This is a genomic window from Arthrospiribacter ruber (genome assembly GCF_019343195.1).
GTDB classification, from domain to species: Bacteria; Bacteroidota; Bacteroidia; order Cytophagales; family Cyclobacteriaceae; genus Arthrospiribacter; species Arthrospiribacter ruber.
Window position 1 is genome coordinate 288,356 of the sequence record NZ_RPHB01000007.1, and the last position, 57,671, is coordinate 346,026.

Annotated in this window: 51 protein-coding genes (2 of these 51 running past the window's edge); 22 read left to right on the forward strand and 29 right to left on the reverse strand. The window is 41.3% G+C overall.

Annotated elements, in window-relative coordinates; translation table 11 throughout:
* From EGN73_RS15915 to EGN73_RS15955, 9 genes are all read left to right on the forward strand, one after another.
* Window positions 1-206, forward strand: the final stretch of a protein-coding gene (locus EGN73_RS15915; RefSeq protein WP_219292051.1) for a sterol desaturase family protein. Its footprint begins 241 nt before the window's first position; the window shows 206 of its 447 coding nt (coding positions 242-447); the start codon falls outside the window, past its left edge; its stop codon occupies window positions 204-206.
* The gene (locus EGN73_RS15920; RefSeq protein ID WP_219292054.1) at window positions 203-1,099 is read left to right on the forward strand and encodes a MerR family transcriptional regulator; all 897 of its coding nucleotides are present in this window, start codon (window positions 203-205) and stop codon (window positions 1,097-1,099) included. The genes EGN73_RS15915 and EGN73_RS15920 overlap by 4 nt, the downstream gene beginning before the upstream one ends.
* Before the next feature lie 214 nt (window positions 1,100-1,313).
* Entirely contained in the window at window positions 1,314-1,826 is a 513-nt protein-coding gene (locus EGN73_RS15925; RefSeq protein ID WP_219292058.1) for an RNA polymerase sigma factor, read from the forward strand.
* A gap of 7 nt (window positions 1,827-1,833) precedes the next feature.
* Window positions 1,834-3,315, forward strand: a complete 1,482-nt coding sequence (locus EGN73_RS15930; RefSeq protein WP_219292061.1) for a phytoene desaturase family protein — start codon at window positions 1,834-1,836, stop codon at window positions 3,313-3,315.
* 21 nt (window positions 3,316-3,336) lie between these two features.
* Entirely contained in the window at window positions 3,337-4,179 is an 843-nt protein-coding gene (locus EGN73_RS15935; protein ID WP_219292063.1) for a phytoene/squalene synthase family protein, read from the forward strand.
* 82 nt (window positions 4,180-4,261) lie between these two features.
* The gene (locus EGN73_RS15940) at window positions 4,262-5,107 is read left to right on the forward strand and encodes a 4-hydroxy-3-methylbut-2-enyl diphosphate reductase (protein WP_219292065.1); all 846 of its coding nucleotides are present in this window, start codon (window positions 4,262-4,264) and stop codon (window positions 5,105-5,107) included.
* A 27-nt stretch (window positions 5,108-5,134) separates the two neighbouring features.
* Complete coding sequence (locus EGN73_RS15945; protein ID WP_343207119.1) at window positions 5,135-5,842, forward strand: fatty acid desaturase; 708 nt, start codon at window positions 5,135-5,137, stop codon at window positions 5,840-5,842.
* Between the two features lie 77 nt (window positions 5,843-5,919).
* The gene (locus EGN73_RS15950) at window positions 5,920-8,325 is read left to right on the forward strand and encodes a TonB-dependent receptor (RefSeq protein WP_219292068.1); all 2,406 of its coding nucleotides are present in this window, start codon (window positions 5,920-5,922) and stop codon (window positions 8,323-8,325) included.
* Window positions 8,326-8,361: 36 nt separating this feature from the next.
* On the forward strand, window positions 8,362-9,501 hold the full coding sequence (locus EGN73_RS15955; RefSeq protein ID WP_219292071.1) for a BamA/TamA family outer membrane protein: 1,140 nt from the start codon (window positions 8,362-8,364) through the stop codon (window positions 9,499-9,501).
* An 18-nt stretch (window positions 9,502-9,519) separates the two neighbouring features.
* On the opposite strand, the gene EGN73_RS15960 is transcribed toward EGN73_RS15955, so the two are convergent.
* Window positions 9,520-9,987 (reverse strand): MaoC family dehydratase, encoded by a 468-nt coding sequence (locus EGN73_RS15960; protein WP_219292074.1) that lies wholly within the window; start codon window positions 9,985-9,987, stop codon window positions 9,520-9,522.
* Between the two features lie 119 nt (window positions 9,988-10,106).
* Between EGN73_RS15960 and EGN73_RS15965 the strand changes: the two genes are divergently transcribed.
* Complete coding sequence (locus EGN73_RS15965) at window positions 10,107-10,928, forward strand: class I SAM-dependent methyltransferase (RefSeq protein ID WP_219292077.1); 822 nt, start codon at window positions 10,107-10,109, stop codon at window positions 10,926-10,928.
* Between the two features lie 3 nt (window positions 10,929-10,931).
* Window positions 10,932-11,627, forward strand: coding sequence for a monofunctional biosynthetic peptidoglycan transglycosylase (gene mtgA / locus EGN73_RS15970; protein WP_219292080.1), 696 nt, complete (start codon window positions 10,932-10,934; stop codon window positions 11,625-11,627).
* Here mtgA and EGN73_RS15975 read toward each other — a convergent pair.
* From EGN73_RS15975 to recJ, 3 genes are read right to left on the reverse strand one after another with little or no spacing between them, the layout of a single operon-like run.
* Window positions 11,624-13,147 carry a GH3 auxin-responsive promoter family protein gene (locus EGN73_RS15975; RefSeq protein ID WP_219292083.1) on the reverse strand — a complete coding sequence of 508 codons (1,524 nt, stop codon included), beginning with the start codon at window positions 13,145-13,147 and terminating at the stop codon, window positions 11,624-11,626. The two genes, mtgA and EGN73_RS15975, sit on opposite strands and share 4 nt — an antisense overlap.
* Window positions 13,147-13,884: an LPS export ABC transporter ATP-binding protein gene (gene lptB, locus EGN73_RS15980; protein WP_219292093.1), complete on the reverse strand. Its 738-nt coding sequence runs from the start codon at window positions 13,882-13,884 to the stop codon at window positions 13,147-13,149. The genes EGN73_RS15975 and lptB overlap by 1 nt, the downstream gene beginning before the upstream one ends.
* 2 nt (window positions 13,885-13,886) lie before the next feature.
* The gene (gene recJ, locus EGN73_RS15985) at window positions 13,887-15,611 is read right to left on the reverse strand and encodes a single-stranded-DNA-specific exonuclease RecJ (RefSeq protein WP_219292096.1); all 1,725 of its coding nucleotides are present in this window, start codon (window positions 15,609-15,611) and stop codon (window positions 13,887-13,889) included.
* Window positions 15,612-15,867: 256 nt separating this feature from the next.
* Between recJ and EGN73_RS15990 the strand changes: the two genes are divergently transcribed.
* On the forward strand, window positions 15,868-16,371 hold the full coding sequence (locus EGN73_RS15990) for a cupin domain-containing protein (RefSeq protein ID WP_219292101.1): 504 nt from the start codon (window positions 15,868-15,870) through the stop codon (window positions 16,369-16,371).
* 22 nt (window positions 16,372-16,393) lie between these two features.
* Here EGN73_RS15990 and mazG read toward each other — a convergent pair whose 3' ends face one another.
* Window positions 16,394-17,200: a nucleoside triphosphate pyrophosphohydrolase gene (mazG, locus tag EGN73_RS15995; RefSeq protein WP_219292104.1), complete on the reverse strand. Its 807-nt coding sequence runs from the start codon at window positions 17,198-17,200 to the stop codon at window positions 16,394-16,396.
* A gap of 70 nt (window positions 17,201-17,270) precedes the next feature.
* On the opposite strand from mazG, the gene EGN73_RS16000 reads away from it, so the two are divergent.
* Genes EGN73_RS16000 through EGN73_RS16010 form a run of 3 tightly spaced genes read left to right on the forward strand, consistent with a single transcriptional unit; the run spans window position 17,271 to window position 20,138 of the window.
* Entirely contained in the window at window positions 17,271-17,501 is a 231-nt protein-coding gene (locus EGN73_RS16000) for a hypothetical protein (protein ID WP_009034911.1), read from the forward strand.
* A gap of 60 nt (window positions 17,502-17,561) precedes the next feature.
* Window positions 17,562-18,950 (forward strand): phosphoglucosamine mutase, encoded by a 1,389-nt coding sequence (gene glmM, locus EGN73_RS16005; RefSeq protein ID WP_219292107.1) that lies wholly within the window; start codon window positions 17,562-17,564, stop codon window positions 18,948-18,950.
* A gap of 45 nt (window positions 18,951-18,995) precedes the next feature.
* Entirely contained in the window at window positions 18,996-20,138 is a 1,143-nt protein-coding gene (locus EGN73_RS16010; RefSeq protein WP_219292110.1) for a cysteine desulfurase family protein, read from the forward strand.
* Between the two features lie 72 nt (window positions 20,139-20,210).
* On the opposite strand, the gene EGN73_RS16015 is transcribed toward EGN73_RS16010, so the two are convergent.
* The 3 genes from EGN73_RS16015 to EGN73_RS16025 all read right to left on the reverse strand — a co-directional run bounded on the left by EGN73_RS16015 (window position 20,211) and on the right by EGN73_RS16025 (window position 24,694).
* Window positions 20,211-21,692 (reverse strand): S10 family peptidase, encoded by a 1,482-nt coding sequence (locus tag EGN73_RS16015; protein WP_219292113.1) that lies wholly within the window; start codon window positions 21,690-21,692, stop codon window positions 20,211-20,213.
* Window positions 21,693-21,764: 72 nt separating this feature from the next.
* Window positions 21,765-23,222: an aldo/keto reductase gene (locus EGN73_RS16020; RefSeq protein ID WP_246611615.1), complete on the reverse strand. Its 1,458-nt coding sequence runs from the start codon at window positions 23,220-23,222 to the stop codon at window positions 21,765-21,767.
* A 2-nt stretch (window positions 23,223-23,224) separates the two neighbouring features.
* On the reverse strand, window positions 23,225-24,694 hold the full coding sequence (locus EGN73_RS16025) for an APC family permease (protein ID WP_219292119.1): 1,470 nt from the start codon (window positions 24,692-24,694) through the stop codon (window positions 23,225-23,227).
* Between the two features lie 309 nt (window positions 24,695-25,003).
* On the opposite strand from EGN73_RS16025, the gene EGN73_RS16030 reads away from it, so the two are divergent.
* Window positions 25,004-27,934: a DEAD/DEAH box helicase gene (locus tag EGN73_RS16030; protein WP_219292343.1), complete on the forward strand. Its 2,931-nt coding sequence runs from the start codon at window positions 25,004-25,006 to the stop codon at window positions 27,932-27,934.
* On the opposite strand, the gene EGN73_RS16035 is transcribed toward EGN73_RS16030, so the two are convergent.
* The 4 genes from EGN73_RS16035 to EGN73_RS16050 are packed head-to-tail and all read right to left on the reverse strand — an operon-like array spanning window position 27,931 to window position 34,214.
* On the reverse strand, window positions 27,931-29,574 hold the full coding sequence (locus EGN73_RS16035; protein ID WP_219292122.1) for a hypothetical protein: 1,644 nt from the start codon (window positions 29,572-29,574) through the stop codon (window positions 27,931-27,933). The two genes, EGN73_RS16030 and EGN73_RS16035, sit on opposite strands and share 4 nt — an antisense overlap.
* Window positions 29,568-30,722, reverse strand: a complete 1,155-nt coding sequence (locus EGN73_RS16040) for a DUF4249 domain-containing protein (RefSeq protein ID WP_219292125.1) — start codon at window positions 30,720-30,722, stop codon at window positions 29,568-29,570. Before EGN73_RS16040 ends, EGN73_RS16035 begins: the two co-directional genes overlap by 7 nt.
* 22 nt (window positions 30,723-30,744) lie before the next feature.
* Window positions 30,745-33,513: a TonB-dependent receptor gene (locus EGN73_RS16045; RefSeq protein ID WP_219292128.1), complete on the reverse strand. Its 2,769-nt coding sequence runs from the start codon at window positions 33,511-33,513 to the stop codon at window positions 30,745-30,747.
* Complete coding sequence (locus EGN73_RS16050; protein WP_219292131.1) at window positions 33,510-34,214, reverse strand: hypothetical protein; 705 nt, start codon at window positions 34,212-34,214, stop codon at window positions 33,510-33,512. Before EGN73_RS16050 ends, EGN73_RS16045 begins: the two co-directional genes overlap by 4 nt.
* A gap of 83 nt (window positions 34,215-34,297) precedes the next feature.
* Here EGN73_RS16050 and purU point away from each other — a divergent pair, with 83 nt between their 5' ends.
* Window positions 34,298-35,152 carry a formyltetrahydrofolate deformylase gene (gene purU, locus EGN73_RS16055; protein ID WP_219292136.1) on the forward strand — a complete coding sequence of 285 codons (855 nt, stop codon included), beginning with the start codon at window positions 34,298-34,300 and terminating at the stop codon, window positions 35,150-35,152.
* 7 nt (window positions 35,153-35,159) lie between these two features.
* Here purU and EGN73_RS16060 read toward each other — a convergent pair whose 3' ends face one another.
* Window positions 35,160-35,513 (reverse strand): hypothetical protein, encoded by a 354-nt coding sequence (locus tag EGN73_RS16060; protein WP_219292139.1) that lies wholly within the window; start codon window positions 35,511-35,513, stop codon window positions 35,160-35,162.
* 109 nt (window positions 35,514-35,622) lie between these two features.
* Between EGN73_RS16060 and EGN73_RS16065 the strand changes: the two genes are divergently transcribed.
* Window positions 35,623-37,803: a TonB-dependent receptor gene (locus EGN73_RS16065; protein ID WP_219292141.1), complete on the forward strand. Its 2,181-nt coding sequence runs from the start codon at window positions 35,623-35,625 to the stop codon at window positions 37,801-37,803.
* A gap of 132 nt (window positions 37,804-37,935) precedes the next feature.
* On the opposite strand, the gene EGN73_RS16070 is transcribed toward EGN73_RS16065, so the two are convergent.
* Window positions 37,936-39,048: an ATP-binding protein gene (locus tag EGN73_RS16070; protein WP_246611616.1), complete on the reverse strand. Its 1,113-nt coding sequence runs from the start codon at window positions 39,046-39,048 to the stop codon at window positions 37,936-37,938.
* Window positions 39,049-39,383: 335 nt separating this feature from the next.
* Here EGN73_RS16070 and EGN73_RS16075 point away from each other — a divergent pair, with 335 nt between their 5' ends.
* A complete protein-coding gene (locus EGN73_RS16075) occupies window positions 39,384-39,977 on the forward strand; it encodes a hypothetical protein (protein WP_219292146.1) in 594 nt (197 codons plus the stop codon).
* A gap of 114 nt (window positions 39,978-40,091) precedes the next feature.
* On the opposite strand, the gene arsB is transcribed toward EGN73_RS16075, so the two are convergent.
* The 7 genes from arsB to EGN73_RS16110 form a co-directional block, all read right to left on the reverse strand.
* On the reverse strand, window positions 40,092-41,120 hold the full coding sequence (arsB, locus tag EGN73_RS16080; protein WP_219292151.1) for an ACR3 family arsenite efflux transporter: 1,029 nt from the start codon (window positions 41,118-41,120) through the stop codon (window positions 40,092-40,094).
* Between the two features lie 141 nt (window positions 41,121-41,261).
* Window positions 41,262-41,873, reverse strand: coding sequence for a low molecular weight phosphatase family protein (locus EGN73_RS16085; RefSeq protein WP_219292154.1), 612 nt, complete (start codon window positions 41,871-41,873; stop codon window positions 41,262-41,264).
* Between the two features lie 153 nt (window positions 41,874-42,026).
* Window positions 42,027-42,569 carry a DUF6428 family protein gene (locus EGN73_RS16090; RefSeq protein WP_219292156.1) on the reverse strand — a complete coding sequence of 181 codons (543 nt, stop codon included), beginning with the start codon at window positions 42,567-42,569 and terminating at the stop codon, window positions 42,027-42,029.
* A 207-nt stretch (window positions 42,570-42,776) separates the two neighbouring features.
* Window positions 42,777-43,106 carry an ArsR/SmtB family transcription factor gene (locus EGN73_RS16095; protein WP_076497924.1) on the reverse strand — a complete coding sequence of 110 codons (330 nt, stop codon included), beginning with the start codon at window positions 43,104-43,106 and terminating at the stop codon, window positions 42,777-42,779.
* Window positions 43,107-43,515: 409 nt separating this feature from the next.
* Window positions 43,516-44,121, reverse strand: a complete 606-nt coding sequence (locus EGN73_RS16100; RefSeq protein ID WP_219292159.1) for a hypothetical protein — start codon at window positions 44,119-44,121, stop codon at window positions 43,516-43,518.
* Window positions 44,122-44,127: 6 nt separating this feature from the next.
* Window positions 44,128-46,524 (reverse strand): TonB-dependent receptor, encoded by a 2,397-nt coding sequence (locus tag EGN73_RS16105; protein ID WP_219292162.1) that lies wholly within the window; start codon window positions 46,522-46,524, stop codon window positions 44,128-44,130.
* Window positions 46,525-46,623: 99 nt separating this feature from the next.
* Window positions 46,624-46,980, reverse strand: coding sequence for a hypothetical protein (locus tag EGN73_RS16110; RefSeq protein ID WP_219292165.1), 357 nt, complete (start codon window positions 46,978-46,980; stop codon window positions 46,624-46,626).
* Between the two features lie 143 nt (window positions 46,981-47,123).
* On the opposite strand from EGN73_RS16110, the gene EGN73_RS16115 reads away from it, so the two are divergent.
* A complete protein-coding gene (locus EGN73_RS16115) occupies window positions 47,124-47,357 on the forward strand; it encodes a carbonic anhydrase (RefSeq protein WP_219292168.1) in 234 nt (77 codons plus the stop codon).
* Here EGN73_RS16115 and EGN73_RS16120 read toward each other — a convergent pair.
* The 8 genes from EGN73_RS16120 to wecB all read right to left on the reverse strand — a co-directional run bounded on the left by EGN73_RS16120 (window position 47,324) and on the right by wecB (window position 55,854).
* Entirely contained in the window at window positions 47,324-48,373 is a 1,050-nt protein-coding gene (locus tag EGN73_RS16120) for a hypothetical protein (RefSeq protein ID WP_246611617.1), read from the reverse strand. The genes EGN73_RS16115 and EGN73_RS16120 overlap by 34 nt on opposite strands.
* A complete protein-coding gene (gene omp85 / locus EGN73_RS16125) occupies window positions 48,318-49,826 on the reverse strand; it encodes an Omp85 family outer membrane protein (RefSeq protein ID WP_246611618.1) in 1,509 nt (502 codons plus the stop codon). The genes EGN73_RS16120 and omp85 overlap by 56 nt, the downstream gene beginning before the upstream one ends.
* 25 nt (window positions 49,827-49,851) lie before the next feature.
* Window positions 49,852-51,228, reverse strand: coding sequence for a magnesium transporter (gene mgtE / locus EGN73_RS16130; protein WP_219292171.1), 1,377 nt, complete (start codon window positions 51,226-51,228; stop codon window positions 49,852-49,854).
* A gap of 1 nt (window position 51,229) precedes the next feature.
* A complete protein-coding gene (locus EGN73_RS16135; RefSeq protein ID WP_219292173.1) occupies window positions 51,230-51,946 on the reverse strand; it encodes an MgtC/SapB family protein in 717 nt (238 codons plus the stop codon).
* A gap of 186 nt (window positions 51,947-52,132) precedes the next feature.
* A complete protein-coding gene (locus EGN73_RS16140; RefSeq protein ID WP_219292176.1) occupies window positions 52,133-53,503 on the reverse strand; it encodes a sensor histidine kinase in 1,371 nt (456 codons plus the stop codon).
* On the reverse strand, window positions 53,500-54,192 hold the full coding sequence (locus EGN73_RS16145) for a response regulator transcription factor (protein WP_219292179.1): 693 nt from the start codon (window positions 54,190-54,192) through the stop codon (window positions 53,500-53,502). Before EGN73_RS16145 ends, EGN73_RS16140 begins: the two co-directional genes overlap by 4 nt.
* A gap of 3 nt (window positions 54,193-54,195) precedes the next feature.
* On the reverse strand, window positions 54,196-54,672 hold the full coding sequence (locus EGN73_RS16150; protein WP_219292182.1) for a cupin domain-containing protein: 477 nt from the start codon (window positions 54,670-54,672) through the stop codon (window positions 54,196-54,198).
* 84 nt (window positions 54,673-54,756) lie between these two features.
* The gene (gene wecB / locus EGN73_RS16155; RefSeq protein WP_219292352.1) at window positions 54,757-55,854 is read right to left on the reverse strand and encodes a non-hydrolyzing UDP-N-acetylglucosamine 2-epimerase; all 1,098 of its coding nucleotides are present in this window, start codon (window positions 55,852-55,854) and stop codon (window positions 54,757-54,759) included.
* A gap of 174 nt (window positions 55,855-56,028) precedes the next feature.
* Here wecB and EGN73_RS16160 point away from each other — a divergent pair, with 174 nt between their 5' ends.
* Both EGN73_RS16160 and EGN73_RS16165 read left to right on the forward strand, forming a co-directional pair.
* The gene (locus EGN73_RS16160) at window positions 56,029-56,694 is read left to right on the forward strand and encodes a hypothetical protein (RefSeq protein WP_219292186.1); all 666 of its coding nucleotides are present in this window, start codon (window positions 56,029-56,031) and stop codon (window positions 56,692-56,694) included.
* Window positions 56,691-57,671, forward strand: partial view of a capsule assembly Wzi family protein gene (locus EGN73_RS16165; protein WP_219292189.1) — the 5' portion only. The gene runs 720 nt beyond the window's last position; only the first 981 of its 1,701 coding nucleotides appear in the window; the start codon lies at window positions 56,691-56,693; its stop codon lies beyond the right edge, outside the window. The genes EGN73_RS16160 and EGN73_RS16165 overlap by 4 nt, the downstream gene beginning before the upstream one ends.

The following is a 57,671-nucleotide window of genomic DNA, read 5'->3' on the forward strand; positions in this document are numbered from 1 at the left end:
TCAGCCTTTATGGATTACTTTATTTTGTGATTCACGATATGCTGGTGCATAGAAGGGTGAAGGTCTTTGAAAGACCAAAAAATAAATTTCTTTTGGGAATCTTCAAAGCCCACCAAGCCCATCATGCCACCAACAAGAAAGACGATGCAGTATCATTCGGTTTGTTTGTAGTGCCCAAAAAATTTTATAAACCAAAAGAAAAGTGAGTACCTATTCAATAAAGGATCTAGAACAGCTATCAGGTATCAAAGCCCATACTTTACGTATTTGGGAGCAAAGATACAATCTGCTTTCCCCAAAGCGTACGGATACCAATATACGCTATTATGATGACGATGATCTCAAGCTTATTTTGAATGTTGCGCTACTCAATGACAATGGATTTAAAATAAGTAAAATCGCCGGAATGTCCTCTTTGGAAATGAGAGAGGAGGTCATTAGACTTACCGAGAAAAATCTTACTTATGACGATCAGATCCATGCTTTGACGATCTGCATGATAGAAATGGATGAGGAAAGATTTGAAAAAGTACTTTCCACCAATATTTTGAAGATAGGTTTTGAGCAAACCATGCTCAATATTATTTATCCCTTTCTTTCCAAAATTGGAGTACTTTGGCAAACAGGAGCCATCAATCCTGCACAGGAACATTTCATAAGTAATCTTGTACGGCAAAAACTTATAGTTGCCATTGATGGTCAGGTCAATAAAGGTGGTGGGAAAAAATTTCTACTGTTTCTTCCTGAAGGTGAACTTCATGAAATTTCTTTGCTGTTCGCTACTTTCCTTATTAAATCAAAAGGACACAAAGTCATTTATCTGGGGCAAAGTACTCCAAAAGAAGACTTACAATTGGTTTATAGGCTGCACAGACCAGAGTACCTCATGACCGTCATCACGACTTCCCCTAATTCTCAGGAAGTCCAAGGATACATTGACTGTATCTCCCAGGAATTCAATGAGTCTGAAATAGTGATCTCTGGATATCAGATAGTGGGACAGGATCTTAGATTTCCAAAAAATGTAAAAGCACTCCATTACATAAGACAGATTAAAGAGTATTTGGAAGAACTGGAACAGGTCTTTCAGGAAAAATAATTAATCATTTTGAAATAACATTAAACAAGGTGAAGAAAATTTTCTTCACTTTTTTTTTGCTAAAAACCCAACTGAACACCTCATTAAAGCGTTTTTTAGGTATAACACTTTTACAATTATTAATTTTGTTTAAGAATTTGAAAAATAAATTAGACAAAAATTTTGGAGAATGTTTAATCTTTACTACATTTGATTAAACAAAAAACAAAAAACCATGACAACTCTAGAATTTAGTTACTCACTTCACAAGCTATCCAGCTCTTTGAAGCCTTTTGCGCTTAAATTGACAAGGGACATGGATGATGCCAATGACCTATTGCAAGACACTATGGTCAAAGCTTTCACCAACAAAGACAAATTTACAGAAGGTACCAATCTGAAAGCCTGGCTTTATACCATTATGAAAAACACCTTTATCACCAATTACCAGAGAATGGTGAGAAGAGGTACTTTTGTAGATACTACAGACAATCTTCATTATATTAATTCAGGTGATATCCTAATCGAAAATGGAGCATATGGAGATTTTGCTATGGATGATATTTATGAAGCCATTGAAAATTTGGATGATGTTTACAAGGTACCTTTTATGATGCACTATAGAGGCTTCAAATACCATGAAATTGCCGACAAATTAGAGATTCCGATAGGAACTGTTAAGAATAGAATTCATATTGCAAGGAAGCTTCTCAAAGAAGATTTACAAGTGTACAGACATAAAAATTAAAAATTATATGCCATCAAAAAAAGTGTTGGTGATCGGTTCCGGATTTGCCGGATTGTCAGCAGCCACACACCTGGCGCATCTAGGATATAAAGTAACCCTTCTAGAAAAAAATACGACCCCCGGCGGTAGAGCTAGAAAGTTCGAAGCCGAGGGTTTTGTTTTTGATATGGGGCCAAGCTGGTATTGGATGCCTGATGTATTTGACACTTATTTCGCCCATTTCGGAAAGAAAACCTCTGATTATTATGATCTGATCCGACTTGATCCTTCCTACACGGTAATATTCGGTGAAAATGACTTTATGGATATTCCGGCCGATTTAGGTCAATTTCGCAGTCTTTTAGAGTCAATTGAACCGGGTGTGGGACCAAAGCTGGATGAATTTCTTAAACAGGCTGCCTACAAATACCAAGTAGGCATTCAGGATTTGGTCTACAGGCCCAGCCGATCATTGATGGAGTTTGCCAGTCCCAAATTATTGGTAGACATGGTCAGAATGGACATTTTCCAATCCATGTCCAAGCATGTAAGAAAATTCTTTTCCTCGGAAAAGATCATAAGACTCATGGAGTTCCCAGTACTTTTCCTGGGAGAGACAGCCGCAAATATTCCAGCTCTTTACAGCCTTATGAATTATGCAGATATTGCTCTGGGAACCTGGTACCCTATGGGCGGTATGCACAAAATTATCGAAGGTATGGTTAGCTTGGCCAAAGAAAAGGGAGTCGAAATCAGACTCGATGCCGAAGTCAGCCATATACATGTAAAAGATGGCATAGCCCAGCATGCAACATTGCATTCCGGGGAGAAAATTTCAGCAGATATAATTGTAGCTGGAGCAGATTATCATCATGTGGACAGTCAGATGCTTGCTCCTGAATTCAGAAATTATGACGAAAAATACTGGGACAAAAGGGTCATGGCGCCGTCAAGCCTTTTGTTCTATTTGGGAGTAGATAAAAAGCTGGATAATCTCCGCCATCACAACCTGTTTTTCGATGAACCCTTGGGACCACATGCAGATGCCATCTACACAAATCCAAGATGGCCCGAGAAACCCCTTTTTTATGCCTCAGTACCCTCCATTACTGATCCAAGTGTGGCTCCTGAAGGACAGGAAAACCTGTTTCTCCTAGTGCCACTTGCCCCTGATCTGGAGGACAGTGAAGAGTTAAGGGAAAAGTATTACGATATAATTATGGACCGTTTGGAAAAACTATCTGGACAGGATATCCGAAACCATGTGGTGTACAAGCGGTCCTACGCTCACAGTGATTTCAAAGCCGACTATCACGCTTTCAAGGGCAATGCCTACGGACTGGCCAATACCCTGCTTCAGACAGCCATTCTCAAACCATCCCTTAAGAACAAAAAGGTGAAGAACCTTTACTACACAGGCCAGCTAACCGTTCCTGGGCCAGGAGTTCCTCCTTCCTTGATTTCCGGACATGTGGTAGCCAAAGAAGTGATAAAAGAAAACAATCTCTAGATAAATTTGTATATTATCCGTATGGATGCAATTAAGCTCTTTAATCAGACCACACTTGAGTGTAGCAAATTGATCACTCAGAGGTACAGCACCAGCTTTACCCTGGGCATCAAAACACTTGACAAGAAATTTCATTTGCCGATTTATGCCATTTATGGCTTCGTAAGGTACGCAGACGAAATTGTGGATACTTTTCATCAGCATGACAAAAAAACACTTCTAGAGCTATTCAAAGCTGATACCTACAAAGCAATAGAAGAAAAAATCAGCCTTAATCCGGTCTTGCATGCCTTTCAATTGATTGTCAACCAATACAGCATAGACCAAGAGCTTATTGAGGCATTCTTGGTAAGTATGGAAATGGATCTTGATTTCAAGACTTATAATGATTCCAGGTACCACGAATACATCTATGGCTCTGCGGAAGTAGTAGGTCTGATGTGCCTCAAGGTATTTTGTGAAGGCAATCAAGACCTTTATGAGAGTCTCAGACAACCTGCGTGCAAATTGGGAGCTGCCTTTCAAAAAGTCAATTTCCTAAGGGACATCAAAAGTGACTTTGAAGAGAGAGGTCGGGTATATTTTCCTGGTGTAGATTACAACAAATTCAACAAATCCGCCAAAACACTCATCGAGGAAGATATTCAGAAAGATTTTGATGAGGCTCTGGATGGAATAAAGCGTCTTCCAAAAGGTGCCATGCTTGGAGTGAAAGTAGCTTACCTTTATTACCTCAATCTTTTCAAAAAAATCAAAGCGCTGGAACCAGAAGTCATTACGCATCAACGGATCAGAATCCCTAACGCAAGGAAAATCTCCCTCCTTTTAGGTACATACTTCGGGTATAAGCTTGGATTAGGTTAAATCAAATTTGTTGATAAATGTCACTCCTTATTAAAGAACAATGTCAATTCAAACAATTCCCAAAGTCCAAAGTTTAAAGCGTATGATGAACCTTCAAGTACAAATCGATCAGCATTCCGGCTTTTGTTTTGGTGTGGTGTATGCCATTGAAATGGCCGAAGAGATACTTGATGAGCAGGGTTATCTATATTGCTTGGGGGACATTGTCCACAATGATGAAGAGGTAAATAGACTCACCAGTAAGGGCTTGAAAATCATAGACCACAAAGACCTCCACACCCTCTTCAATGAAAAAGTACTGATTAGGGCACATGGAGAGCCTCCTTCTACTTATGAACTTGCCATCAACAACAACCTTACCCTCATTGATGCTAGTTGCCCTGTGGTTCTGAAGTTACAAAACCGTATCAAAAATTCTTTTGACAAGCAGGAAACCATTTACATATATGGAAAGCATGGACATGCTGAGGTAATCGGTCTTCTGGGCCAAACCAATAATAAAGCCGTTGTATTCCAGGATATCAATGAACTTGATTTGGCATCCCTTCCCAAAAACATTACTCTTTACAGTCAGACGACGAAAAGCACAGATAAATTTTACGAAATCAACGACATATTAAGAGAAAACGGCATCACGGTAAATACCAATGATACCATCTGCAGGCAGGTTTCCAATAGAGACAAAGAACTTAGGGATTTTGCAGAAAAATTTGACCATATCGTGTTTGTCAGTGGTACCAAATCTTCAAATGGCAAGGTGCTATACAATGTGTGTAAAGAAAAAAACCAAAACACTTACTTTGTATCCAATCCCGAGCAGGTAGAACTAAACTGGTTTAAGCCAGGTGAGACCATAGGCATCTGTGGGGCCACTTCCACCCCGATGTGGCTGATGGAACAGGTAAAAGCAAGGATAGAAACTTTCTAGGTCAGAATATCTGCCTACATTTGTACTGTGTCTATTTCCAAAGCCCATATTGCCAAAGACCTTGATCCCAAAGGAATCATAATTGCCTTTACAGTCATCCTATCTTGGGCCATTTCTTTACTATTTCTATTGCAATGGAATTTTTCCTGGGATAATCCATTGACCTATTTGGCCATATTGATACAAATGCATCTGTATACAGGTCTTTTTATTACTGCGCATGATGCCATGCATGGAATCGTTTCTTCCAACAAAAAACTTAACCATTTCATTGGCTGGTTCTCAGCCCTTCTTTTTTCTTACAACTTCTACTGGAAGTTATATCCAAAACACCACGAGCATCACAGGTATGTGGCTACAGACAAAGACCCGGATTACCACGCATCTGGAAATTTCATTCTCTGGTATTTCAGTTTTATCAAACAATACGTTACCATTTGGCAGATCTTGTTGATGGCCGTCACTTTCAATATTCTCAAGCTTTTCCTTCCCACGGAAAACCTCATCCTATTTTGGATGCTTCCGGCCGTTTTGTCCACATTCCAGCTTTTTTACTTTGGCACATATCTTCCCCACAAGGGAGAATCAGACAATAAGCACCACTCCAAAAGCCAAAACAAAAACCATATCTGGGCATTTTTGTCCTGCTACTTTTTTGGATATCACTATGAGCACCATGATTCTCCGGGGACTCCTTGGTGGAGACTCTGGAGGATAAAAGAACAACAAGCATAAAAATCTCAAAAACCCACTCATTTTTTAAACAAAGCACAGTCTGAATTGATTTACAACTTATTGTTATCTACCCAGACATGAGAGTTTCGTTTATATTTATCTGCTTATTGTTTCATTCCTTTACATTGTTGGCCCAAGAAGGAGTCGTCAGAGGAAGAGTTTTTAACCCCATCAACAATGAGCCCGTTCCATTTGCCAATGTGGTGATCTTGAACACCGATTATGGTACCGTTTCGGATGAAGATGGCAATTATGAGATCAGAGGCATCAATCCCGGTCTCTACAATATCCGGGCAAGCTTCGTGGGATTCAGATCTAAAACAGAATTTGAAATTCAAATAACCAGGGCCAGTGCTGTACGGTTGGATTTTGAACTTAGGGAAGAAGCCTCAGACCTGAGTGAAGTGACCGTAGACGCCAAGTTTTCAAGATCCGACGAAACCCCAATCTCCGTACGAAGTCTCAACACCAACGAAATAGAGCGATATCCAGGGGGTAATAGAGACATCAGCCGGGTAATTCAATCCCTTCCAGGGGTGGCAAGCACAGCAAGCTTTAGAAATGACATCATCATCAGGGGCGGAGCTCCAAATGAGAATAAATTTTTCATAGAAGAAATAGAAGTGCCTGTCATCAACCATTTTGCCACTCAGGGTTCCTCAGGAGGTCCTGTAGGAATTCTCAATGTCAATCTTATCAAAAATGTAGACGTCATTACTGGAGGATTTCCAGCTGATAGAATGAACTCATTGAGTTCATTTTTTGAATTTGACCTCAAAGATGGGCGAAAAGACAAAATGTTTTCACAGGTAACCATTGGAGCCAGCGAATTTACCATTTCCAATGAAGGCCCCCTAGGCGAAAAAACCACTTACTTGGTGTCGGCAAGACAGTCCTATCTCCAGTTTCTATTCAGGGCATTGGGTCTGCCCTTTTTGCCTACTTTCAATGACTTCACCATCAAAACCAAGACTAAAATCAATGATAAAACCGAACTTACCTTTTTGGGAGTGGGGGCAATTGACCTTTTTGCGCTGAACTTTGATGCTCCACAAAACGAAACGGATGAAGAAAGGGAAAACCGCCTTTATCTTTTGGACAACCTCCCCATTTCTACCCAATGGAACTACACAACTGGACTAAAATTGAAAAGGTTCAGGGAAAACGGCTTCTGGACATTTATTCTAAGCAGAAATATGCTGAACAACCGTTCCTTTAAATATTTCCAGAACGATGATTCCAATCCGGCAAACTTGCTTTTTGATTATACTTCGCAGGAAAGTGAAAATAAATTCAGGGCTGAAAACAGTATCTTCAAAGGAAGAACTACCATAAAATATGGAGTCAATTATGAATTTGCCCGGTATTTTATCAACAACTTTGACAGGTTTACTCTTGCAGGTGAGGGAGGAGTGATTGAGGTCAATGACCAAAGTTTCTTTAATAGCTATGGAGCTTTCATTTCGGCCAGTCAGACTTCCAAAAATGAGCGCCTTTTGCTCTCAGGTGGTGTGCGGATGGACGGTTCTGATTTCGGACCTACTGCTAGCAACCCTCTCAATCAGATCAGTCCAAGGTTTTCTTTATCCTACCAGATTATCCCGCAGCTATTCTGGACCGGAAATGTGGGCATTTATTATCAAAAACCTCCCTACACAGCATTGGGTTTCAGAAACAATGAGGGGGAATTGATCAATCAACTCAATGACATCCGCTTTATCAGGTCTACTCACTTTGTGACAGGGGTAGAAAAAGTAGTTCCCGAAAAAAGCAGGCGCTTTAGTCTGGAAGGATTTTATAAGCTTTACAACAATTACCCAACCTCTTTGAGAAATGGTATAGCCTTGGCAAATCTTGGAGCAGACTTTGGAGTAATCGGCAATGAACCTGTCAACTCAGATGCAGACGGAAGGGCTTTTGGGATGGAATTTTTGGCCCAGCAGAGGCTATTCAATAATTTTTATGGCATCGCGGCGCTAACCTGGGTGAGATCAGAATTTACCAACCCAAATACCGTGGGGTTTGTACCATCAGCTTGGGACAGCAGGTGGATCGTAAGCCTTACAGCGGGTAAAAGGTTTGGAAAAGACTGGGAAATCGGTGCCAGATGGAGGTACTTGGGCGGTCTTCCCTATACTCCTGTGGATCTAGAGACCTCTTCATTGAGGGAAGTCTGGGACCTTAGGGGTCAGCCTGTTTTTGATTTTAACAGGATCAATGCAGATCGTTTGGCAGCTTTTCATCAATTGGATCTGAGGATTGACAAGCGTTACTTCTTCAACAAATGGAACTTCAATTGGTACATTGATATTCAGAATGCCTATAATTTTCGCGCTGAACAGCCACCTTTATTGGTTCCTGAAAGAAATCCTGAGGGAAGCCTGATAGTGGATCCCAACGATCCAAGCAGGTACCTTATGCGGTTGGTCAGCAATCCCGCAGGCACTATCCTGCCTACCATCGGAGTCATAGTGGAATTTTGATTAAGGAATCCGCTTAGATTCCTTAATTTTGACCCGATGAAAAAAGCTTTCCTACTTCTGTCCTTCTTTCTGGGACTACAGTTTTATACGTTTGCCCAAGAAGTGGACAATCCCGAAAGAAAAGCCGGCATGATGGAAAGCCTCTTTGATTTTGGAGATTCGGTTATTGATTTCATATCCGGAGAAAACTGGGCATTTATACCTGCAGTGGTGTATTCTCCTGAAACAAGCCTCGGACTTGGCGCCCGTGCCATTCGGGTGTTCAGGTACAAAGAAGATTCGGCATCCATCCTGCGTCCATCCACACTACCTATCACTTTTCTGTATACCCTCAACAACCAGACTATCCTAAGTGCAGAGTTAGACCTATGGGCAAGTGAAAACAGGGACTATCTCAATGCAAGAATTGAAGCATCCAATTTTCCTTTTCGGTATTTCGGTATAGGAAATGAGCCCCTGATAGGTGAAGGGGAATTCTATACCACCCGATACCTGTACTTCCATCTCAATTATGAAAGAAAAATTGCCAAGGGTATATACATAGGCCCGAGATATGAATTCAGAACAGATCAGATCAGGGACAGGGTACCGGGTGGAATTTTGGAAACCACACAGCCTTTGGGATTTGATGGGCAAAGGCTCAGTGGCTTGGGGTTGGTCTTGAACTATGATACACGGGATAATATTTTCCAGCCTACAAAAGGCTGGAACAACAGTTTTTCATGGATGGAATTTTCCCAGCTTTTGGGGAGCAATTTCGACTTTGGACAATATGTGCTCGATTTCAGGAAATACTTTCAAATCAATCAAAAACAGGTGCTTGCCCTCCAAAGCTGGTGGTCATTTACTTTAGGAAATGCTCCTTTTCAACATCTGAGTCTCATTGGAGGAAGCGACAGAATGCGGGGGTATTTTGAAGGAAGATACCGCGACATCAATGCCATGGTCCATCAGGCCGAATACCGGGTTCCTATTTATCGAAATTTTGGAATGGTATTTTTTGGGCATACCGGACAGGTAGCCAGCAAATTAGGTCAGTATAGTTTTGACCGGCTTCGCTATGGTGGCGGGTTTGGTTTTCGGTACAAGCTCAACCAAGAAGGGCTTAATATCAGATTAGATATAGCCTTCGGTGATCAAAGGGCCTTTTACTTTGGCTTGAATGAGGTGATTTAAAATCCTTTTATTGCAAGATCAGGAATTGAAATGGTACAAGAACACCAAAACGCCGGTAAATGCAGCCTTTCTTTGGTCTTTGATTTCCAGCTTGACATTGACCTCTGCTTTGATCGTGCCACGTAGATTGACCACGTTTTTCAGATTGGCATGAAGCCTCACCTCATTATTGACCAAAACAGCCTGGGCAAACCTGAGATTTTCAATCCCATAATTGACCATCATTTTGAGGTTTTTCACCTCTACAATCTGATCCCAAAGGTAAGGCACTAGAGAAAGCGTTAGGTATCCATGGGCAATGGTATCGCCAAATGCTCCTTCTGACTTGGCCCTTTCGGGGTCGGTGTGGATCCATTGGTGATCGAGCGTGGCATCAGCAAAAAGATTGATCTGTGGCTGGGAAATCTTATGAAAATCAGATGTTCCCAAATCCTGACCAATGAATTTTTCAAAGTCTTCGAAGCTCCCTATAGTTAACTGGCTCATATTTTCAGATTTTTAAAAAAATAAAGTTATCAAAAAAATGCTTATATGGGCATACAGAGATACATTTATACCAATATTTGAGTTTATAAATAGTACAGAAGCTAAACATAGGTGCTCTTATGAGTGGTAACAATCCGCTTTACAAATACATACATGGCTATCAGGAAGTCGAGCAGGAAAGGCTCAAGGAACAGGCTTCTGTCATAGAAAATCCAATTTATGATTTTATAGATTTTAAGGATGTAACTTCACTTTTGGAAATCGGAAGTGGTGTGGGTGCCCAGACTGAGATTCTTCTCAAAAGGTGGCCACAGCTTCAGATCACCGGGGTAGAATTTGAAGAAAAGCAGATTGCCAAAGCTTTGGAAAACATGAAGAAGCTGGGATATGGACGGGAAAAGGTGAAATTTGTCCACCAAGATGCCAAAAACCTTGATCTCCCAGAGCAATTTGATGGTGCATTTATCTGCTGGGTACTTGAGCATGTGTCGCAACCCATTGAGATTCTCAAGAGCATGAAGCCCCATCTCAAAACTGGAGCAGTGGTATCTATCACTGAAGTTTTCAATGCCACTTTCTACACCTACCCCGTCATGCCGGCCATCATGGAGTATTGGAAACTTTACAACGATTTTCAGATCAGTATCGGAGGAGATCCTCAAATAGGTGCCAGGCTGGGTGATTTGCTTGAAGAAGCCGGATATCATGACATTCAGTTGAGAAGCGGAGGATTTCACCTGGACAGCAGGCAAGCGGATGAAAAACAAAAAGTCCTGACATATTGGAAAAATCTCATGAGTTCAGGTGCTCCTTTACTGATAGAAGAAGGGGTGGTGACTGAAAAGCAGGTCTTGGCCATGCAGGAATCCATGGACCACCTGAGGTCTTTATCCGAATCAGTTTTTTATTACAGGTTTATTCAGGCGACGGCCTACAATTAAGGTATGAAAGCAATAAAGTGGATTTTTCGGTTGGTGCTCAAAATTTTCCTTTGGTTCTTTTTGATTTCTATTGGACTCACAATATTGTACAAGTTTGTACCCGTGCCTATTACTCCGCTGATGGTGATACGCTTGGCAGAGCAAGCCAGCGACAGTGAAAAATCCATGCGCTTATACAAAAGCTGGGTTCCAATGGATAAAATATCCCGGCACGCACCACAGGCCGTATATGCAGCCGAGGACCAAAAATTTATGGACCACAATGGCTTTGACTGGGAAGAAATGGAAAAAGTGTGGAAGGCCAACAAAGAAGGAAAAAGAGTAAGAGGTGCAAGCACCATTTCTCAGCAAACCGCCAAAAATGTATTTTTATGGCCCGGAAGAAACCTGTTTAGGAAAGGCTTGGAGGCATATTTCACATTTTTGATAGAACTGATCTGGGGAAAAGAGCGGATCATGACAGTCTACCTAAATGTGATAGAAATGGGTGAAGGAATCTACGGGATAGAAGCTGCAGCCCAGCACAACTTCAACAAATCTGCCGAAAAGCTCAACCGGAATGAGGCGGCCCTCATTGCAGCGGTACTGCCCAATCCAAGAAGGTGGACACCATCTAGACCTACTCCATATATTTTGGGCAGGCAAGCTTGGATCTTAAGGCAAATGAATAACCTGAAGCAGTTGGAAATGGGTGTTTAACTTCCTATGAAAGGCAATATTTCGTCCAGATATTCTCTTGTATTGGAAAGTCTTGGCACTTTGTTTTGTCCACCAAGTTTCCCCTTGGATTTGAGCCATTCCTGAAAAACACCGGCCTGTACAAAGTGGATTTTGGGAGAAGACAGAGCCAGGTCTTTGTACCTTTTGGCATCGTAGTCAGAGTTGATCTCTCTTAATGTATCATCCAAAACCTGGCAAAAACGGTCTTTATCATTTGGAAAAGTCTGGAAACCTACCACCCATTCATGTGCACCCTTACTTTTGGAATCACCAAAATAAACCGGAGCCGCAGTAAAGTTGGTGATAGTTGCTGAAGTGGCATCTGCTGCTGCCTGTATGGCTTTTTCAGCGTTTTCCACAATTACCTCTTCTCCAAAGGCATTGATAAAATGTTTGGTCCTACCTGAAATTTTAAACCTGTAGGGGTCTGTATTGGTAAATTTGACAGTATCTCCGATTTTGTACCTCCACAAGCCTCCATTGGTGGTAATCAGAATTGCATAATTTTTATCCAGCTCCACTTCCCACAGCGGGATTACTTTGGGGTTTTCTTTTTCCCATTCTTCCATCGGGATAAATTCATAAAATATCCCATAATCCAACATCAGAAGAAGCTCGTCCGAGCCAATTTCATCCTGAATCCCAAAAAATCCCTCTGAGGCATTGTAAGTTTCCATATACCGCATTTTCTCGGAGGGTATTAATTCCTTAAAGAGATTCTTATAAGGCCCAAATGCCACAGCTCCATGGAAAAAGACCTCAAGGTTGGGCCATACTTCCAGAATGTGCTTAGCACCTGTGATCTCAAGAATCCGCTGAAGCAAAACTATAGTCCAAGTAGGAACCCCTGAAATGCTGACCACATTTTCGTCTTTAACCTCCTGTGCCATGCGTTCGATTTTGGCTTCCCACTCACTCATCAAGGCTACTTCCAGACTTGGAGTTCGGGCAAATTGTGCCCAAAGAGGCAAATTATGCATGATCACTGCAGAAATATCCCCCACTTGACTGCTACTTGACCCATTGAGTGGATTGTTGGCGAGACTGCCTCCTATGGTCAGGCTTTTCCCTGTAAAAAGCTTGCTCTCGGGATAATTGTTGACATAAATGGACAACATGTCCTTGCCACCTTTGAAGTGGCAGTCTTCCAAAGACTCCTGCGTCACAGGTATGTATTTGCTTCTGCTGGAAGTGGTGCCAGAAGATTTGGAAAACCACTCTATATAGGAAGGCCAAAGCACATTCTGTGTCCCCTTCATGGTCTTTTCGATGTATGGCTTCAGTTGCTCATAATCATGGACAGGAACTTGTCGTGCAAAATCCTCATAGGAGGAAATTTTGTCAAAACTGTATTTTTTACCAAACTCAGTGTACTTGCCTTTTTCTATCAGTTCATCAAAAATATTCTTTTGGATCCTGAAAGGCTGATGCTTAAAATTTTCGATTTGCCCAATCCTGTTTTTCAGAATCCAGGTCATAAATGAGTTGACGACCTCCATCAGTTGAACACTTTACGTTTCAATTCAAAATGCTGTCCCAAATAGACCCTTCTAACCTGTTCGTCAGCAGCAAGCTCTTCTGCGGTCCCGGCTTTGAGCAGCTTGCCTTCAAACATCAGGTATGCCCTGTCAGTGATGGATAGGGTTTCGTTTACATTATGGTCGGTAATCAATATGCCTATATTTTTATTTTTTAGCTGGGCTACGATAGTCTGGATTTCCTCTACTGCAATAGGATCCACACCTGCAAAAGGCTCATCGAGTAAAACAAATTTGGGATCGACTGCCAACGCACGTGCGATTTCTGTCCTCCTCCTTTCGCCCCCGGAAAGCACCATACCTAAGTTTTTTCTTACATGGGTCAGACTAAACTCCTCCAAAAGACTTTCTACTTTTTCCTTTCTTTCGGTTTTGGACTTATTTGTCATTTCCAAAACAGCCATGATATTTTCCTCCACTGAGAGTTTCCTGAAAACCGAAGCCTCCTGCGCCAGGTACCCTATACCCAATTTAGCCCTTTTGTACATGGGTAGCTTGGTGATATTTTGGTTTTCCAAAAAAATCTCCCCCTCATTGGGCTGTATCAGTCCCACAATCATATAAAAAGAGGTGGTTTTTCCAGCACCGTTAGGACCAAGTAGTCCTACGATTTCCCCTTGCTCGACCTCTACAGAGATGTTGTTGACCACTCTTCTACCTTTGTAAATCTTTACCAGATTTTCTGCCCTAAGCTTCATCCTCAATCAAATTTTATGTCTTTCACGTAAAGTTGCAGGGTACTGTTGTTCCTAAAAGTATTCTCCCTGATCTCAAATGCCAAATCAAATCGCATTTTTCGGATCAACATCTTATAAATAATCTCATCTGGATAAACATTTTTGTCTGCCATACCAAAGGCTATACACACCGGCTTGGTCAGCTGTCCGTCCTGCACCACGTTGAACTTTAGATGCTTATCTTTCAAAATCCTTACATCTTCTGCATATACCTGCTTGAGGCAGAATATAGGCTCCGGATTTCCGGGTCCAAAAGGCGCCATTTGCTTCAGGATGTTATAAAATTTATAATTGACCTGATCCAACAAAATTTCATCGTCAATTTCCAGAACTGGATGTAGGTGTATGTCTGTAATTCTGGAACTGACCACAGCTTCGAATTTTTCCTGAAAAGCAGGCACTTTATCCACAGACATGGTAAGTCCGGCAGCATATTTATGCCCACCAAACTGCTCCAAGAGATCGCTGCATTCCGAGATGGCCTCGTAAATATCAAAATCAAAGACAGACCTTGCAGAACCTGTTGCCTTATTGTTGGATTCCGTAAGGATAATGGTGGGCCGGTAGTACTTTTCAATGCATCGGCTGGCCACTATCCCGATCACTCCTTTGTGCCAATCTTCCTTGAACAGCACGGTACTTTTCATCTGTCTCACCTCTTCTATCCCTTCTATCATTCCCAGAGCCTCTTTGGTGATGTTTTCGTCAAAGTTTTTTCTGGCAGAATTGACCGTATCTACCAGATCTGCCCTTTCCAACGCATCTTCCAGATCCGTAGCGATCATAAGTTCCACTGAGGCTTTGGCATGCTCCAGTCTTCCGGAAGCATTAATTCTGGGCCCGATTTTGAAGACTATATCTGAAATCTCAAGATCCTTTTCTATCCTGCTTTTCATGATCAGCGCTTTGATACCAGGCCTTGGGTTGTTATTGATTCTTTCTATTCCATAAAAAGTCAAAATCCTGTTTTCTCCGGTAATGGGAACTATATCGGCTGCAATACTGATAGCCAATAAGTCCAAAAATGTCATCACTTTAGACTCTGCATGGCCTTTGGATTTGGCAAAAGCCTGAATCAGCTTGAATCCTACACCGCATCCACTCAATTCTTTATATGGGTAATTACAATCATCCCTTTTTGGATCCAGAATTGCAACGGCCGGAGGAAGGATCTCTCCAGGTGTATGGTGGTCACAGATGATGAAGTCCACACCCAATTCTTTGCCCAATTTGACTTTCTCAATCGCTTTGATTCCACAGTCCAGGGACACAATCAGCTTAAAGTCATTTTCAGCCGCAAATCTTACTCCCTTTTCAGAAATCCCGTAACCTTCTTTGTAACGGTCAGGAATATAAAAATCCACTTTTTTATAAAACTGGATCAAGTAACCGTACATCATGGCTACTGAAGTAGTGCCATCTACATCATAATCCCCGTAAACAAGTATTTTCTCATTTCTTTCTATTGCTTGACTCAGTCTTTCTACGGCCTTGTCCATGTCCTTCATCAAAAAGGGATCATGAAGCTTGTCCAGATCCGGCCTGAAAAAATCCTTTGCTTTCTGAAAACTGTCTACTCCTCTGTTGACCAACATATTGGCCAGAATGGAATTCACGTTGATTTCCTTTGCCAATGCTGTCACCGAATTCCTGTCAGCCTTTTCCGCTATCATCCATTTGTATTCCATATGGCTAAATTACTAAAGTCAGGAGCTAAATTGATAAAATCTCTTAAATCATTTGTAGGTCTGATTTTAAATTTATGTCAGTTTGCTTCCTTATCAGCTTCTATTTCCAATAGCCACAGACTACTGAAATCTAAAACTATTCTTCCGCCTGTAATTTCTTACTTTTCGTATCACTTTTTCTTTCCGGATTGAAAAAAATAAACGTTCCTTAGTTTACAGAAAATAAAAAGTTGATTGATTTTTTTTACTTTTGGATATGGACAAAGACAAAGCACTTAACACAATTTTTGAAAAAGCACACAGGATGATGCTTCATCTTGGGTTTGAAGTGGTCAAAGAGGATAGAAAGAGGCCATGGGGAGGATTTTTGGTAATCAAGGAAGATCAGGCAGCAGATTTTGCCGCACAGTTTTTTCCGGATGAGGACTTCGAATCTTTGAAAATTTCTGAAAAACTTAGCCCTAAAATTCTTATAGTGGCTCCGAAAAAAAGGCTTAGCTGGCAATATCACCACCGAAGAGCGGAAATATGGAAGTGTATTTCCGGAAAAGTGGCTGTGTCCACTTCATTGACCGATGAAGAAAAAGACAGACACCACATGGAGGAAGGTGACAAAATCAAACTGGCACAGGGTGAAAGACACCGGCTTATAGGTCTGGATGACTGGGGTATGGTTGCAGAAATCTGGCAACATACTGATGCTGCCCGCCCGTCAGACGAAGAAGATATCGTGAGGCTACAGGATGACTTTGGAAGATAGGGGAGGTTTTTACCTCCTTTTTTTAACTGCCAAGCTTTTTGGCTTCTTCCCAAAAAATGTCCATCTCAGCAAGACTCATATCTTCCAGCTTTTTTCCGCTTTCTTTGGCTGACCTTTCCAAGTGCTGGAAGCGCCGTATGAACTTGAGGTTGGTTTTTTCAAGAGCTTCCTCTGGATTGATGTCTATAAAGCGGGCATAATTGATCAGTGAAAACAAAAGATCTCCAAATTCTGCTGTTGCTTTTTCCTTGTCAATTTCACTTTCATCCGCTGCATTGAATTCCGATTTGAATTCCTGCATCTCTTCTTCTACTTTTTCCCACACCTGATGTTTTTCTTCCCAGTCAAATCCCACTCCTCTGGCCTTTTCCTGAATCCGCATGGCCTTGATAAGAGCCGGAAGTGACCTTGGCACGCCACCCAGCACAGAGGTATTTCCCTTTTCTTTCAACTTGATTTTTTCCCAGTTTTCCTTAACAGCATTTTCATCCTCTGCTACTGTATCCCCATAGATATGTGGATGCCTCCGTATCAGTTTTTCGCAAAGGCTATCGATCACAGAAGTGATGTCAAAAGCACCTTTTTCGGAACCAATCCTGGCATAAAAAACAATGTGCAGGAGAATATCACCCAATTCTTTTTTGATTTCATTAAGGTCATTTTCCAGAATGGCATCGGACAACTCGAAAGTCTCTTCTATGGTGAGGTGCCTTAAACTCTCGATTGTCTGCTTTTTGTCCCAAGGGCATTGCTCCCTGAGTTCATCCATTATGGTCAATAGCCTATCGAAGGCGGCAAGCTGATCTTTTCTTTCTGACAATCGTGGCATAATGGGGAAACTATTCGTAAAGTGAGGACGTTTTGAAAGTATTACGTAAATTTGTGCAAATTTAATTGATATGGCAACCTTATATTTGACTTTAGGCTTTCTGGCACTGTTCTTCATTTTGATGTCGGTAAGGCTAATTTTATTGAAAAACGGAGAATTTAAAGGGACTTGTGCTTCACAAAACCCCTATCTGAATAAAGACGGCGGTACTTGTAGCTATTGCGGCAAAACCGTGGATGCGGACAGCAGCTGTGGCAATCCGGACAATGAAGTGGATAAAGTCTTGGCTAAATTCAAATAATCATCTTTTATATTCCCGGCCGAGCCGGGATTTTTCTATTTCAACAATTAATATTTTAACGTGGCTTTAATCAAATCAATTTCAGGCATCAGGGGAACCATTGGCGGTAAACCGGGAGAAGGGCTCACTCCATTGGATGTGGTCAAGTTTACTTCTGCTTACGGCAGCTGGGTCATCAATCATACCAACAATCCCAAAGTAGTCATCGGAAGAGATGCAAGAATATCAGGCGATATGGTTTCACGCTTGGTCAGCGCAACACTTCAAGGCTTGGGAATAGATGTCATCGATCTTGGTCTTAGTACTACACCTACAGTTGAGCTGGCGGTACCTTTGGAGCAGGCTGGGGGAGGTATCATCCTAACAGCAAGCCACAATCCCATTCAGTGGAATGCATTGAAATTATTGAATAATAAAGGTGAGTTCATCTCAGATACAGAAGGTAAAGCCATACTGGATTCCGCAGAAAATGAAGATTTTTCATTTGCAGAAGTCAGAAAGCTGGGATCCTATACCCAAATTGACGATTACATTGACAGGCACGTGGAGCATGTATTGGGACTAAAACTAGTAGATGTGGAAGCCATCAAGGCCCGAAACTTCAAAGTAGTGATAGATTGTGTCAATTCCACCGGAGGTATTGCCCTGCCCAAATTATTGAGGGCTTTGGGAGTAGAAGAAATTGAGGAGATGTTCTGCACGCCGGATGGCCATTTTCCTCACAACCCGGAACCATTACCTGAAAACCTTAGGGACATTTCAGAAAAACTTGCCAAGGGAAAATTTGACCTGGGTATAGTCGTAGACCCGGATGTAGACAGGCTTTGTTTTATGAATGAAGATGGAAGTCCATTCGGAGAAGAATATACTTTGGTAGCAGTAGCAGACTACGTGCTTTCCCAAACACCTGGAAATACCGTATCCAATTTAAGTTCTACCAGAGCACTAAGAGATGTTACCCAAAAAAGAGGAGGAGAATACCAAGCTGCCGCTGTAGGTGAGGTAAATGTCGTCAACAAGATGAAAGAAACGAATGCCATCATAGGTGGTGAAGGAAATGGCGGGATAATTTATCCAGAGTCTCATTATGGAAGGGATGCATTGGTAGGTATCGGGCTTTTCTTGACCCACTTGGCTAAATTTGGAAAAAGCATTTCCAGACTTCGGGCTACTTATCCAAACTATTACATTTCCAAAAACAAGATAGAGCTAACGCCGGAGATCAATGTCGATGCCGTACTTGAGGCCATAAAGAAAAAATACAGCAAACACCCTATCAATGACATAGATGGAGTCAAAATAGAATTTGAAAAAGAATGGGTACATTTAAGAAAATCAAATACAGAACCCATTATCAGAATCTATTCTGAATCCGAATCCCAAGCTACTGCTGAGCACCTTGCCAATAAAATCATTATGGATATCAAGGAGGTGATCACAGGATCCTAAAAAGTAGCTTCGGCAAATAAAAATATCAACCCAAATACGTGAAAGATGAGAGTTTATTTTGACAACGCCGCTACCACAGCCATGGATGAGCGGGTTATCGAAGCCATGATTCCCTATATGAGGGAACATTACGGAAACCCCTCCTCAGTACATAGCCACGGCAGAGAAGTACGTACTGCCATTGAAAGGTCGAGGAAAAAGGTGGCTGAATTGCTCAACACAAGTCCCTCTGAGATTTTTTTTACATCAGGAGGTACAGAAGCTGACAATACAGCGCTGGTATGTGGGATTGAAACGCATGGGCTGACTCATGCCATCACTTCACCAATTGAGCACCATGCTGTATTGCATACTCTTGAGCAGTTAGCCAAAAAGGGCAAGATCAAACTAAGTTTGGTAAATATCCTGCCCAACGGAGACATTGACATGGACCATTTGGAAAGTCTTCTAAAGGACAATCCAAAATCAATGGTCTCTCTCATGCATGCCAACAATGAAATCGGAAACCTCAATGACCTACAAGCTATAGGTTCATTGGCGAAAAGCTATGATTCCTTTTTCCATTCTGACACCGTACAGACCATGGGGCATTATGAACATGACCTCAAATCCCTATCGGTAGACTCTATTGTAGCAGGAGGCCATAAGTTTCATGGGCCAAAAGGTTCTGGATTCCTATATGTCAGAAAAGACAAGAAAATCCACCCTTTTATTTTTGGCGGAGCCCAAGAAAGAAACATGCGGGGAGGTACAGAAAATGTAATCGGAATTGTAGGAATAGCAAAAGCCTTAGAGCTGGCTTATGAAGACATGCAAGGACACAGGGATCACATTTTATCCCTAAAAAAGCACTTCATTGAAAGTCTCAAGCAGCATATTCCCGATGTAAAGTTCAATGGACAATCAGGCGACCTTGAAAAAAGCCTCTATACTGTATTGAACGTAAGCTTACCTCATTCTGAAGAAAATGCAGGCATGCTGCTTTTCAACTTGGACCTGAACGGAATTTCCGCTTCAGGTGGTTCTGCCTGTAGCAGTGGTGCTACAGTTGGTTCCCATGTACTTAGAAGCTTAAAAGCAGACCCTTCCAGAGAGTCTGTCCGTTTTTCTTTCAGCAGGTTCAACACCATAGATGAAGTAGATTACACCGTGCAAAAATTAAAAGAGCTATATAGTGTAGTTGTATAAGAGAAGTAAAAAGGATAATTTACAATGAATTAAAAAAGGGTGCAACTTTGCTGCTGCACCCTTTTTTTATGCTCATTTGTCCAGGAAACCCCGGATATCAGAGATAAGTTTTTCAAAATCCGGCCTATGATTGTACATCATGTGTCCACCTTTATAATAAAACATGTGCACCCTTTCCATAGGTATGTCATGCCTGGCAAAAGTATATTCAGCATCCAAAAAAGGAGTGATCATGTCGTAATATCCATTGGCAACCATCACCTTTAAATCCTTATTTCTTCTCATGGATTCTCCAAGACTCCTTGCTACGTTTACATATGAAGGCTCCCAACCTGCACCCTGAGGAACAGGTCTCCAATTCCATTTTCCATAAATGGAGGAATTAGAAGTCAAATAAGGCCTTTCCTCCATATCTACCTTTAGATTTTCTGCAAAGTAATCCTGTAATCCTGCAAAATAAGCAGCATCAATCCCATAACTGGAAGGGTCACCCAAAGTAGGATACTCTGCCACCTGATCTCCCTCTTCAGCAAAATACCTGCTATCCAAAGTTCCTATAGTTTTTCCCTGATCTCTCAATAATTCTTTAAGGAATCTATAGCTCAAGATTCTATTGTCAGACCTGAGTATATAATCCTTGTCCAATCCCAAGAAATAATTGATCCTTTCTGCAATTTTTTCCTTCTCGGATAGTTCCAGTAAATTTCCCTTATACAAAGCAGGCAAGTATTCATTATAAGCAAATGCCCTGGCTTCATCCAAAAATTCTTCAAGCGACTTCCCTTGACCTGATTTGCTATGGTACCATGAAGTGGCTGCCATAGTTGGAAAATAAGTAAAGTAAGAGGCAATATTGTCATGCTTGGAAGTCGATCCCTGATAATCCAAAGCTTGAGAAATCAAAATCAACCCGTTTAAAGCCATCGCCTGACCACCCTTCTCCAATGCTGCAGTCACAGCTGCCGCTCTGGTAGTTCCAAAGCTTTCCCCGGCAATGTACTTAGGAGATTGCCAGCGCTTGTTTTGTGTTATCCACATTCTCATAAACTTGGCAATGGAAGCAGCATCTTCGTTAAGTCCCCAAAAATCTTCCTCTTTGCCTTTACCCACAACCTTGCTATAGCCAGTCCCTACAGGGTCTACAAATACCAGATCGGCTACATCCAGAAGTGCCAATTCATTGTGGATAACTTTGTATGGTGCTGCCCCATCATCCTCACGGGCCTCAGAATCCACATCCACAACCCTAGGGCCAAAAACTCCCATGTGCAACCAAATAGAAGCAGAACCCGGTCCTCCATTGAAAACAAATATCACAGGCCTGTTTCTATCATCTCCTTCTTTTATATATGAAGTAGACCAAATGGAAGCCACTGGCTCATCATCATTTTTCAGATAGGTCTCACCAGCCATGGCCTTGTACCTGATTTTGGCTCCATTGAAAGTCCCCTCATGGGAAGACTCGAACTTCTTAGGTTCAGGAATATTGGTTTTGCTGTCCTGAGCAAAAGAAGTGTGGGACAACAGTATAAGAAAGATCAATAGTTTTTTCATGTCGAAAATTATGTGTGATAGGCAAGCTAATTTACATATAAAAACCCACAGGTTTACTCTGTGGATAACTCCTTAATCCAACTCTGCATCCGCCTCTATTTCAACCAAATAACTGGAACCAACCAATCTCGCCTCAACCAAAGTATTGGCGGGTTGTATTCCCGAAAATCTTTTTCCATGGGCTCTGGCAACAGCCTCCCATTTTTCCAAGTTATCCACAAATATTCTGGTCCTCACTACATCTTCCAGCGTACTGCCTAGTGAAATCAAGGCTGCCTCTATTTTATCTATGATAAAATGAGTCTGCGCTGCTGCATCATTTCCCCCAATGATCTTACTTCCATGTGTAGCGGTGGTTCCTGAAACAGTAATCCTCTTTCCTTTTCGAATAGCCCTGCAGTATCCGGCCATTTCTTCCCAAGGTGTGCCACTGAATACCTGCTGCGTACCATTTGGCTTCAGAACAAGCTCAAATGGCTTTGGAATTTCCTCCAAATGATGGCTCAAATCACCCGAAGCAGTCAAAAATGGCGGTTTCCGGTATTCGTCTCCGCAATCACCCGGAATTGTGGATAACTTTTGCTGAGCCTCTTTTATCAGCTGCCTATCTTCTTCACTTAGGTTAAAATCAAAAAGCCTAACAGTATCAGAAATATGCTCACTTTCACCTAACCTTGCCCCAATAATTACCCCACCTACATGAGCCTGTTCCATAATAAATTTTGAAGCAACGTTGGCAATACTTACTTGGTGTTTTTTGGCAACAAAATCCAGGGTCAGCAAAAGTTCCTGAAACCTATTCCAACCCCCAGCTACATCGATAAAACGCTTGTACTTCATCTGTGACCAAGTAGCTCCCGTCTGTGTGGAAGGCTCTGCTTTACCCAACCACCTGTCTGATAAAAACCCTCCTGCAAGGGTACCAAAAGCCAACACCTTCACGCCATATTGATGGCATACCACTGCCATGTCCAATGCCGCTCTATTGTCCAAAATGGAATGACAAACCTGATTACTCACTATGGAAACTCCGGAAGCACATGCTATCTGCAAGTGTGCTGCATCGAAGTTGGTCAGACCTATATTTTTGATCAAGCCTTCTTCTTTCAGTTCCTGCAGCCAAAAAAGCTGGTCCAACCACACTGGGTCAGCATACATCCATGCATGAAACTGCATGAGGTCAATACTGTCACATTTCATCCGGCTCAAAGCAAGCTCCACAGCCCTCCGGGTCTCTTCTTTGGAGGATTTACCTGGCTTTGGAACCCACTTTGTCAACATTTGGGAAGAATTTTCTTTACCGAATTGCTTTAAAAATTCCCCGGCTATCAACTCAGCAGATCCATAGTGATCCGCCATATCAAAAGTGGTCAAGCCTGATTCTACATAGGGCTTCATGGCTTTAGAGGTAGCTACAGGGTCCAATTGATCCCCATTTCTCTCCATATCTGCTACCTGCCATAGCCCGGTAAGAACCTTGGAAATCACCAAGCTATCAGATAATCTACTTGTTTTCTGTTTATCCATCATTTTTAAGGTAGTATTTTAAAGTGCTTATCCACATCTTTTCCACTGTTTTTCAATGCATTATATTGAAAGGCAAATATCAGACTTGCCAGACCCATTACCATCAGCCAAATCGGAGTGGAATGAAAATACCAAGCCTCCACCTCGGCCTGAAAATCCTTCCAAACATGAACTGCCAGAAAAAACAGCAGAACCAGCACTCCTGTGACACCAATAGCCTTTCTCATCCATTTTTTCTTCACCAAACTAATTTCCATAGCCAATCCGGGGTTGACCTTGTCAATGCTCAATAAGGTAAAGCACATCAATAAAAAATTGACCATCATGGAGGTCACCATAATATCAATCCCTAAGAAGAAATCCCCTGCAAAATGACTTCCCAAAATTCCGACACTCGCCATTGCTCCGCTAAGCAATATAGCAGTTGCAGGGGTTTTATTTTCCGGATGGATCTTGCTGATAAACTTAGGGAAAATACCATCTTCTGACCATGCAAACATAAGCCTGGAAACGGACAGCAACATTGCAGGCAGATCATTGATGAGTGCAATAGCTGCACCCGCAATAATCAGCACAGTCAACCCTGAAGGCAATAAATACCCCAAAAGGCCTGGCGCTGTAATATCTCTTATCAATGCTTCAGAAGCAACAAATGACCATGGAACAGCATGATAAACAGCTCCGGAAAATAACATATAATACCCACCTACTATCAATATGGTCAAGCCAATCGCCAAAGGCAATGACCTCGATGGATCTTTGGCTTCCCCACCGGCTTGTGCTATGCTGTCAAAACCTATGAAACTGGCGAAAAGTATGGATCCCGCAGAAAAAAATGTAAGCAAATCAAAATCCCCATGATCAACAAGAGTTGCCTTCACACCTGTCTTTGCCTCATAAGCCATTAGGAAATCTTCCTGCGTCAAGGCGTAGCCGGCGAAAATCACCACGCTTCCCAAAATAAACATTACGATCATCAAGGGTACCACAGTTTTTTCATATTGTTTGGCGCCCTGAATGTTTACATATACAAAGACCCACAGCATGGTCAAAGCCAAGCCGACTCGTACCCAGCCTGTCTCAAAAACAGCTGCCAATTGTGGATAACCCAAATTGGCTGCTATGTCCCTAAAAAACGGCACCGTAACATAAGCTACTACGCCAATGACTACAGATAAACCAAACCATTGGGAAAAACTGGCAACAAAACCAAGGTACGGATTGAGTCCCCTACTGGCATAAACATAACTCCCTCCAGCTCTAGGCATGGAAGTAGCCAAAATACTATATGCCATAGCCGCCAACAAAGCCGGAATTGCTGCAAAAGCAAATGCATATAAGACATAAGGGCCTATACCTGGCACATTACGCTGAATCATGAAAGGAACCACATTGATGGAGGCTCCCAACATGGAACACACACCGGTGGCCACCAAAGCGGAAAGCCCCAACTGTCGGCTAAGAGAAGAAGTCATCGAGGAGTAAGATTCAAAACAGCAGTAAAATCCCACTATTATTTATGAATTCAAAACTATCCTGTCCACACCTACAAATTTTCTGATAAATGGATAAAAAGTCTTAATGTGAAGCTCTCTGATATTCAAGTAATTTTTAACAAATACTTGGCTGAAGCACTTCAATTGGATACAAGGTTTGAAAAAATAGGATCAATCCATCCTATAACTGCTTTTATTATCAGGATTAATTATGTATTTTTCGAACTAGTTTTATTGGCAAAATTGAAATTGATCAACGGTTTTGCTCCGTTGGTTTCCGATTACATCATGAAAGTTTCCTCTGAAAAACCTTTTGAAATCATTTATGCTATTTTCAGTCATGAGTACCTAGGGCTCTTATTTGAATCCTTTGTGGTACAATTGGATGAAAAGGGAAGGCTTTCATTTGCCAATCAGAATATTTCCAGCATCAATGCTCCGGAATTTGCTTCCGGCCTAGATGAAATGGACTACAAACTCATCAAATGGATGGATGACATGCAGCAGGATGCTGTGGTCAAAAAATTCAACACCAAAAAACTCAAGCCTAAGGAGTACCTAAGGAAGATCTACGATCCCAAAACTGAAAATAAAACCATTCAGGAACTCATCGAAACAAAACTCGAAAACCTGCGAGCAAAAATCCTGGATAACCTAAAAGGGAAAAGACTTTTTGAAATGGGCAATGACGGCAATCCTATCTGGAAGGAAATAAACATTATGCCCGAAAAAGCCTCAGTGCTTTTCCATTTCAGAAGAAACGAAGACAACACCCATTACTTCCCTACCATTAAATACACGGGGGAAAAACTGGAATGGCAATACAAAAATGCCTATCTGATCTGTCACGAACCGGCATGGCTTGTCGTAGATAATAGGCTTTATAGTTTTCAAAAAGATGTGGACGGAAAGAAACTGCAACCTTTCCTCAACAAAAAATTCATAGTCATTCCCAGGAAAGTCGAGAAGCAGTACTACGAAAAGTTTGTGACCCAATTGGTTTCCTCATTTGATGTCTATGCCAAGGGTTTTGACATAAATGTAGTCAGAAACCAGCCTGCTGCGGTCCTCAACTTAAGTGATCTCCCCGGAATGCCCAAAACAGATCTATTTGGAAACCAATCTGAAGAAGAAGAGGAGGACAAGATTGTCTTTGACCTCAAGTTCCAGTATGGGGAATATGAATTCCGCTCAGAAGAGAAAAAAGACAACAATGTAAAATTGGAGCAGATTGAAGACTATTATGTTTTTCACAAAGTAATAAGGGACCTGGAGAAGGAAAAAACCTATGGAGATTACCTCAAAGAGCTGGGCCTCCCTGTAAATGCTTCCAAATTTTCCCTGGCCAAATCCAAAGCATTTGGATGGATCAATAATTTTAAGGAAAACCTCGAGCAAAAAGGCATTCAGATTCGGCAAGCTGACACACTTAAGGGAAAGCGTTACTTTATAGGACATGCTCATATCTCTGTAGAAGTAAAAGAAAACATAGACTGGTTTGATGTGCATGCTTTGGTCAAGTTTGGGCCTTATGAAATCCCTTTCCACAAAATCCGCAAAATGCTCTTGCAGGGAAAATCTGAGTTTGAGCTTCCCAATGGGGAAATAGCGGTAATTCCAAATTCCTGGTTTGTAAACTATTCGGAAATGTTTGCTTTTCTGGAAGAACAGGAAAATGTTACCGATCAGGCATTGGTATTGAAGAAACACCATATTGCCCTGGCGCAGGAGCTTCAGGAAAGCAATCTCCTACAGCTCACGCTCAGCAGAAAACTCCAAAAGCTTAGGGACTTTAGTCAAATTGAAGATTATGACCTTCCGCCTACTTTCAATGGAAAACTCCGTCCATATCAGAAAGCAGGTTACAATTGGCTGAGATTTTTGGCCGAATACAAATTTGGAGGTTGTCTGGCTGATGACATGGGCCTTGGAAAAACTGTTCAGACCTTAGCCCTATTGGCGCACCAAAAAGAAGTCAGTCCTGGCATGACTTCATTGCTCGTCATGCCCACTTCGCTGATTTACAACTGGGAACTCGAAGCCAAGAAGTTTACTCCCGGTCTGAAAATCATGACCTATACAGGCACTCAGCGAATTAAGGATACGAAGCGATTTGCCAATTATGACCTGGTCCTTACTTCTTATGGGATCATCAGAATGGACATAGATATCCTGAAGGAGTTTTATTTCAACTATGTAATCTTAGATGAATCTCAAGCCATCAAAAATCCGGGCAGTATTATTTCAAAAGCGGTAGGGGAACTGAACTGTAGACAAAAACTAATACTCACCGGTACTCCTGTAGAAAACGGCACAATGGACCTCTGGTCACAAATGAACTTTATCAACAAGGGGCTATTGGGCAATCAGAATATGTTCAAGAAACAGTTTCTTTTACCAATAGAAAAACAAAATGACATGGACAAGGCTGCCAAGCTACATGCATTGATCAAGCCATTTATTCTGAGGAGACTGAAAACCCAAGTTGCCACTGACTTGCCTGAAAAAGTCATCAATGTGAAATATTCTACCATGACGGCCGATCAGGAAAAAGCCTATGAAGAGATTAAGGGCTATTATCGGGAAAAAATTGTCAAGGAAATGTCCATTCCTGGTTTAAGAAATCAGCAATTTACTTTGTTGAGAGGCTTGACCCAATTGAGGCAGATTGCCAATCACCCAAGGTTGACAGATAAAGATTATAGTTCTGATTCCGGAAAACTTGAGGATGTTATCCACATGTTGCACGCCACGGCTAGTGAAGGCCACAAGGTACTTATCTTCAGTCAATTTGTAAGGCATCTTGGCATCGTTAGAGAATACCTTGACGAAGAAAAAATGAAATATGCCTATCTGGATGGTACTACAAAAGACCGGCAAGCACAGGTAAGGTCTTTCCAGGAAGACCCAGAGGTCAAAATATTCCTCATTTCCCTTAAAGCCGGTGGAGTAGGCCTAAACCTGACTGCTGCGGAGTATGTCTTTTTACTCGACCCTTGGTGGAATCCGGCCGTAGAGGCACAGGCAATTGACAGAGCGCACAGGATAGGTCAGGAAAATAAAGTCATCATTTACAAATTCATCACCAGAAATACCGTTGAGGAAAAGATCATGGCCCTTCAGGAAAGAAAAATGGCTCTGGCGGGAGAGCTTATTTCCACTGAAGAAAGCTTTATGAAGAGTCTCAGTAAGGAGGATATTGAGGCTTTACTGGATTAAAATCCTGTTATTTTTATTTCAAAATGGATCGTTGATACCTTTTTGTCGTGGGACTTATCCCAAGAATGAACCCGTAATACATAATCTCCCGGCAATTCCGGTGCGGTAAATTTTATCGAAAGCCCCTGATCATCCTGTGGCTTTACCAAAGTATCCCAATACAGAATTCTTCTTTTATCAGGCACCTTTCCTGTTGGTATTTCCAATACCCAATCATTGAATTCCCTGAAAGGCTGCAAGCCACTGTAAGGAATCAAGAGGAGGTCTTTAGGAACAGGGAATCCTCCCAAATCTCCTTTGAAGGAAAACAACTGTATCACTCCATCAAATGCTACTCCGTGATTTAAGAATACCTGATTACTTACCCTGATTTCTCTGATATCTTCTGGAGAATGCCGCAACAAAGCGTCTGTATCCAATATTGGAAGTCCGTCCAGTAAGATCAGAGGATCATTTTGAAATGCCCTTTCGGTAGAAGGATTGATCACTCTCAAAAGGGATTTTCTACCCTGACTTCTGACCAATACCTCACCTACATATTCCCTGAACACAGTCCAAAGGTCATCAAAGGCATTGTAGTCTCTCAGCAAATATGATTTGGAAGGATTCAAAATCACTATAGAAGGCGATATATCAGGAATAGGGTGAAAATAATCCATGAGCTGCTTTCCAATATATACCCGCTTCACAACATCATACATGTCCTCAGTCATAACCATTTGAGGCCACTTATCCACAATGGGTTTTGACTTCCAGAAAGGAGTTTCCATATACACTTGACCCAAAGCTTCCTTTTCCTGAGACTGTAAAGTCAAAAAGTCCATGGTAGACACCTTTCCCAAGTCAATAGTGACTTCTCCGTTTTTATCCCATTTGGAAGCAAAAAACTTATTGGTTTTTCCGGAAGTATTGACCAAAACAGGCTCCTTACTGTCTGCTTTACCTCCCTTCAATTTTATGATCGGACCATAAATTTCAGGGACTATCTCAGTATTTGATACTTCTTGCTCATACCTGATTTGAATATCTCTCAGGTCTATTTCGGACAAAGCAGACCTGAAGTCAAGTGCTGCTGCTATTGCCAAATTATCCGAACGCATATTCGGTACTTGGATTTCAATAAACTCTCCAGGTGAAAATACCCGTTTTTCAGCTTGAAAACCACCTCCCTCTTCTTGATAAGTTTCCTGTGCGATTTTTCCGTTCAGATCCCTATCAGGAGCTTGTTCGGGGTTGATCACTCCCAACCAATGGTGAAAAACTCCGGAACTTTTGAAATTTTGCTTACTAAGCCTGGTATAGGCCCTCAACAGATAATACCCTGTCGGTAAGATATCAGGCAAATTTATTATAGCCTGTCCCTTTCCGTCCTTCAACTCAAACATAACCTGTAGCACCGCCATACCACTATCATCCAGGACTTCTGCATATGCCACACGCTCAGGACTGGCCTCACCTGATATAGTAGCCTGATAATGAAGTAGCACAAAATCCCCCGAAAGGACTTTTTGAGATGATACAAAACCAGAGGAATTGATCTCAGGATTAGAAATTCCAAAACAATCGAATTGCGCCTTCAGAAAAAACAGACTGAAAAAAATGAGCATTCTGACTATATGTCCGCTGTTTGAATTTACCATCTTTCCTCCCAAAAATCAGGTGCCTGTAACTCTCCCCTTAAGGTACAATCCCCACAGAAAAGTGTCGTTGTCAAATATCCAATGGCAAAATCCAGGTTTTCGTCCAACGTTTCTATGCCATACAATGCTACAAAACGATCGTTGGCAAAGTAGGTGGAAAACTGAAAACTTAATACCGTATCCTGCAAGACACAATTATTGTAATCCGGTATTTGGGTCCTCCAAGGGAATACATCACCATTATTGATATAGATTCGCTTTCTTTCTGTAGACCCAATTCCCACAAAACCAATTACAGGCTCTTCAGGATCGTCAACATTCCTGACATTGCCTGGAATGATCGAAGGCATGGGGCTGAAAATCCCTCCCACATCGTCTGTATTCTTTCTCATAATGTCCCAAAATTCAAAAGCTTCTACGTCAATGGACCTTTGTGCCACTTCGATAGAATACCGGATCCCGAGCTTCTCAGAACCTTCAGGAATTCTGGTAAGCATTTGCCTGTTGATTTTTCCATTTTCAAATCTGCTGGTTTCGGCAAGCAAAATATTACCTCCATTTTCCTCCTTGAAGCATATATTTCTCACTTCATCCCTCACTACCAGATCACCTAGATCAGGATCCAATCTATAAAATGAAGTAAAAGGAGTGGCAAATTGCCATACTTCCCGAGTACTCCAAAAAAGATAATCTGACTCATTTCCCCCAGCTGCATCAAGGTAAATAAAAACTTCATCTTCTTCCCTTTCGAAGTACACTTCCTCTATCTCTGGAGTCCTTTTGGGAGTCAGCCATGCAGAAGTGTAAGCCGAACCGTCAGCGATCCTTATCTGAAGTCTATAATTTTGCCCAAATGGGATTGTTTCCTGACAAAGGTAATTACCAGTTCCATTGTGTATAAAAAAATAACGGTCTCCGTTTTCAGATTCTGCCCATACTTCAGCATTGGTAATAGTCTGGGAAGCGGTACTGTCATAAATACTTCGTGTTCTGCTTAACCTGATCAATCCATCCTCATTTCCACCTACTTCTATATTGCCTTCCACTACCAAAAACCCAAAGTCCACGAAGACAACTTCAGGCTCAAAAATTTCCCTACAGGAAACCAAAAGCAACAACATCCAACTTACAAACAATACTCTTCGCATTTTTTAATCTATATTCTTAATTTTAAAATCTGAAATTATAAGTGACAAATGGAATAGGTCTGGCAAAAATGGAAAGCTGAAAGCCCTGCAAAGTACCATTGATCGGGGTAAAATAAGCGGAATAAGGATTGGATCTTCCCAGAAGGTTGTACACCCCTACAGACCAGGAGGAGTGAGCCAATTTTTCAATTCTATGGTTTCCCTCAAAATTTACGGAAGCATCTATTCTGAAGAAATCAGGAATACGGTAAGCATTTCTGTCAGAAAAATAAACCCTTTCTACATCCAGATAATCAAATTTGGCTATGGGTAACGTAATCGGTCTACCGGTGCTGTAGTTAGCTGTTAGTGAAGGCATGACCCTTTTGGTAATCTCATAATTCAAAACCAAAAACACATCATGCGGCTGATCGAAATTGCTAGGATAAAAACGCCCATTGTTGATTTTTTGACCCAGCTCCTCCGGCGAAGTCCTTAGAAGAGACCTTGAGTAAGTGTAGCTCAACCAACCGTTGAGCCTTCCAATGTCCTTTTTAAGCAAAAACTCCACCCCATAAGCCTTCCCTTCTGAAGCCAGAATGTCCCGCTCAAGAGCATTGTTGAGAATGAGGGTGGCTCCACTTCTGTAATCCAGCAGATTATCCATGGTGCGGTAAAACGTTTCGAATGAAAGCTCCAGATTTTTAGAAGGAATCACCGTGAAATATCCGGCAGAAACCTGATTTCCCAGCTGAGGTCTTACATGAGGATCGCTGAGCTTCCAGGTATCAGTGGGAGCTATAGCAGATGTATTGGTCACGAGATGCAGGTGTTGTCTTGAACTGGAAAAGCCAGCTTTGATTGAGCTATGTTGGTTGAGAAGGTATCTGGCGAAAAACCTAAACTCTGGTCCAAAGTAGTTTTGTGCTACTTCGTTGGTAGAAAACCCAATCGTTTCGACCACCGTTTCGCCTGTTTTGATCACCCCTTCCCGATAAATGTCTATGTCAGCAGGACCTAAAAACTGATACAGCATCAACCTAGCCCCTAAACTCAAGCTGAGTTTTTCGCTCAATTCCCACTCATCATTCAAGAACAAGGTTGATTCCAAACCTCTTTCTAAATCCACTCTTTGGCCCAACACCAGAGACTCCTCATTGGAAGGTGCTATTCTGCCAGGATTCAACTCCATTAAGTTAGCAGATGCACCAAAATGAATTTTATGCTTTTCAAGCCCGGTATAATTGGCCACCGTTTTTAAATGAAATTGGTTGATTCCAAAATCGAAGTCAAAAGCCCGGGATGGGGAAAGGTCGCTTAGGATATTGAATTCATAACCATCGTATCCTACAGTAGTCCTAAAAGACAAATCAGCATGCCCAATGTGTTCCCAAGAAATATTCAAATTACGGTTGTAATAAGAAAATGTGGTGTCCCTTTCAAAACGGAAACTGTCCCCGCTGACATAAGCAGTAAGCATGATGTTGTTTCTATCATTCAATTGATGCTTCATATTCAGGTTTATATCAAAAAATGAAGCCCTGCCATTATTAAACCCGGTAGATTCGTCTAAAAGACTGAGAAGCCAATTGGAATAGGTAGTCCGTCCTCCTAAATGAAAAGTCGTGTTCTCTCCAATTGGGCCCTCTAAATTCAACCTGCTGCTAAGAAGTCCTATACCACCGCCTCCTTTGATTTGCTCATCATTGCCGTACGTTCCCTCCACATCAAGTACTGAAGACAAGCGGCCCCCATGCTGTATCGGTATTCCCGACTTATAAAGTTCCACCCCACTCACCATGTCAGGGTTGAAAGCTGAAAAGAAACCAAACAAGTGACTGGGGTTGAAAATCGTTGCATCATTGTAAAGAATAAGGTTTTGGTCTGCAGCGCCTCCCCGAACATTGAAACCTACACTGGCTTCCCCTACAGTACTGACACCCGGCAATGTGAGTATTGACCTGATCACATCCACTTCACCTAGAAGCAATGGTAATCTTTTCATGGTTGAGATATCCATGGTAGATACACCCATCTGCACCTTTTCTACTTGGACAGATCTGGTAGAACTCACCGTCACTTCGCCCAGACTGATATAGTCCTCTTCCATTTCAATATCCAAGCTTCCATCTCCAAGGATGTTGAGATTCCTTCTTTCCTGTCCAAGCCCGAAACCTTGAATCATTACCATTTGCCTTCCCAAAGGTAGCCTTAGAGAAAAATTGCCGTTTTGATCCGAAACTACCCTTTCTGAAATCTGGGGACCTGTGACCAAAGCACCTGGAATTGGACTCTTTTCCGATTTGGACCTGACTGTTCCCTTCAAAATAGCAATACCACTTCCATCATGGGTGGCTGCACTGCCAATTTCCCAAAGGGTATATTGATCCAAGTCGGAGCTTTCTCTTTGGGTAATAGTTTCTTGAGCCTTTTCTATTGAATCTGCTTGAGTATTGGGCAAGAGCCTATAGCCCGCATGAACCCGTCCGTCAATCACCCTTCCTTTGGTGATAAAGACATTCCCGTCATCATCAATAAAAAATCGGAGAGTGGTATTGGCAAAAAGAGCTTGTAGGATATCTGTAAGTTCATTTTTATCAGCACTGAAATTTACTTTTACCTCTTCTACATCTTCATTTTTGAAAAAAAACCGGTATCCTGTATTGGCCTCTATCCTTTCGGCAAAGCGCTCGAAAGTTATACCCAAAAAGATTCCGCTGATAGGTTCTCCTTTTTGTGACTGTGCCCAAAGTAATGTTTGGGGAAAGACCAATAATAGGAGAGAAAAAGAGAAAATCAATTTTACTTTCATTGCTCTTTGATCTCCTTTTCACTGAACCTTAACAGTTCTATCAAATAATTATCTTTATCTCTTTTGAATTTGAGATCCAGGTCTTTGGCATACCTTTTAAAAGCCTTTTTGTCAACTTCCAAATCCCTGATCAACTGATTTTGATTCTCTACTAGCGTCCAGTCATCTCCCTTTTTGACAAAATAGTCTGTATGCTTGGAAAAAAACCTGTAATAATCTGACGGGGAAGAAAAAGTCTGCAAACTTTTTCTGTGTTTGGCGAGCAATTTCATTTCACCATCCCAGACCAATCTATAAAAACCATTTCTGTGATACCTATAACCGGGATTTGATTCTTTTTTTACAATAACCGTCCCTTCCGAAAAGCTAACCTGATCAACTAAATCAGAATTCAGTATAATGGACATTCTTTGATCTGATGATAAGATGACCAACTCATCTCTAAAGACATCATACATGATATTTTTCCTTACAAAATCATATCCTTCATAGGCCAGTTGGGCCATTTGAAAGGACTTTTCTCCATAGCTTGGATCATCTCGCAAAAGTGGGTCTTTCTCAGGATAAACCACTCCATTATTCAGTCCAGGATAATTATCGTAATCATTGATTTTGTATTCCTTGACTAAATCATAATTTTGTCCTGAAACAGCATGGCTTATGCAAATGCAAAAGCTAATAATCAAACGGTAAACAGACATTCAATTTAATGTTCTAGTTAACTGTAATGATGAGCATTAATTTTAATTTATACAACCAATCCAACATTTAAAGTAATATTTTAATGAGAACGGCGACAATTTTAGTACAATGTCCTGACAAAAAGGGTATTGTAGCCAAAGTATCTGACTTTTTGTATACCTATCAAGGGAATATCCTTGAAGTAGACCAACATGTGGATGAAGAAATCGGTATGTTTTTCATGCGTGCATCCTGGGATCTGGATAGTTTTGGCCTGGAAAAAGACCTGATTGCAGCTGCTTTTCAAAAAGAAGTTGCAGATAGCCTTGAAATGAAGTTCGAGCTACATTTCAATACACAAAAGCCCAGAATGGCTCTTTTTGTGTCAAAACTCTCCCACTGTCTTTTTGATATTCTTAGCAGGTATTATTCCGGACAATTTGATGTCGAAATTCCTCTGGTCATATCCAATCACCTGGATTTGAAAAAAGTGGTGACCGCATTTCGGATTCCATTTTACCATTTACCGATAGACAAGACCAACAAAGCTGAAGTTGAAAAACAACAGCTTGATTTATTGCAAAAACACAAGGTAGACTTTGTAGTATTGGCCCGTTACATGCAGATTTTGAGTGGGGATTTTATTAAGGAATATCCAAACAAAATTATCAATATCCACCATTCATTCTTGCCTGCTTTTGTTGGGGCCAAGCCATATCATGCCGCTTATGAAAGAGGTGTGAAGATCATTGGAGCTACCGCACATTATGTAACAGAAGAACTGGATGCAGGCCCTATTATCGAACAGGAAGTGGCCCGGGTTAGACATCATAACTCTCCCTCTGATCTCGTTCAGATCGGTCAGGATGTGGAAAAAGTAGTGCTTTCCAAAGCCATCAAATACCACTTGGAAAGGAAAGTGTTGGCGTACAGAAATAAGACCGTGATTTTTTATTAAAAGAAAATCATAACTTAGAGTAATGAAAAGTTTGGTTTCCTTCTTTTTGATAGGCTATGTTGTCTTTTTGGTCTGTATGCCTGTCCATGCTGAACATGATTGCGACCATGTAGAGCATACAGAGCAGCATGCCTCTGAGCATGCTGAGAACCAATGCTGCCCGCCCTTTTCTTTCTGCAAGGTCTGCTCTGTTTTCATTTACCAAGTTCGTTTTCAATTTGAAGCCATAGAGCCAGACAGGATTATTTCTAATGAATATGTGCTTGAGATGCCGGTTTTTCAAGAAACCTGTTTTTCCATTTGGCAACCCCCTCAGTTGATCTGATTTTTTTCTGAAAGTCTTTTTTACCCTGATTTTCATTGGGAAGCTTCCTAGTAAACCTAATAGAAAAGAAGGGTTTCAAAGCCATGCTTCTGAGGCTCAGTCTCCTCAGCAGCCAGTACTATGTTAAATCAGATCAAGTATATCAATGAAAAAAATATTTATGTCCTGCCTTTTGGGCTTGGGACTATACGCCTTTGCTTTTGCACAGGAAATGAAGTTCGTCATCATGGACGAGCATGAAGGCACAGCACTGATGGGAGCGACTGCTTTGATATTGGAAAATAGAAAAGGGGCTGTTTCCGATGAAAATGGCCAATTGACAATGCCAGCACTGCCTGATGGGAAATATACCATCAGGTTTCAGTTGATCGGTTACGAGCGCAAGCAGCTGGTCATCAACTTACCTGAAGACCTCGCAAAGATGCCAATGGACGTGCTGCTACACGAGGAACACGACCACATGGAAACGGTCACCATCACTTCCACCAGGAGTTCACGAACGATAGAGGATATTCCTACCCGTGTGGAATTCATAGCAGGAGAAGAATTGGATGAAAAAGTAAACATGAAGCCTGGAGATATCCGGGTGCTCCTGAGTGAGAGTACGGGTATTCAGGTGCAGGTCACCTCACCAACTTCAGCTAATGCTTCTATCCGTATCCAGGGATTAGATGGAAGGTACACCCAGATTTTGAAAGATGGGTTTCCGCTATATTCAGGAGCAGCAAGCGGTTTGGGCTTATTACAGATCCCACCGCTTGATCTTCAGCAAGTGGAATTGATCAAAGGCTCCGCTTCCACACTCTACGGTGGTGGAGCAATAGCCGGATTGGTGAACTTGATTTCCAAAAGACCCACTGAAAGTGGTACTCTGGATTTTGTCTTCAACGGGACCAACGCAGGGGGATTTGATGTGTCGGGGTTCTATGGCAAGCGAAATGACAGGGTGGGTACCACACTTTTTGCGGCCTACAATACCAACTCTCCCTTTGACCCATCGGACATTGGGCTGAGCGCCATCCCAAAGTTTGACCGATTTACTTTCAACCCAAAGCTATTCCTCTACCCATCTTCTCGTACTGACCTTGAGTTGGGCGTCAACATTTCGGTAGAAGACCGCATCGGTGGAAACATGGATTTCTTGAGAGGAAAGAGGGAAAATCCTCTTGCCTTTATTGAAAGCAATCAAAGTGAGCGGGTCAGCTCACAGTTTGTACTCAATCATAGGCTCGAAGAAGGCAAAAGGCTACAGGTCAAAAACAGTTACAACTACTTCGACAGGAGGCTCAGTACAAGAGGCTATGATTTCAATGCCGTACAGCACTCCACCTTTACTGAGGTCAATTATCAACTGGATGGTAAGCAATCGGATTGGGTGTTTGGAGGGAACCTGTGGACAGAGGCATTTGTAGAGCAGCCTAATGGCAATTTTCCTGTACGTGATTACACCATGAACACGCTCGGTGCCTTTGCTCAGAACAATACCAATCTGAGTGAAAAATGGGTGCTGGAGTCTGGCTTGCGTACGGACTATGTACTGGATTATGGCTGGGCAGTGTTGCCAAGAATCGCTTTGCTATACCGCGCCAATATCAACTTCAGCTCCAGATTAGGTGGAGGATTGGGCTATAAGGCTCCTACGATTTTCACAGAAGAAAGCGAGCGCCTCCAGTACCAGAATATCAGACCTATAGATGCTGAAATAAATAGCTTGGAAAAAAGTTATGGCCTGAACTGGGACTTGAATTACAAGACTTCTCTTTTCGATGATCGACTTTTCTTTAGTGTAAATCACCTGTTTTTCTACACTTATTTGAACAACCCTCTTTTCTTGGAGACACTTGGAGGAAATGAATTCAGGTTTGTGAATATTGATGGATACAGTGATACCAAGGGTACAGAAACGAATATCAAATGGGAGTTGGGAGATTTCAAGTGGTTTATGGGATATACCTATACCCATGCCAGAATTGTGAGTAATGGAAATGTCAGTGAAAATCCCCTGACACCACGACATAGGATCAATTCAGTCTTGTTTTACGAAGTGCATGATCAGTGGAAAATCGGCTGGGAGTCTTACTATTTCAGTGAGCAGCAGTTGAGTGATGGTGCTGTAGGCCGACCGTATTGGATCATGGGTTTTATGGCGGAGAAGATTTGGGACAAGTTTTCGGTGTTTATCAATTTTGAGAACTTTCTTGATGCCCGTCAGACCCGTTTTGATACCATTTTCACAGGAAGCATCGATGCCCCAACTTTCAGAGAAATCTATGCACCACTGGATGGATTTGTGATCAATGGGGGAGTGAAGCTGAGGTTGAAATAAGAAAATTAGGCCGAATATTTAGATTATAATCTAAATATTCGGCCTAATTTTTAGAATATGTTTGAAATCTTAGGCATGTTTTTTCAAGAGATATAACTTTTCCAAAGTTCAAAACTTTGGAAAAGTTACTTTTTATAAGAGAAATTGTTCAAAATTAGATCTGTTGACCAAAACGGTTTCGTTTTCAGGGTAAGTAGTCAGAAAGGACGCTGGAAACCTAACTTTTTGCTCTTTCCATTTAAATTCGTAAGCATGGAGGATTCCATCGATTTCTTCTATGTAATCAATTTCGGCCCTATCATGTGTTCTCCAAAAATAGGAGTTGACGAACCTACCTTGATAATTATTGATTTTCATCCTTTCCGAAATCAAGAAGTTTTCCCAGAGTGCGCCTTTATCCAAGCGCATTTCAGGTTGGGAGAAATTGCTGATCAATACGTTTCGGATCCCAATATCATAGAAATAATATTTTTTGCCCTTTTTAATTTCATTTCTCAGATTTCTGCTGAATGCCGGAAGTTTGAAAATGACAAAAGCTTTCTCCAAAAGATCTAAGTATTTTTCAACTGTTGCAGTATCAATGTTACCAATGGTTTGTGCGAGTTCGTGATAGCTGACTTCACTTCCAACCTGGAATGCCAAAGCTTTAAGCAATTTGTCTATATGACTTGGTTTCCTAATATTATCAACTTGTAAAACATCCTTGTAAAGGTAACTTTGGGCAATTTCTACCAATATTTCCTTTTCTCTGCCAGGATTATTAACCACATCTGGGTAGGAGCCATACACCAAGCGTGTATCCAATAGACGCTTGGCTTCCAAGATTGAGCTATTGGCTACAATTTCCTTATAACTGATGGGATAAAGATGATAGCTTTTTTTTCTTCCTGTAAGTGGTTCTGCTGTTTGGTTCTGCAGTTCAAATGCAGAAGAACCTGTAGCTATAACCTGAATATCCGCTTTGCTATCAAATATCAGTTTGAGTTTTTTCCCAATTTCAGGTATCTGTTGAGCTTCATCGATGACCACTAATTTATTGTTTTGACCAATCAATTGTAGCAGTTGAGTGCTAGTGGTGGCATTGTTGAAAGCTTCGAACACATCGGATTCATCTGCATTTAGCCAAGAAGTTGGCAGGTTCAACTGGCTTACCAACTCTTGCAAAAGTGTGGTTTTGCCAACTTGACGGGCACCAAAGAGAAGGATAATTTTTCCCTGAAAGCAACTTTTTATGATACTTTCCATTAGATCCCTTCTTAGCATATTCGTATATTTTATTCACTTCGAATATAGAAGAAAAAAATTATAATCGAAAAATTAGGCCTAATTTTTCGATTATATTCTAAATATTCGGCCTATTTTCTAGAATTGAATAAGCAATATCATCCTCGATTAAGAAAATCTTTTTCTAACGAATGAAAGAATTAAGATTTGATTAAGTACCAATTATAGTAATGATTGCTCTTAAATTGTTAATATTTCTTACAAATTATAAAGAATTAGTTAAGCCTTCTTAAACAAATTTTTTATTAAATAAATTAAATACAATTTCAATATTTAAATGTAAAACTTTATTTATTATGAAAAAATATCTACACATTTCAATGACCTGTCTCTTATGCTTGTTGCCTATGATCAGTTTTTCTCAAGAGATAGACTCAAAACTTGAATACACTATTGGTGGTGGGGCATCCATTGATGGTAATAATCTTCTTTGGGGAATGAATATGGGAACTGAATTAAACTATCGTTTCGCCAAACGGTTCTCATTAAATACAGGAGTCTCGTTTTATCAGTCTTTGGGAAACCTGGAAACAAATGAATCCTCCGATTTAGATCAATCCTCCGGAATTTTCATAAGTCCCACGTTGAGATATGATATTTTACAAAGGGACTCAGGCTTCAAGCTAGCTTTTGGAGCCGGGCCTTCGCTTCAGTTAGGTGGCGAATCCGTAAGGCAAAGAAATTTCTTCAATCCGCAGGATCCTGTTCCATTTACAATAATCAATAAGTATCAAAGGCTAGGTCTATTACTTGAACTTGAAGCAGAATGGAAATCCAAGAACCCAAATATCAAAAATGCATTGGGTATATCTGCTTTTGGAGCAGATGGTTATTTCCCATGGTTTATTAATACAACATACAAAGTAAGATTTCAGGCAGGAAAAAAGTAAAGTTGGTGTAGGTTAGGAAAATGGTTGAAACATTATGGAAATAATATTGAAATATGATTGAAATACATTAGAAATAGGGTTTTTCCATATTTCGCCGAAGGCATATTTCAATTTTTAATACCTCCACTTATTCGCCAAACTAACCAAATGTAGCATTACTGGGACTTCTACAAGCACTCCCACGACTGTGACCAAAGCAGCTGGGCTGTCCAAGCCAAATAAGGCAATGGCCACAGCGACGGCCAGTTCAAAGAAATTACTCGCTCCGATCATCGAGGCTGGTGCACACACTGCATGTCTAAGCTTTAGCTTTCTTCCCCCAAACCAAGCAATAAAAAAGATAAAGTAAGTTTGAATAATCAAGGGTACGGCAATCAGTAAGATTATCAATGGATTATTCAGGATATTGGGTCCTTGGAAGGCAAAAAGCAAGATCAAGGTCAGTAATAAGGCAATGATGCTTACCGGTTTGAATTTGGGCAAGAATTCATTTTTAAACCACTCCTCTCCACTTTTGGCAATCAGGCTTTTATTGGTAATGACCCCTGCTATCAATGGAATCACCACAAATATCACTACAGAGGCAACCAGGGTTTCATAAGGTACAGTCACATTGGTAATGCCCAATAGAAAACCTACCAATGGCACAAAGGCCACCAAAATGATCAGGTCATTGACAGAAACCTGTACCAATGTATAATTGGGATCTCCATCAGTGAGGTAAGACCAAACAAACACCATAGCAGTACAAGGTGCCACACCCAGCAAGATGGCTCCTGCAATGTATTCCCCTGCCATATCCGGTTCGATGTAAGCCGAGTACAATTGGTCAAAGAAAATCCATGCGAAAAAGGCCATCGTAAAGGGCTTGATCAGCCAGTTGATTACCAATGTCCAGACCAATCCTTTTGGTGCTTTGCCGACTCCTTTGATACTTCCAAAGTCAATCTGCAACATCATGGGATAAATCATCAGCCAGATCAGAATGGCAATGGGTAGGTTGACATTGTAGATTTCCAAATCCGACAAGACCGAGATATCATCTCCCGCCAAATGACCGATCAGAATCCCCACACCTATACACAAGGCAACCCATAGGGTTAAATATTTTTCGAAAAAGGCGATTTTTTTGGTTTCTGACATTGCTCTAAGTTTTATTGGCAACTGTTTTTATCTTTCATTGTATATATGGACTGATACTTATTGATATTAGCTCCGCGATATTGATAGATATTTGGTTTGAGCCAGAAACAATATCAATCAATATCCAATATCTACCAATATCTATTTTTTAATCCTTGAAAACACGTACAGCATTTCAGAGGCAATCTGCAAAGACCTTTTATCATACATTTCTACTTCCTGATCGGTGTCGTCAAAGGCTTTTGGATCTTCGTAGCGAACGGGAATTCTGGCTTCAGCACCAAGGATAAAGGGGCAGTTTTCATCTGCATGGGAGCAAGTCATCACTGCTGCAAATCCTTTGGGAGCATTGGCAGCATCGTCATAGACTTTGCTGAAGGTAACAATGGGATCCTTATCTTCTGAATAGAAAACAAAATACTTAGGATTTACTTCGCCTTCTTTGCTGACCTTGAATCCAAATCTTGTGATCGAAGCCACCGCCCTTTCATTGAAGGCCGTGACTTCCACACCTCCTGAAAAGGAGTTGATGTCTATGCCAAAAAAGGCTGCAGCCACTTTTCCCCAGATTTGCGAAAATTGGCTTCTTCGGGAATTGTGCGTACAGATAAAATTCAGGTTGATTTCCTGATTTTGATCGGCTTTCTGTTGTACATAGTCAATCAGAACTTGAAGTACGGCTTTGCGTTCTTCGCTTATCGGAAGCGCCAGGGCCTGCTCGATGTGGGATTGGAGGGTGGGGTATAGGTTCATATTTTTGAGAAACAAGAGACAAGAGACAAGAAACAAGAGACAAAGCCTGCCCCATATCAGGGAGACAAGAAATAAGAATCAAGATTGTCTAGTCTCTCGCTTCTCGATTCTATTCTCTGTCTTGTATCTTGTATCTTAAATCTTGTGTCTGGTTTAACAGCATCCCGATCCAGGTTCACAGCTATTTGCTGACTGTAGAGAGGCAAGTGAAACTCTTATTTTTGGTTTTTCGGAAACAGGGCCACAGCAAGCGGCAGCTTTTTCTTCAGGTGTGGAAGCCCGATCTTTGGCTTTGCAGGTGGTTTGGTCTGGCGTGAGTTGTACGATCAAGGCATTTCCAGTGTCTTTGATATTGTAGATGGGAAGTACGGCGGTAGGGAACACAGCATTGCCATATTCAAACTTGATCTCTGCATCGGGATAGGTTTCCCTCACCTTATTGACTACATCAAAGATCTTCATGGCCTTGCTGGTATCCACTGCATGGTCCGGTTCAGGAATTTCATTTTCCCAAAGTTGGATATGCACTTCTGACCATTGGTTGCGGATTCCTCCGCAGTCTACGGTATCGAAGTTCACGTTTTTGATTTCTGTTATGTGATAGTCCGTTCTGACATATTGTCCAGACTGGTATTCAAAAAAAAGGGCCTTTTCAGGGTTTTCTTGAAGGGTTTTGGTGAATTCGGTTGTTTTCATAGTGTTGCACGCAAAGGCACAAAAGCGCCAAGTTTTTTTAAGTATATATTAGACACTAGAAATAAGAAGAAGTACTTATTTGTTAATTATTGAGACATCTGAAGTCTAACATTCAGAAACTGATTTCTTTTCGATTTAGAAGTCCAAAACAACATAAATTCACGAACCCAAGTCTTGAATCTTGTATCTAGCATCTTGTGTCTTAAACTAACAGCATCCCGATATCTTCGGAAAACCGCTGAATAAGTCTTGGAATAGGTTTTGCACTTCTGCCCATCGAATGGGGTCAATACAATAATTCACAGAAACACCTTCTATGCTTCCTTTGATCAGCCCGATTTCCTTTAGTTCACGGAGGTGCTGGGAAATGGTGGCCTGCGCCAATCCCAGTTCTTGAACCAAATCTCCATTGATACATGAGTTGGCTTGGATCAGGTATTCAAGAATGGCTACTCGTGCCGGATGCGCAAAAACCTTGGCTACTTTGGCCAGTTCGTTTTGCTTTTCTGTGAAGAGATCTGTTTTGGTGACACCCATTTTATAAAGGAGGAATTAAGAAGGTAGAAGGATGAATTTTGAAATAAAGTAGAGATATGATTGATATACTGTTGAAATATAAAAGGTTATGCATTGCTTATTATATTATTTAGCCGAGGCTTAATTCTATCATATTTCAATTGTATGTCAACTATATTTCGCTGAAAGCATATATCAAATTTATTTTACTTATTATTACATCGCAATATTACGATAATAAATGTTATCAAGTTTAATTTTTTCCGATTATTTTTCCATAATTCTTATCAAGGCGGAAAAACCAAAGCAGCAGCTTTGCGGAGGATTACTTCTCATACTGCCTATCATGCCGGACGGTTGGCCATTGTGCTAAAGTATGGGAAATAAAGAAACCAGTCCTGAATATTTGGACTGGCTTTTTATTTGATTCTTATTCTTCGATAGTCATTTCAAAAGTAATGTCAAAATCCACATCTCCATCATTTACACTGGAAGTAGCTGTCTTAACACCCGGTTGATGTGCAAGCCAAACCCTAAATGTTCCGTTTTCTAAGGGTCCACCTGTGGTCCATCTTGTTCTTAGTCCTAGTGGGAGGCCATTGTCATCAAAATCGAGGTAATTAATCTCTCCATCTCTATTTTGGATATTTCCATTGCCTGCTGGACTTGAAAAGGCATTATTGGTAAACTCAAAAAACATCTGATGCTCATCGTCCTCGTCAAGAATTTCTTCCTGCACATCCTCCACAGGATTGACTAACCTATTAAGCAACTCGAAAGTTAGGGTATAGGTAGTATTTGCTTTTAGTGTAAATGGCTGCACGGTAAAGCTTGAATTAACTGCAAGTCCACCTGTTGGATCTTCAGCAAGTGCCCTTACGACAGTACCATCTTCTGCGGTGAAAATGAGTTCTATGTCAGTGAAGATTTCTACCTCATTTTCCTCTTCTGGAGCTTCAGCTTCCTGACAGGAAAAACCGATAGAGATGATGAACAAAAGCATCAACAGTTGGCGTAGTTTGTTTTGATTTTTCATAAGTAATTAGAATTTATAGTGAACGTTTAACATGATATTTCTTCCTAGATCATCCGCGAAAAAACGCATGGCATTGAGGTAATCTCTATACCGGGTATTCAGCGAATTGTGTACTTGCAGACCGATAGCAAACTTTCCCTTTTCTACTTTGGCATAACCGTTCAGCAGAAAATATCCCGGAGGCGGTGCCATGAAGTCAAAGATTTCGGAGCTCAAATCGATCTGAACATTTCCTTCAATCAGATCCCTTATCTGAATCTCCCTTGGCGCCTGAAACTGACGGAAAGTATACATGGGTTGCAATGCAACTTTTAGATTGTCAAAAGGCCCTACATTCTTTTTCGAATAGGCCAATTCGTAATTCAAATTGATGGGAGGTTGATTGATCAGTGGCTCGTTTCTTTCCACATTTTGGGACCAAATGAAACTCCCCCCTATCCGGCTTTCCCAATTGCCTGAATGTTGAATTTCATACGTCATATCCAGACCCGTAAAAAAAGCATTGGCCTGATCAAAAATGTAAGTAGGCATGGGACCTCTTAAAGTACCGACCACACCTATGGGACGCCAGAAAATAAAGTTTGCGATATAATTTGCATACACTGAGGCACTGAACCGGTTGTTTTGTCCGATTACTTCAATTTCGTTGACCCATTTATAGCTCTGTTCTGCCTGCACATTACTTTCTGCAATCGGCACTACGCGGTCATTTCTTAAATTGCCTTCGCTATCTTCTTCATACCTTAGCAAACCGAACATCTGTCTGGCCTCGTGTTGTCCAAAGCTATATAGCTCAGCCATGTTTGGTGGCCTCCACCCTGTACCCACATTGGATCTGAAAGTGGTAGTGTTGTTGATCTGATTGATGTACCCCAAAGACGCAGAAAAGTTGGAAAAGGTAAAAAGGTCTGAAAAAGGAGCCTGCGTCCTTTCCCTACCTGCTACGGAATTTCTCTCGTAATCATACCTAAGTCCAAATTCCCATTCCGAATTTTGATAGCTGAGGGTTTCCACCCAAAAAAGACTTGCCCTGAAACTTTCATAATTTGGAATAAAAGGAGTCACACTGGTACCGGGATTGTTTCCGTTTGATTGCGCCAATAATTGACCTCCAATTACACCTTCAATATTGGGAGCCAAACGGTGTGTCCAATCAGCCTGAATGTCGTGCGTGGTCAGGTTAAGGTCAATAATCGGTAAATCCGCATTTCTCCTCACATCATACTCTTCCCTGGCATTGGATTGAAATGCATATCGGAAACTGAAATAGTTGTCCTGCCAGGGATTCCAATCCAGTTTGACGGAAGCCAAGTGATGCGTGACAAACTGGTTGGGTTCATTGATATCATAAGAAAAATCACGGATGATCACCGGCCTATCCGCCTCAAAGTTTCTGATCAAAGCTGCACCACTGCTGCCAATAGAAGCCCTGAGAATACCAAGGTTCTGACGCATAAAACTGTAATTAGCTCTAGCTACCAGATTTTCAGCTATTTTGTACCTACCTCCAGAATATATGCTATACTCTCTGGCACCTGTATTGGTCAACATATAATCAGGAGTTTGTCTATCTCCGACAATATTCATATTGCCCCCAAAGTTCCAGCTAAATCGATCGTACCCTTCAGACAGATTAAAACCTGAATTGTATCCCCTTCCATTTGTTTGAAAACCAGAAGATATAGAGCCGTTCAGGCCTGTTTGAAATGGAAGACTATGGGATTCCGTAATCACAGCTCCACCCAAAGCGTCTGGCCCATACCTCACAGCAGCAGCACCTTTCACAACCGATATGGATTCTGCACTCTGAATATCGATTTCCGGTGCATGATCCGATCCCCAATTTTGAAAACCATGCTTAAAGCCATTATTCAATATCAAAATCCTATTTCCGTAAAGGCCGTGAATAATTGGTAGCTGAATATTCGAACCGAATGAAGCAAAAGACACCCCTTGTATGCCTCCCAATAGTGTTCCTAAGGAAGCGGTTACATTCCTGCCGATTTCTTCACTTCCTATGTTACTGATCGAAAGACTTCTAGTTCCGTCTTGCCTGAACTTTTCGCCTTGAACCTCTACAGCTGTAAGGCTGGTTTCATCCGGTTCCAAAAAGATTAAATTCACCTTATCCGGTTCCAATTTTACTTCTTGGGTTTGATAACCCATGTAAAATAGCTGTGCATTGAAAGGTTGTTTTTTTTGAACCTCAAAAGAAAAGGCACCATCCTTGTCAGATGCCTGTCTGATTTTTGGTTCTGTTTCAAGCTGGATGATCGCCCCTATCAAAGGCTCTTTGCTTTGGGCATCATAGACTATTCCCCTCAATGAGGCTTGACCTTGAGCCCACAGAGGACTTAAGAACAGGAATAATCCAAGTATGCCTAAATACAGTGATTTAGTCATTTGGAATGAATTTTTAGAAAATCTGTTGGATAAGGCATTGCACAGCTTAAGCCCTTAGGAAACTAAAAGACAGGCACATACCTAGAGGGTTACTTGTATTTAAACTGTGGTAGGGGGGCCGCGTAGTGTCTCGGAGCCTAAAAGTAAACTTTCAAATGCTGGTTTATCATAAACCAGCTCAAGTAAAATGCAATTGATCTCTGGAACTTCAGGGATATCAATACTTGGATTTGAGAATTGAAACAAAGGGTTTGAGATCAAATCCCAAAAAATCAATTCTTCCTCTGTATGCTCGTGATCTTCATTTCCATCCTGTATAGGATGCGCGTGGCTAATAAATTCACCTTGCGTTCCAATATGAAAATGCCTGTTCTGAAACCCATTCCACAGCATCATCAGCCACACCATTAGCGGCATCATTCCTAAAAGTCTGCTATGACGGATAGAACCTAACATTCTTCAAAGAAAAATAAAAAATTTTCTATAAGCAACTCTATTGCAAAATATGGCTGTTAAAAAACCTACTCATTCCATCTTAGTGACTTTGAATACAGAATGTAAGGATTCTATATTTCACATTTGGATGGCTTAATCCAAATTTGAATGATACGTCACCTTTTCTTTATTTTGATTGCTTTACTGATTTTTATGAAAAAGCCATAGAAGCTAATGTAATGCATGGCATTCACGAACTCAAAAATAAAGTGCGCAATGTCAATCAATTGATTGAAGCTAAGAAATTAAGAGTAGTCGGCGCCATTTATGATGTGGATACAGGAAAAGTCCATTTTGGAAGAAATCAATTGATCGCCTCTATTTTATTTAGAAAGTAAAGCAAATCTTTACTGATTAGAGAAATCTGGGATTCCAATTGATCCAACATTTCCGACCTGCTTTTCAAAAGTTCAGGAGAATATTCCCCTCCATCAGAAAATAAAATAGCAACACCCTCATCATTCATATTATAGGCTTCCCATCTTTCCAAAAGCTGCTCTTTTAAAGAAACCTCTTGATTATTGTTATTTTTACTATTGAAGTAATACCAAGTGGAGGGCGGGAAATAAGCAGGCCTATCTTCTGACTCATAAACATCCCTGAGAATATTTTTCGAATGCCTGATCACAACTCTTTTATCCAATCTCAAAATGGAAAGCCCAAGAAAAACCTCGGTCAAACCTCCTGCTATTCCTATGTATTCAGGCCAATCATTTCGGGAATTGTCTGCGGCCAAAATAAACCCTGTACCTACTCCTACAATAGCTCCGGTAATGATTGCCGCCACAGTCAGGTTTCTTTCTTTCTTCCTCAGTTCTTTTTCCAAGAAAGAAGCTATTTGCTCGGCCTTTTCTTCTTCACAATCTATTGCAGACATTAGAGAGTGAAGTTCAATATCCATCTTCATGATTTTCCCAAAAATCCTTGTCTTCAGCTCCAGCTTCTCAATCCTTTCAAGATCCTCAATCAAATAGTTCTCCAAATCATCCACCACATTTAAGGCGATGGCCATATCAATGAATTTATCATCAAAGTTTTCTTGAAGTTTCATCCCGATTTTGAGAGAGTCTGCCAAAAAACTATCCTCCCCACTCTCAAAATTCAATCCCTGTAAACATTCTCCCTGAAAGGCTGTAGGTGAAGTCACCACTTTATTTCCAATACAGGAACAATTTAAAAACAGGACAAGCAAAAAAAGCTTCCCAAAAAATCCGAGCGAAAAAAAACAGCTACTTTGCTTCATATTTGACAAAGTAGCTGTTTTTCCTAGAATGGTCAAAGCCAAAAGTCGCCTAATCTTAGAAAATATGACCAAAGCCAAAGAAGAACTGGCCTCCTTCTCTACTCTGGGCATAGTCTAATCTTAATATGGTGGATTGGTTCCAAGCTATTCTGCCACCTAAACCTGGAGCGCCTCTGAAATTGTTCAGTTGTACATCACTCAATCCTTCCCAAACGGTTCCAAAATCATAAAATGGAGTAAGCCCTAAAGCAAAATGTTGATTGAAGGCATTAAAGTCATGCAATCTGGCACGCATTTCCAAATTGACCAAGCCAACTGTAGGAGCCATAAACCTAGCTTCCCTATAGCCTCTCAGTGATCTACCACCTCCAAGAACCAAAATCCCTCCAGCCTCGGCTTGGGAAGACAGATCCCACATTTCGATAAAGTTAATATTAGGCCCGAAAATATGCCCAAAGGCCGCCAGCCCCGCAAAAGTCAACCTGTTACGCTCATTTTTCCATCTATGAAATGTATGGATAAACTGTCCCTGCACCATAAACTTGTTGAAGTTGAAGTCAGAACCCAACCAAGGAGCGGAATATTCATGGGAATACTGCAAGAATACCCCTTTGGAAGGATCTGGTTCCAGGTCTCTTGTGTCGTAAATCAAAGCAGCAGCCAGCATAGAGGTGAACTTGAAACCATCAGAGAAACCGGACAAATTGAATCTGTCCCAAGTACCATCATTGATCTGTTGATTGACCAATGTCTGTCTTTGAACCGCCTCTACTTCTGTTCCATCAGCCAAGAAAGCTTCCTCGGCAATCTGCCCCGTATAATCTTCAAAAGCTGTAAATAAAGCTTCATAGCCAAACATTAAGCGCAGCTTTCCACCCATTTCTACCCTTTCACCTAAGGCATTGAAAAGCAGTTCTCTTTGGATAAATTGATTGTAGTGAGTGTCCGTCTGAAGTCTGCCGCCATTACCTGGTACCGCGATTTTCAGATTTTCTTCGTAGTCATTTACTCTGTTGAACTGTCGGATACCGCCTTCAGCACCTGCCGATTTGTCCTGAAAACTTAGGTTATTGAGTGATTCCCGACCTATACCCCAGTATTGGGCATTGGGGTCTTCCCATATTACAGCATCTGCCCTCATTCTCCATTTGGAATTGAAGATATAAGGCACGTCTAAATTGACTGCTGCTCTAACCCTTCCATTTTCAAAAATGAAAAACTCAGTATTGATGCTATACCTGTATGGTGTATAGTAGAAGAATGGATCTTCCTTGGTTTTATTCTGGAAGAAAAACACATTCCCACCTATTCCAAATCCACGGATAGGATCAAATTCAAACCTGGGCAAACCCGTCACAAAGAACCCTTCCTTTTTGTTTAGGATATCTTCTCGGGAGAGTTTTTTGTCATCGGACAACTCAAAGGGCAAGCTGATTGTGTCCAGAATGGCTAAACGGTCAGTGTTTTTGTGAGCTTCTGGATCTCTCACTCCTATAGCAGCTTCTTGAGCCAAGAGATGATTTGCTGATGCAAATACCAGAAATAGTAGTAGTATTCTTTTCATGACGATAGATAAGTATAAGTTGGTTTTAAAGCCCTAGTAATGTTATAGTTACAGTAAAATAAATCAGTAGACCTGTGATATCCACTACTGTGGTAATGGCTGGCGATGCTGCCACTGCCGGGTCACCCCCAAATCTTCTGACCAATAATGGTAAGCTGGCCCCAATGCATGTCGCAGTAATCACTTGCAGGGAAAGTGCCAAAGAAATCACCATTGCCAGTTGAGTAAGTGTATATTCTGACGGTATACTGGTTTCCCAGCTCAGGAAGAGCACTTTCAGGAAAGCCAATACGCCCAAACACACGGCTAGCATTGTTGAAATTTTAAACTCTTTGAAGACAATGGTCAACCATTGTTTGGGGCTGATTTGCCCCAGTGCAAGTGCCCTCACGATAACCGTAGCTGCCTGAGAACCTGAGTTGCCACCTGTATCTGCGACCATAGGCATGTACAGCGCCAAAATGATCAATGCCTCCAAGGTGGATTCGAAGCGATGGATAATCATTCCTGAAATGATTCCGACAGCAGCCAATGAAACGATCCAGACCACCCGTTTTCTAAAATGCTGCCAGCTGGAAGTATGGGCATAGTCATTTTCGGAGCTTTCAGACATGATCCCCATAAACTTCTCCATGTCTTCTGTGTGCTCTGCCCGTATGACTTCAATGGCATCATCTTGGGTCACTATACCTACCAGCTGTCCGGAATGATTCAGTACTGGAATAGCCAGCAAGTCATAATCCTCGATTTTTTTTGCTACTTCCTCCCTGTCCTCATCTACAAGAGCCTGAACAAAATTTTCATGAAGGATTTCTGATATCAACTGATTCGGAGATGCCATAATCATGTCTTTGAGAGAGACAAAACCTACCATCTTCATTCTATGATCTACTACATAGATATAATAGATCATTTTCTTGGAAGGAGAATCTCTCCGGACCTTTGCCATGGCCGAATCCACAGTCATACTTGCCTGTATGGTGGCAAAGTCAGTACTCATGATTCCCCCGGCAGTTTCGGGCGGATAAGCAGACAGCTTGATCACATCCTCTCTGGCTACTTTGCTTAAATAAGGCAAAATCGCCGCTTGCTCTTCCTGTGACATGTGTTGGTAAAGGTCACACCTGTCATCTGAAGCCATGTTTTCAAATATCGGAGCAAAACGCTTTTTGCTGATTTGCTGAAAAAAACCAAGTTGACGGGCGATATCAAAGTGTGAAAAGATTTTTGCCTGCTCTTCAGCCTCGAAATAATCAAAAGCTTCCAAAATACTGGCCTCTTCCAACTGTTCCAATGCTTCGGCCACCTCTACTGATGGCATTTTCTGCAAGGCAGGAATCAATTCCCTTACTTTTTGCTTTTCAGCGATAACGACCCAGTTTTCATTTTCCATCCCTCTCATATTATTGATCGTTTTGCTGTCCTTCTATTTCCCAAGTCACTTCCATCACCCCATATTCCAAAAGAAGTTTCCCCGCAAGGGTTTCCATTATTCCATCTTTGTTTCCGTATGAAACTATTTTTGCTTCCACAAAAGCGTGATTTGGGTTCCCATTATCAAAACTTTTCAAGGATTGAAGCCTCAGACTACCATCGGATTTAATGGTCTCAAGCATCATTACCCTAAGGTGGTTTTCTACTTTATCCAGGCATTTGATCTGAAAACTGTAGAAAAAAGTTCCTGAATTCACATCGGCAGGAAGGTCCGGGATGGAATTAACTCTCCTTCCAATCGGCCTAAGTCCAAGGTGTGCCAGCATCACAGCACCAGCTGTGATCATCGCCTCAGGATAAAGCCCAACTCCTGACAAGGAGCCGACGGCTGCAGAACACCAGATCGTTGCAGCTGTATTCAGCCCTTGCACATTAAAGCCATCCTTCATAATCACACCTGCTCCCAAAAACCCTATACCGGTTACGATCTGTCCGGCTACTCTTGATGGATCTCCTTGGTCTCCAGTCAGGGATACGGATAAAAGTATAAAGGCAGCGGCACCCATAGATACCAAGGTGTTGGTTCTCAGTCCTGCACTTTTTTGCCTATACTGTCTTTCAAAACCTATGGCTGCACCTAAGAAAAATGCCAGCCCTAGTCGTAATACAAATTCAAATAATGTCATATTGACCTCCTTTTTTTGATTTATTTTTGGCAAAACCAAGGAGGTTTTCCAAAAATCTAAAGCGGTTTAAAATAAAGCGGGGGAACGTTTTCCATAGCGTTTAATTATTAACTGTACAAAAATAGGAGGATGGAGACCTCGACTCCTTTAAGAACTCGTTAGAAAAAAATTAGAATTCTATTAGAATTAAGAATAATATTTCGGGAGAATAAAAGTGAAAAGTGATCCATCCCCTTTTTTCGACTCTACTATTATTTGTGCTTCGTGAAGATTTGCTATTCTTTTGACCAGAGCGAGACCGATTCCAGTACCTTCGGAAATATTTCTGTTTGTTCCACGATAAAAGGGATTAAAAATTTCTTCCATATCAGTCGCCTCTATACCCACACCATTATCCTTAAATGCAATCTGAACAGCCTGTTTAGTGGTAGAAATACTGCACCTACAAGTTTGGTCAAGAGAGTATTTACATGCATTTTCCATTAAATTTTTAAATGCCATAGCCAAAAGATAGCTGTTGCCTAAGACTGTTATGTCATCTTCATCAAATTCTCCTTTGAAATCTAAGTCCACTCTATAGCCTTGATTAAGTGCCTGCAGTTCCTGGCTGGCATCTAGAAGGATCTCGTCAACCCTCATCGCCTTAAAGTTGATCTCAGACTTATCATATCCCGCTTTGGCAAAATCCAGCAGTGTACTCGAAAGTTTTGCCAGCTTTTTGGCATCCGCTAAAACAAGCTCTATTGTTTCCCGATATTCATCTTTACTTCTTTTTTTATTTTGGCTCAGTTCGAGTTCAGCAATTATAACCGATAAAGGTGTCCTTAGCTCATGAGAGATGTAGGAAACAAATTGCTTTTGGGAATCAAATGACTTTTCAAGACGTTCCAACATTTCATTGAAGGTTTCTGCTAAAACCCCTAGTTCATCTCTATGCTTAGGCACCTGCAGCCGAAGGTCAAGATTGGAGGCGGAGATTTTCTGCGCTTCAGAGATCATACCCCTGATTGGCGCCAAAGCTTTTTGAGAAAAATACCAACCTATCAGATAAATGATCGCCAGGCCAAGAGCAAAGGAAAAAAGCATGGTATTTCGTAAATTTTCCAAATTCCTATACCCATATGCATCAAAAGCTGCGGCAGTTACAAAATACTGTTTGCCTTCTAAAGTTACCAACTGTCCTATAACCTGCCACTTGTCCTGTACAAATTTTATGATCTGCTCTGATTCTATTCTACCGAACATATCAGGCGTCTCTTTCACAAAATCAATGTCAACAGCATCATGATAAAGAAGCTCGTAATCTTCATTGTAAATAGCAACCTCCACTTCATAAAGTATCTCTCTGTTTTCTCGATAGATTGTTTGCAAAGTTCTTGCATCCAATCTAGTTTCGAGCAAGAGATTTACTTTTGTAATGGCTTCTTTTTGAAGTATTTCGTAAAATTCAACTTTTCTGTTTTGGTTGGCTGAGAAATAAACAATTAACATAAAGACAAGTAATATCCCCGCCGATATGGCTGTAAATAACAAGGATATTCTCTGTTGAAGGCTCATTGTTGCTGTAAAATAAATCCCATTCCCGATCTGGTATGGATCAATTTGGTATCATAAGGCTTATCTACTTTCTTTCTCAGGTAATTGATATACACATCGATAAAGTTGGTTCCCGTGTCAAAGTTGACTCCCCACACATCTCTTGAAATCTCTTCTCTACTGAGCACCCGCTCTGGATGGCTCACAAGATACTCGAGGAGATTATATTCTTTTGGGGTCAACTTGAGTTCACTTCCTGAGCGAAATGCCTTTTTCAGATCTGTATTGATTTCCAGATCGGCGTACCTGATTATCGGATCCTTCTCCTCAGAGAGTTGCATTCCCGCCCTTTTCAACAAAGTTTTGATTCTAACCAGAAGCTCCCTAAAGTCGAATGGCTTTACGAGATAATCATCCGCCCCTGCATCAAAACCTTCTACTTTGTCATCTGTAGTGCCCAATGCTGTAAGCATGATGATGGGGATCCGCTTATTTTTCTCCCTGATCGTTTTACTTAGGTCAAGCCCGTTGACTTTGGGCAGAATAAGGTCAGTGATCACCAGGTCATACCCACCTGAATCAAAAAGTCTCAAACCCATATCGCCATCGAATGCCTGGGTCACAGAGTAATTTTTTTCCTCAAGGCCTTTCTTGATGACAGTGGCTAGCCTATCGTCATCCTCAATCAATAGAATGGATGCCTTACTCATAGTTCAGGTTAGTCTTTTGATGATTTCCTGATGTTCAGGCCATTGTTGGAGCAGTTCCTCTTCTGTAAACAATTTGAAGTCCGCAAAATCAAAACCTGGTGCAACGACACAAGATACCAAGCTATAACTGTCCGGTTTGTCCACAGTTGACCCGAAAATTACGCCATTTTTGACCAATTGATAGGGACGATGACCATCCTTGTCACTAGGTCCGACCAGCAACTTACTGTACTTTCCTTCATCCAAAACATGTACGGTAAGTGGGCTGCCTTCATGATAAAACCACATCTCATCACTTTTGATCTGATGAAATTTGGAGAAATTGTCAGAGGTAAGAAGAAAATAAATACAGGTCATCAAGCTTCTTGGCCCATGATCTGTGGAAAACTCCCAGTCAGACCTGTAAGATTCTGCATAATACCCCCCTTCAGGATGCGGTTTTAATTCGAGTTCCTTTACCAATTCTTTTACCCTGTCCATTTTACTTCATTTTTAGATATTTAATCCTTGTTGAATTAAGCTTGGGGCTTCAATTTAAATGGAAAACAGCTCTATAATAATAAATCAGTTGCTGTAAAGCTGTATAATCTTATCCACAATCCTATCTGAAGTCTTCCCATCCCAAAGCGGAATCCCCTTATAAGATTTCCAACCCCCGTTCATGACCTTTTCCAAATAAGGAGGTAATTTTTTGGGGTCAGTACCAATTAATTCATTTGTGCCCAACTCAATTGTTTCCGCTCTTTCTGTATTGTCTCTGAGTGTAATGCATGGCACATTCATCACTGAGGCTTCTTCAGTAATACCTCCAGAATCTGTAATGACACCTTTGGCATGCTTCACGAGATAATTGAACTCCAAATAACTAAGGGGCTCAGTCATGTGCAAAGTTTCATGATTGATTCCCATATTTTGAAGGTTTTTGGCTGTCCTTGGATGCACTGGGAAAATAATGGGCAGTCCACGGGTGCCCTTGACAATAGCCTCAATCATTTCTTTTAGCTTTTCTTCCTGATCCACATTGGCAGGCCTGTGCATGGTCATCACAAAATATTCCTTGGGCTTGATCTTTTCAAAAATTTCTCCTTCCGGACTTCTGAATCTATCCATATTGGCCATCAGCGTATCAATCATAGTATTTCCCACAAAATGTATCTGATCTTCGGAAAAACCAAGTTTCCTCAAATTGGTATTGGCAATTTCGGAAGTGGTAAAAAAGTGATCCGTAATGCTGTCCGTAACCATCCTGTTGATTTCTTCCGGCATGCTGAGATCCCCCGAGCGGATACCTCCCTCCACGTGGGCCACATCGATAACCAGTTTTTTTGCAGCTATGGAACAAGCCAGAGTAGAAGTCACGTCTCCTACCACAATTACCAAGTCAGGTTTATGGTCCATCAATTCTTTTTCGAAGGCCACCATAATGGCTGCTGTTTGCTCGGCCTGAGTGCCACCGCCTCCCCCGAGATTGGCATCTGGTTCGGGAATATTTAGCTGCTCGAAAAAGTCACCCGACATCTTTTTGTCGTAATGCTGACCAGTATGCACGAGTCTGTAGAAAATTGGCTTCCCTTCGTTTTGCTTTTTTTGAATGGCATGGATGATAGGTGCAATTTTCATAAAGTTAGGCCTTGCACCTGCTACTAAAGTAATGTTGATCATTTCTAAAAACATAAATATTTGGACTGCAAGTTAAGCAATAATCAAAGGAGGCCAAATTCTTTCTTTGTACTATTACCATGAAAAATAGGCCAAATCCGGTTGATTTTTCGTTTATTTGTCGCGTGTTGGTTTTATGAAACCTCCACCCAAAACTGAGTAAAGTAATTGACCCTTATGCATTTTCATAAATCAGGTAGTTTATCACTTGTTTCCTTTATTTTATTCCTGGCTTTGACAATGGTTTCCTGCGAAGACACTTTAGAGAGTCAGGTAATGGTGTATTCCAATGATTTCACCACATTGGATCTTGCCAATTTTGAAAATGGAAAATTGTTTATTTTCAGGCAGGACACTTTGCTTGGGTATTATCACAATGAGGAAGCTTCTGTGACCATCAATGAGCTTCCCGGCCACAATGTGCTCAAAGTAGAGGTTGAACTTTGGATACATGATTCTTGGGATGGTAATCCAGATGATGGTGTTAGTGGTCCGGATATCTGGTACATGCAGGTCGATGGTCAGGACGTAGTTAGGACTACATTTTCCAACTCACCCTGTGAATCCACTTTTTGTCTGAAACAATCCTATCCAAATAATTATTTCAGGCAAAATGATCCAAAATCTGGTGCAATAGAAACCAATATTCCCGGATTGTGTCTATTTGGTGCATTTCCAAGATACACCACCAAATACCGTATCAGCAAAATGATCCGGCATACAGCCCCCTCAGTAAAAGTGACTTTGGGAGATGAACTGGTACAAACCAACACAGCCGACCCTGCCTGTGATGAAAGCTGGTCAGTAGGAAAAATAGAAATTACAACAATGGTCGTGATATGAGCAGCAGGCATCTTTTTAAAATCGGCACCTTATTCTGTTTGCTTTTGCTGGCATCCTTTTCAGCCTATTCACAAACAGTCCCCCTCAACACCCCTGTTTTGGAGGAATACATGCGAAGGATGCAGTTACTGGGAAAGCTAGATGGGCAATCGTCTTTTGCGATCAGACCGCTTTTCCCACAGGATGCTTTTGACAGGTACAATGGAATAGATCTTGACAGTACCTTTACGGACTTTGACACCTCTACTTTTCATAGGAAGTATGGTATCGATGATGAAGGTACACTGATAGCCATGCCATACACTATCCGGACCCAATACAATTCCGATTATCCTTTTGGGCTAAACAATGGTGCCATGATCCCAAATAGAGGAATTCAGACAGTATTATCCGGAGGCATTTACCTGAAGCAGGACAATTTCAGCTTTCAGTTTATGCCTGAATTGCTCATCGCCCAAAACAGGGATTTCATGGGTTTCCCTATAGAACATCAGGCCACAATCCTGTTTTATTATGAGTACATGAACAGGATTGATATGCCTGAGCGCTTCGGAACATCTTCCATGGTCCGGTTTCTTCCGGGTCAATCCAGCATTAGGTATAGCACTCATGGACTTTCCGTAGGTGTATCTACAGAAAACCTCTGGTGGGGTCCTTCCAGAAGAAACTCTCTAATTATGAGCAATAATGCCCCGGGATTTGTGCACCTGACACTCAACACCACCAAACCTATAGCTACTCCTGTGGGTCACTTTGAAGGTCAGATGATAGGTGGATTTCTCAATGGATCCGGATTTTTGCCCCCTCATGCCGATTACAGCATTCAAAACAACCCCGTTCATATCCCAAAAAGGACTGTGGACGGAAGATACCTGTCAGGTATCATTTTAAGCTATCAACCGAAATGGGTTCCGGGTTTATTTTTAGGCTATTCAGCTACCAATCATCTTTATCGTGCTGACATGGACAGATTGGGC

Coding starts and splice junctions, on each gene's coding strand:
- EGN73_RS15925 (WP_219292058.1), top strand. CDS start 1,314: ATGACAACTCTAGAATTTAGTTACTCACTTCACAAGCTATCCAGCTCT.
- EGN73_RS15930 (WP_219292061.1), top strand. CDS start 1,834: ATGCCATCAAAAAAAGTGTTGGTGATCGGTTCCGGATTTGCCGGATTG.
- EGN73_RS15935 (WP_219292063.1), top strand. CDS start 3,337: ATGGATGCAATTAAGCTCTTTAATCAGACCACACTTGAGTGTAGCAAA.
- EGN73_RS15940 (WP_219292065.1), top strand. CDS start 4,262: ATGATGAACCTTCAAGTACAAATCGATCAGCATTCCGGCTTTTGTTTT.
- EGN73_RS15950 (WP_219292068.1), top strand. CDS start 5,920: ATGAGAGTTTCGTTTATATTTATCTGCTTATTGTTTCATTCCTTTACA.
- EGN73_RS15955 (WP_219292071.1), top strand. CDS start 8,362: ATGAAAAAAGCTTTCCTACTTCTGTCCTTCTTTCTGGGACTACAGTTT.
- EGN73_RS15960 (WP_219292074.1), bottom strand. CDS start 9,987: ATGAGCCAGTTAACTATAGGGAGCTTCGAAGACTTTGAAAAATTCATT.
- EGN73_RS15965 (WP_219292077.1), top strand. CDS start 10,107: ATGAGTGGTAACAATCCGCTTTACAAATACATACATGGCTATCAGGAA.
- mtgA (WP_219292080.1), top strand. CDS start 10,932: ATGAAAGCAATAAAGTGGATTTTTCGGTTGGTGCTCAAAATTTTCCTT.
- EGN73_RS15975 (WP_219292083.1), bottom strand. CDS start 13,147: ATGGAGGTCGTCAACTCATTTATGACCTGGATTCTGAAAAACAGGATT.
- lptB (WP_219292093.1), bottom strand. CDS start 13,884: ATGAAGCTTAGGGCAGAAAATCTGGTAAAGATTTACAAAGGTAGAAGA.
- recJ (WP_219292096.1), bottom strand. CDS start 15,611: ATGGAATACAAATGGATGATAGCGGAAAAGGCTGACAGGAATTCGGTG.
- EGN73_RS15990 (WP_219292101.1), top strand. CDS start 15,868: ATGGACAAAGACAAAGCACTTAACACAATTTTTGAAAAAGCACACAGG.
- mazG (WP_219292104.1), bottom strand. CDS start 17,200: ATGCCACGATTGTCAGAAAGAAAAGATCAGCTTGCCGCCTTCGATAGG.
- EGN73_RS16000 (WP_009034911.1), top strand. CDS start 17,271: ATGGCAACCTTATATTTGACTTTAGGCTTTCTGGCACTGTTCTTCATT.
- EGN73_RS16010 (WP_219292110.1), top strand. CDS start 18,996: ATGAGAGTTTATTTTGACAACGCCGCTACCACAGCCATGGATGAGCGG.
- EGN73_RS16015 (WP_219292113.1), bottom strand. CDS start 21,692: ATGAAAAAACTATTGATCTTTCTTATACTGTTGTCCCACACTTCTTTT.
- EGN73_RS16020 (WP_246611615.1), bottom strand. CDS start 23,222: ATGATGGATAAACAGAAAACAAGTAGATTATCTGATAGCTTGGTGATT.
- EGN73_RS16025 (WP_219292119.1), bottom strand. CDS start 24,694: ATGACTTCTTCTCTTAGCCGACAGTTGGGGCTTTCCGCTTTGGTGGCC.
- EGN73_RS16030 (WP_219292343.1), top strand. CDS start 25,004: ATGAAAGTTTCCTCTGAAAAACCTTTTGAAATCATTTATGCTATTTTC.
- EGN73_RS16035 (WP_219292122.1), bottom strand. CDS start 29,574: ATGGTAAATTCAAACAGCGGACATATAGTCAGAATGCTCATTTTTTTC.
- EGN73_RS16040 (WP_219292125.1), bottom strand. CDS start 30,722: ATGCGAAGAGTATTGTTTGTAAGTTGGATGTTGTTGCTTTTGGTTTCC.
- EGN73_RS16045 (WP_219292128.1), bottom strand. CDS start 33,513: ATGAAAGTAAAATTGATTTTCTCTTTTTCTCTCCTATTATTGGTCTTT.
- EGN73_RS16050 (WP_219292131.1), bottom strand. CDS start 34,214: ATGTCTGTTTACCGTTTGATTATTAGCTTTTGCATTTGCATAAGCCAT.
- purU (WP_219292136.1), top strand. CDS start 34,298: ATGAGAACGGCGACAATTTTAGTACAATGTCCTGACAAAAAGGGTATT.
- EGN73_RS16060 (WP_219292139.1), bottom strand. CDS start 35,513: ATGAAAATCAGGGTAAAAAAGACTTTCAGAAAAAAATCAGATCAACTG.
- EGN73_RS16065 (WP_219292141.1), top strand. CDS start 35,623: ATGAAAAAAATATTTATGTCCTGCCTTTTGGGCTTGGGACTATACGCC.
- EGN73_RS16070 (WP_246611616.1), bottom strand. CDS start 39,048: ATGGAAAGTATCATAAAAAGTTGCTTTCAGGGAAAAATTATCCTTCTC.
- EGN73_RS16075 (WP_219292146.1), top strand. CDS start 39,384: ATGAAAAAATATCTACACATTTCAATGACCTGTCTCTTATGCTTGTTG.
- arsB (WP_219292151.1), bottom strand. CDS start 41,120: ATGTCAGAAACCAAAAAAATCGCCTTTTTCGAAAAATATTTAACCCTA.
- EGN73_RS16085 (WP_219292154.1), bottom strand. CDS start 41,873: ATGAACCTATACCCCACCCTCCAATCCCACATCGAGCAGGCCCTGGCG.
- EGN73_RS16090 (WP_219292156.1), bottom strand. CDS start 42,569: ATGAAAACAACCGAATTCACCAAAACCCTTCAAGAAAACCCTGAAAAG.
- EGN73_RS16095 (WP_076497924.1), bottom strand. CDS start 43,106: ATGGGTGTCACCAAAACAGATCTCTTCACAGAAAAGCAAAACGAACTG.
- EGN73_RS16100 (WP_219292159.1), bottom strand. CDS start 44,121: ATGAAAAATCAAAACAAACTACGCCAACTGTTGATGCTTTTGTTCATC.
- EGN73_RS16105 (WP_219292162.1), bottom strand. CDS start 46,524: ATGACTAAATCACTGTATTTAGGCATACTTGGATTATTCCTGTTCTTA.
- EGN73_RS16110 (WP_219292165.1), bottom strand. CDS start 46,980: ATGTTAGGTTCTATCCGTCATAGCAGACTTTTAGGAATGATGCCGCTA.
- EGN73_RS16120 (WP_246611617.1), bottom strand. CDS start 48,373: ATGCCCAGAGTAGAGAAGGAGGCCAGTTCTTCTTTGGCTTTGGTCATA.
- omp85 (WP_246611618.1), bottom strand. CDS start 49,826: ATGAAAAGAATACTACTACTATTTCTGGTATTTGCATCAGCAAATCAT.
- mgtE (WP_219292171.1), bottom strand. CDS start 51,228: ATGAGAGGGATGGAAAATGAAAACTGGGTCGTTATCGCTGAAAAGCAA.
- EGN73_RS16135 (WP_219292173.1), bottom strand. CDS start 51,946: ATGACATTATTTGAATTTGTATTACGACTAGGGCTGGCATTTTTCTTA.
- EGN73_RS16140 (WP_219292176.1), bottom strand. CDS start 53,503: ATGAGCCTTCAACAGAGAATATCCTTGTTATTTACAGCCATATCGGCG.
- EGN73_RS16145 (WP_219292179.1), bottom strand. CDS start 54,192: ATGAGTAAGGCATCCATTCTATTGATTGAGGATGACGATAGGCTAGCC.
- EGN73_RS16150 (WP_219292182.1), bottom strand. CDS start 54,672: ATGGACAGGGTAAAAGAATTGGTAAAGGAACTCGAATTAAAACCGCAT.
- wecB (WP_219292352.1), bottom strand. CDS start 55,854: ATGATCAACATTACTTTAGTAGCAGGTGCAAGGCCTAACTTTATGAAA.
- EGN73_RS16160 (WP_219292186.1), top strand. CDS start 56,029: ATGCATTTTCATAAATCAGGTAGTTTATCACTTGTTTCCTTTATTTTA.